Here is a 56,480-nt window from a genome sequence, read left to right as displayed (position 1 = left end):
GGACGGACGCGGGGACAAGGGGATGCCTCCCTTCCCTGCCGCTTTTCACCACCCGCACGGGAAAAGGAAAGGAAGCGCATGGGGAAGGGGCCCCGGCGCACGCGGGAGCGGTCCCCTTCCCCCACGGCAGTCATGCGTTGCGGACCGGCAGGGCCTAATGCGCCGCGCCCCAGTCGTGCCCGGTGCCCCAGTCCACCAGCAACGGCACGGAAAGCTCCCGGCCGCCGGGGCGGACGTCCTGCATGAGGCGGGCCACCAGGGTCCCGGCTTCTTCGGCGGCATCGGCGGGCACTTCCAGCAAAAGTTCGTCGTGCACCTGCAGCAGCAGGCGGGCATCCAGCTCCCGCAGGCGCCCGTCACGGGCCACGGCCAGCATGGCCAGCTTGATGATGTCCGCCGCCGAGCCCTGGATCACGGTATTGATGGCCTGGCGGCGGGCCAGGGCCGCGGCCTGGCCGCTGGCGGCATTGATGTCCGGCAGCAGGCGGCGGCGGCCGCCCAGAGTGGTCACGAAACCGTGCTTGCGGGCCGAGGCCTCCACGCCTTCGTAAAATGCTTTCAGGCCCTGCAGGCGCTCGAAATAACGGGCGATGAAGTCCCTGGCCTGCGCGGTGCCGATCTTGAGTTCCTGGGCCAGCTTCTGGGCGCCCATGCCGTAGATGAGACCGAAGTTGATGGTCTTGGCATTGCGGCGCTGGTCCGGGCTCACCTGGTCGGGAGGCAGGTCATAGACCAGGGCCGCCGTGCGGGCGTGGATGTCCTCGCCGTTGCGGAAGGCTTCCAGCAGGGCCGGATCCTGCGAGACATGGGCCAGCACGCGCAGCTCCACCTGCGAATAGTCGGCCGAGACCAGCAGGCGGCCCGGCCCGGCGATGAAGCAGGAACGCATGCGCTTGCCCAGCGGCCCGCGCACGGGGATGTTCTGCAGGTTGGGGTTGCTGGAAGAGAGCCTTCCCGTGGCCGTGGCCTTCTGGTTGAAGGTGGTATGGATGCGGCCCTGCGGATCCACCAGGCGCGGCAGGGGATCGAGATAGGTGGAGCGCATCTTCTCCAGCTTGCGGTACTGGAGGATGCTGTCCACCACCGGATGCTGCCCGGCCAGCTTCTCCAGCGTCTGCTGGCTGGTGGAGGCCTGGCCGCCCTTGGTCTTGCGCGGGGCGGGCAGTCCCAGCCCGTTGAACAGCACGTCGCCCAGCTGCTGGGCCGAGCGGATGTTGAACTGCGTGCCCGCCAGCTCGTAGACATGGGCCGTCAGCTGGTCCAGCCGGCCCTGCACGTCGTCGAGGAAGGCCCGGAAGGCCGCAGCGTCGATGGCCACCCCGGTCTGTTCCATGCCGGCCAGCACGGGCAGCAGGGGCATCTCCAGCCGCCGGAACAGCTCCAGCAGGCCGTCCTTTTCCAGGCGCTGCCCGAACAGCCGCGCCATGGCCAGCCCCAGGCGTGCGGGTCCGGGGGCCGTCTCGCCCCTGCCCTCCAGCTCATGGCGCAGCACGGCGCCCCAGCGGGCCGAAAGACGGGGCCAGCCGTAATCGTTCTCTTCGGGGTTCAGCAGATAGGCGGCCACGCCCAGGTCCATGCAGTCCGCGGCGCGTCCGGCCAAAAATTGCCAGCAGGACGCGGACGTCAGCATGCCCTTGAGATCGGCCGTCACCAGGGTGCGGGCCGGGGCCAGCCAGCGGGCCAGCTCCGCCTCGGATCCTGTCCACTGCCATTGGCCCAGGGAGCTGCCGTCAGCGTCCTCCACGGCAAGATGGGGGGCCTCACGGTCGCCGTGGGCCCAGATCAGGGCCACACGGGCATCCCGGCAGTCCGGCAGGGCCGACACGTCATCCAGTGCGGGCACGGATTCCTGCGGCAGGGCATCCAGAAGGCTCATCTGGCTGGTGGCACGGCCGCTGCGGGCAGGCCGGGCCTGCGGCAGGGACGCCTGTTCCGCGGCCGCCTTCTTCCCGGCGGCGGGCCGTGCGTCCTCACGGATGCTGCCCGCGTCCAGGAACTCCTCGGGCAGGTCGGCCTCGGCGGCCTGCAGACGGTCCAGGGCGGCCAGCTCGCGCCGCAGGGCGAAGAGCTCGAACTCTTCCGTGAGCAGGGCGCAGGTGGCGGCATCCAGCGGACGCACGCGCAGGTCGTCCAGCGTGACGCCGGGGCAGGCCTCGCGGCTCAGGGTGGTGAGCTCGCGCCAGATGAACATGTTCTCCAGATGTTCCTGCAACTTGGCCTGCACTTTGGGCGGCAGCAGGACGAAATGGTCGCGGATGTCCTCAAGGCTGGGGCAGATGGCGAAGATCTGGCGCGCGGTCTTGGGGCCGATGCCCGGCACGCCGGGGATGTTGTCGCTGGTATCGCCGATGAGGGCCTGCACATCGGGCCACTGGGCGGGCGTCACGCCGTTCTCCGCCGTGAAGTCGGCCTCGCTCACCAGCTTCTCTTCCCTGGAGGCCGGGTCCCACATGTAGACGTTGGGGCCCAGGCACTGTTTCAGGTCCTTGTCGCCGCTGACGATGATGACGGGATGTTCCGCCGCGAAGCGCGCCGCCAGCGAGGCGATGCAGTCGTCGGCCTCGCAGCCCTGCGAGACTTCCAGCCGGATGCCCAGGGCCCGCACCATGCGCTGGATGGGTTCCAGCTGGAGCACCAGGTCTTCGGGCGTGGCATCGCGGTTGGCCTTGTAGAGGGGGAATATCTCGTGCCGGAAGTTGGGGCCCTTGCCGTCCTGCACGAAGGCGAAATAGCGGGGGCGCTCCTCGCGCAGGATGCGCAGCAGCACGCGGCTGACCACCACCAGGGAATTGGTGGGGAAGCCGTCGGAACGCTGCATGTTCCTGTTGGCAAAAAAGCCGCGATAGATGAAGGCCGAGCCATCCATGAGAAAGACGGGCTCTGCGGCAAGCCCGAGGCGTTGTTTCAGCGACATGGCAATCCGGGGTTGAGGGTCAGCAAAAAGGGGAAAAAGCCTGCGGGGGAGCGGCCTCCCTCCTTGCGAAGCTTTTGTCCTGCGCGTATACTATAGAGATGGAAACAAGTCCGCAAGTAAACCTGGACAGGGCCGGCGAGCGCCTGCAGGTCACCGTCTCCGGCAGCTGGGCCATCAATACGCCCTGGCCGCCGCAATGCGCCGACGCCCTGCAGCAGCTGCGGGCCCCGGGCATCCGGCAGCTGCACCTCGCGGCGGCGGCCCTCGGCGCCTGGGACAGCAGCCTGCTGGTCTTCCTCGTCCAGCTGCACAAGGCCGCCCGCGCCGCACGGATCGAGATCAGCCAGGATCTGCCCGCAGGGCTGGCACGGCTGCTGCATCTGGCCTTCGCCATCCCGGCCCAGGCAGGGGCCGCCCGCAGCGACCGCCGGCAGGGGCTTTTCGCCCGGGTGGGCGAAGCGGTCATGGGCCTGCCGCCCCGCTGCGCGGATTTTCTGGAATTCCTCGGCGACGTGACCCTTTCCATCTGGCGCCTCATCCTGGGGCGCGCCGGCATGCGCATGCGGGACTTCGTGGAAGCCATGTACGAATGCGGCGTGCGCGCCCTGCCCATCATCTCCATCACCAGCCTGCTGTTCGGCCTGATCCTGGCCTTTGTGGGCGCGGTGCAGCTGACGCAGTTCGGCGCCCAGATCTATGTGGCCGGGCTGGTGGGCATCGGCATGCTGCGCGTCATGGGCGCGGTCATGGTGGGCGTGGTCATGTCCGGCCGCGTGGGGGCCGCCTATGCGGCCATGATCGGCACCATGCAGGTCAACGAGGAAGTGGACGCCCTGACCACCCTGGGCATCTCGCCCATAGACTTTCTGGTGCTGCCGCGCATGCTGGCCCTGATGCTCATGGTGCCCCTGCTCACGGTCTATGCCGACCTCATGGGCATTCTGGGCGGCTATGTGGTGGGCGTCACCATGCTGGGGCTGAGCTCCGCCGAATACCTCAACGCCACCATGCAGATGGTCTCCTTCGTCCACGGGCTCATCGGCATCACCTACGGCACGGTGTTCGGCGTCATCATCGCCCTGGCGGGCTGCTATCAGGGCATCCGCTGCGGCCGCAGCGCCCAGGCCGTGGGCCTGGCCACCACCACGGCCGTGGTCCAGTCCATCGTGGGCATCATCATCGCCACGGCCATCATCACCATCATCTGCAATGTACTGGGCATCTGACATGAGCACTCCCCGCCTGCGCGTCCGCGACCTGACCCTGGGCTACGGTTCCTTCGTGCTCATGCGTGACGTCAATTTCGATGTGGCCGCCGATGACATCTTCCTCATCATGGGCGGTTCCGGCTGCGGCAAGAGCTCGCTCCTGCGCACGCTCATGGGCCTCAAGGAGCCCCAGAGCGGCCAGGTGCTCTACGGCGATACGGACATCTGGGCCTGTACCGAAAAGGAGCGCCGCCGCATCCTGCGCCGCACGGGCGTGCTCTTCCAGGGCGGCGCCCTGTGGAGCTCCATGACCCTGGCCGAGAACGTGGGCCTGCCGCTGCAGCAGTACACCGACCTTGATGACGACGAGATCCGCGAGCAGGCCTCGCTCAAGCTGGCCCTGGCCGGTCTGGCCGGTTTCGAGGACTACTACCCTTCGGAGATCAGCGGCGGCATGCGCAAGCGGGCCGGCCTGGCCCGGGCCCTGGCCCTCGATCCCGAGATCCTCTTTCTGGACGAGCCCTCCGCCGGTCTGGACCCGGTGAGCGCCCGCATGCTGGACGACCTGATCCTGGAGCTGCGCGACGCCCTGGGCACGACCTTCGTCATCGTCTCCCACGAGCTGGCCAGCATCTTCGCCATCGCCAGCAACGGCATCTATCTCGACGTGCGGACCCGGCGCGTCACGGCCCGGGGCAACCCCTCCGAACTGGTGCGCGACCCGCACACCGAACTGCAGGCCCTGCGCTTTTTGACGCGCGGCGAGGCGGGCGGCCCCCAACAACAGGACTGAACCCACAGGATACGGCATGGCAAAACAATCATTCAAAACCGCTGTAGGGGCTTTCGTCATCGGCGGACTGACGCTTCTGGTGGCGGGCATCATCCTGCTGGGCGGCGGGCGCATGTTCAGCGACGACATCGAATACGTCCTGTATTTCGACGGCTCGGTGAGCGGCCTCAGCATCGGGGCGCCCGTGGTCTTCCGGGGCGTGCCCATGGGCCAGGTCACGCGCATCAGCCTGGAGGCCAACCCGCGTGATGCCAGCGTCACCATCCCGGTCTACATCCGGCTGGACGAGAACAGCATCGTCCGGGCGGGTGTCGCCGGCGAGCTCACGGACAACTTCCGGCAGGAGATCCTGCGCCGTCTGATCCAGCGCGGCCTGCGCGCCCGCCTGCAGCTCCAGAGCCTCATCACCGGCCAGTATCGTGTGGAACTGGACTTTTTGCCCAACACGCCCGCCAACTTCCGCTCCCCCATGCCGGACAGGGAGATCCCCACTCTGCCCTCGCCCATCGATACCCTGCAGCGTACCGTGGCCAGCCTGCCGCTGGAAGAGATGGCACGCACCACCGCGGGCATCCTGGAAAAGGTCAACGCCGCCCTGGCCGGCGATGCGCTGGAGCGCGGCCTCAAGGCCTTTGCCACGTCCTTCGAGGAGGCGCAGACCCTGCTGGCCGGCATGCAGCAGTCCCAGAAGACCCTGTCCCAGGCCCTGGAAAAGTTGAACGTCGCGGCCACCTCGGCCCAGCACGACCTGCCCCAGGCCCTGCAAAGCACCCGTGAGGCCATGAACAACGTCTCCTCCGTTTCCCTGGCCACCAAGGCCGTGGTGGAGCGCAATGCCCCCCTCACCCAGGAGCTGCGCCGCCTGATCCAGGAAAGCACCGCTGCCGTGCGCTCCCTGCGGGCGTTCATGGACGTGCTGGAACGCAACCCCGAAGCCCTGCTCCGCGGCAAACAAGGAAGTCGCCGATGAACACCCTCCGCCATGCGACCGTTTTCCTGGCCCTGCTGGCTGTCCTGCTGACCGCCTGCGGCCGCAGCGCCCCCACGCATTTCTATCTGCTGGACAGCGGCCAGCCCCCCCTGACCGCCGACGCCCTGCCCGCCATCAGCCTGGGCATCGCGCCGGTGAGCGTGCCCGACTACCTGGACCGCAACGGCCTGGTGCGGCGCAGCGACGGCCAGGCCCGTCTGGAGGTCTCGGAACTGGACATCTGGGCCGAGCCCCTGGGACAGGGCGCCCGGCGCGTGCTGGGCGAAGTGCTGGCCGCCCGCCTGCTGCCCCGGGGCGTCGACGTGATCACCGCCGGAGACCGGCAGGGCGAGTTTGAACTGGCCGTAGCCCTGGAGCGCCTGGACGGCGACACGCCGGGCACGGCCCGACTGCAGGCCCGCTGGCAGCTTTCCCGTGGCGGAGAGGCCCTGGATCGCGGCATCTACGCAGCCGGCGAGGATGCCGGCATGAGCAGCGCCAGCCTGGTGGCGGCCCAGAGCCGCCTGCTGCAGGGACTGGGCGACCATCTGGCCGGACGCCTGCTGCCCCGCCTCACGGCCGGACGCTAGCATCCTGAAAGGTCCCCCGTCCCGCATCCTCCGGGGCAGAGAGCCGCGGGGACGGCGCGGGGCGCTGGTCCAGGGGCCATCTTTTCCCGCGGCCTTTCGATGACCGGCACGAAAAACGGGCCCTCCCCGCTGCGGGGAGGGCCCGTTTTCCATTACTGTCCGCCGATACCGGCGCCTAGCCCTGCCTGATCGTGACCTTGGCCGGGCGCAGCAGGCGTTCGCCCAGCTTGTAGCCGCTTTGCAGCACGCGGGCCACGGCCCCGGCCTCCACATCGGCCTCGGCATCGAAGCCCACGGCTTCATGCAGTTCGGGCGTGAACGCCTCGCCGGCCGTGCCCACAGCGGTCAGGCCGTGACGCGCCACGGCTTCCAGCAGCAGCTTGCGGGTCATGGCCACGCCCTGGAGCATGTCCCTGCAGGCCTCGTCCTTGCTGCCGTACTGCAGGGCCAGGTCAAGGTTGTCCAGCGTGGGCAGAAGGTCGCTCATGACCTTTTCCGCCGCATAGCGGATCTGTTCCTCGTGTTCGCGCTTCAGGCGCTTCTTGAAATTATCCATCTCCGCGGCCGCGCGCAGGCGCGCGTCCTCGGCATCGCGTTTTTCGGTGCAGTTGGGGCACACATGTTCGCGGCACAGGCTTTCCAGGTTTTCCGGCAGGGCCTGCACGGCGCTCCCGGCATCCCCGGCCTCGGCTTCGGCACAGGCCTCTTCCTGCGCTTCCGTGTTCTGCGTGTCCTTCATATGCATATCGTTCTTGTTGTGACGATCCATGGTTCCTCCCAGAAGTGCACCGGCGTCGTACCGGCTAGTATTGAGTAAATACGCACTGCCGTACTGTCAAGGGGCTGACACCCGGGCAGCGGCCCCTGCACGGAAGTCTCGACATTGGCGCACGCCTTCGCTATATTCGTCCGACGCGCAATTCCGCGCGTCCACGCGCCCTCCGGTGGCGTTTTTTTCCTGAGGTATATTCCATGATTTGCCGAATTTTGCACCTGCAGTCCGAGCAGGAATGGGTCAAGGCCTCGCAGTGGCTCGACGGCCGTTTCAACCCCGGCGACAGCGTTGAGGGCAGCGTGCGCGAGATCCTCGCCGATGTACGTGAAAAGGGCGATGAGGCCCTGATCGATTATACCCGCCGCTTCGACTGTCCCGAATTTGCCGCGCCCCTGCGCGTCAGCGAACAGGACATCGCCTGGGCCGCCGCGTCCATCTCGCCCGAACATCGCGAACAGATCAGCGAGGCCGCCCACAACATCCGTACCTTCCATAAGGAACAGCTGGAAAAATCCTGGTTCCAGACCCGCCCTGACGGCAGCATCCTGGGCCAGCGCGTGCTGCCCGTGGACCGCGTGGGCCTGTATGTGCCCGGTGGCCAGGGCGGCAACACCCCGCTGCTCTCCAGCATGCTCATGAACGCCATCCCCGCCCTGGTGGCCGGTGTGCCCCGCGTGGCCGTGTGCACCCCGCCCCGCAAGGACGGCACCATCAACCCGCACATCCTGGCGGCGGCCCACCTGCTGGACATCGACGAGATCTACCGCGTGGGCGGTGCCTGGTCCATCGGCGCCCTGGCCTACGGCACCCAGAGCATCGACCCCGTGGACGTCATCGCCGGTCCCGGCAACATCTATGTGGCCACGGCCAAGCGTCTGGTGCAGGGCACGGTGGGCATCGACATGGTGGCCGGCCCCAGTGAAGTGCTGGTGGTGGCCGACAGCTCCGCACGTCCCCACTGGCTGGCCGCGGACATGCTTTCCCAGGCCGAGCACGACATGCTGGCCTCCGCCATCCTGCTCACCGACGACATCACCCTGGCCGAACAGGTGCAGCAGGAACTGGAAAAGCAGTGCAGCCAGCTGCCCAAGGCCCAGATCGCGGGCAAGTCCCTCATGGACTGGGGCGCCATCGTGGTGGTGCCCAGCATCATGACCGCCGTGGCCATCGCCAACCGTGTGGCCCCCGAACATCTGGAACTGTGCGTGCGTGATCCCTGGGCCCTGCTGCCCTACATCCGCCATGCCGGAGCCGTCTTCATGGGCCAGCACAGCCCCGAGCCCGTGGGGGATTACTTTGCGGGCCCCAACCATGTGCTGCCCACCCTGCGGACCGCGCGCTTCTCGTCCGCGCTCTCCGTCCAGAACTTCTGCAAAAAGACCAGCATCGTGGCCACTTCTCCGGCCTTTTTGCTGGAAAACGCGCCTGCCATCGCTTCTCTGGCCCGTCTGGAAGGGCTGGAGGCCCACGCCCGCTCCGTGGAGATCCGCGGCAAGCGCTAAAGACTCAACCAACAGGATCAAGACAATGCGCATCACCACCAAGACTGAAATCAGCACGTATCCGCTGCTGTCCCGCGGCAAGGTCCGCGACATCTACGACATCGACGAAAAGACCCTGCTCATCGTCACCACCGACCGCATGTCCGCCTTTGATGTCATCATGGACAGGCCCATCCCCTACAAGGGCGTGATCCTGAACCAGATCACCCTGTTCTGGATGGACAAGTTCAAGGACATCATCCCCAACCATCTGGTGGAAAGCGACGTGGACCGCTTCCCCGCCGCCCTTGCCCCCTGGAAGGACGAGCTGGAAGGGCGCGCCGTGCTGGTCCGCAAGGCAAAGCCCCTGCCTGTGGAATGCATCGTGCGCGGCTACATCGCCGGCTCGGGCTGGAAGGACTACCAGAAGACCGGCACGATCTGCGGCTATCAGCTGCCGGCCGGCATGCGGGAATCCGACAAGCTGGAGCCCCCCCTCTTCACGCCTTCCACCAAGGCCGAGCTGGGCCAGCACGACCAGAACATCAGCCCGGCCGAGGCCGCCCGCCTGCTGGGCGAGGACGTGGCCCGCAAGGTCCAGGAGACCACCCTGGCCATCTATGAGGCCGGGCGGACCTATGCCGCCAGCCGCGGCATCATCGTGGCCGACACCAAGTTCGAATTCGGTTTCGTGGACGGGGAGCTGCGCCTCATCGACGAGGTGCTGACCCCCGACTCTTCCCGCTTCTGGCCTGCGGACCAGTACGAGCCCGGCCACAGCCAGCCCAGTTTCGACAAACAGTACCTGCGCGACTGGCTCAGCGCCCAGCCCTGGGACATGCAGCCCCCCGCGCCTGCCCTGCCCGACGAGGTCGTGGACGCCACGGCCCGGCGCTACCGCGAGGCCTATCACATCCTGACGGGCAAGGAATTCACCATCTAACCTGTGGTTACCGGTCGCCAAGGCGACTTTTCTGGAGGACACTACATGCTGCTTCAAGGAAAAAAAGCCCTGATCCTGGGCCTGGCCAACAACAAGAGCATCGCTTACGGCATCGCCCATGCCTTCAAGGAACAGGGCGCCCGCCTTGCCTTCAACTATGTGGGCGACGCCATCAAAAAGCGTGTTGAGCCCCTGAGCGAAGAACTGGGGGGCGAGTTCACCTTCCAGTGTGACGTGACCGATGACGCCCAGATCCAGGCCGCTGCCGACCTGGTCAAGGAAAAGTGGGGCGGCGTGGACATCCTGGTCCACTCCGTGGCCTTTGCCAACCGTGAAGACCTGAGCGGCCGTTTCCTGGATACGTCGCGCGCGGGCTTCCATCTGGCCCTGGACATCTCCGCCTATTCCCTGACCGGTATCTGCCGCGCTTTCGAGCCCCTGCTGCATGACGGCTCCTCGGTGCTGACCATGACCTACCACGGTTCCACCAAGGTCATCCCCGGCTACAACATCATGGGCGTGGCCAAGGCCGCCCTGGAAGCCTCCGTGCGCTACCTGTCCTACGACCTGGGCGAAAAGGGCGTGCGCGTCAATGCCCTGAGCGCCGGCCCCATCAAGACCCTGGCCGCCTCCGCCGTCTCCGGCCTGAAGAACATCTTCACCCGCGTGGAAGAGCACGCCCCCCTGCGCCGCAACGTGACCACCGCCGATGTGGGCGGCGCCGCCGTGTTCCTGGCCTCCGAGCTCTCCCACGGCGTGACCGGCGAAGTCATCTACGTGGACAGCGGCTTCAGCCAGCTGGGCATCTAGCCCCGCCATCCGGGGCGGCCGCCACGGCGGCACGCCTTTCCGGGTACTGACGGCCCGGCAGCGGCGGGAAGGCCCCCGCTGCCTGCCGGGCTTTCCGACAGCGGCGGACGAACTCCGGGGCCCCCCCGGACAGCCTTTCAGGAGACAGTATGGACAGCATCTTCATGCTCAATCTGGCCGGTATCGTGGCTTTCGGCGTGGCCGTCCTGGGCTTTTTCTATATGATGGGCAAAAAACGGCGCGACGACGACAGGGACCGCAAGGACTAGGCCATGTGGCAGGCTCTGCTCATTCTGCTGGTCATCGTCCTGGCCGTGGCCCTGCACAAAGGCATATCCGGCACGCCCTTCCGTCACCACGCGCCGTGAGCCGGCAGCTGCGAGCATCTCCGGCGGAAGATGGAAACAGAGGCGGACAAAGACAACAGTCCGAAATAAAAGATAAAATTTGGCAATACGGATTTTTTTGCAAAAACTGTGATTTTTTGCTTGCCAAAGCCGGAGGTTCTCTCTATAAAGAGCAGGTCTTCACGACACGGAGAGGTGTCCGAGTTGGTCGAAGGAGCACGATTGGAAATCGTGTGTACGTTAAAAGCGTACCAAGAGTTCGAATCTCTTCCTCTCCGCCACCGAGAAAATGACCCGCTGGGAAATCAGCGGGTTTTTCTGTTTCTGGCGCCTGTCCCCTTCCTTTCGGCGCCTCCCCCGCGTGCAGGATGCCGGAGCGCACGGCTCCGCCCGGACCTTCCCCGCCCTCCGAAGCCCGGCCGCCATCCGTTTGCAATCCCCGACGATATTTGTCACATTTTCTTCTTTCACACCGGGAGGGACGGTACGGCATGTCCGACGGCAGGGGCCGCAGCCCCGTATCGTCCGCATCTCCACCAATCGAGGAAAATGTCATGTGCGCCACCAGACATTCAGCCACCGCCGTCACCACTTCCGGCCCGGACAAAAAACCGTCCTGGCTGTTCGACCTGCAGGACCACCAGCTGATCCAGCTGGTCAACAGTTTCGTGGCCGCCCGCAACATGTCCATGAGCCTGGTCCAGCCTGAAGAAGGCCTGCACCCGCGCGGCATCATCAAGCTGACCACGGACCCCGGCATGCGCATCGCCCGCTCCGTCATCATCCTGCTGGAGAGCCTGGAGGCGCGCGGCCCGCAGGAGCGCCTGCAGGCCCTGCGCCGCCTGCATGACGAAGTCCTCTATTCCGCCCTTTCCAGCCTGCAGAAGAACACGGCCCGCGTCCTGATCCAGATCATGAAAGACCTGGTCCGCGCCGCGCCGCATGTCCATGTCCAGCTGCCGCTGGCCCATGATTTCTATCAGGCGGTGCGCGGCACGCCCCACGTCATCCGCGCGCTGCTGCGCCGCTATCATCTGCTGGAGATGCCCGAGGACTGGAACCAGCAGGCCTTCGACCACCATGTCCACGATGCCAACACCAAGGGCCGCAAGAGCCCCACGCACCTGGTCATGGACGCCTGGATCAAGGGGCTGCGCTTCATCACGGTCGTCTATTACAATACCGTGGACCCCGAAGCGGCCAGCGAACTGCTGCGCGCGGCCCGCATCATGGGCATCACCGTGCGCATCGGCATCGAGTTCCGGGCCACCTTCCACGACAAACTCATCGAGCTCACCTGGTCGCCGCTCAACGTCCACAGCAGCCGGACCTTCATCAAGCTGCTCCAGCGCCCGGACATCGCGGCCATCCTCAGGGAATACGCCACGGTGAACCAGTGGATGCGCCAGCACGTGCTGCGCCTGCTCCAGGCCTGGAACCAGAAGCACGCGGCCACCCTGGCCCGCAAACTGGACGTCCCGCCCCCGCCTCCGCTGGATGCGGACGCGTTCCTGGCCTTCGTGGGCCAGCGCCAGCCTTCGTCCCTGCATCTGGCCGAATACATCCTCCAGCAGTGGCAGCCCGCCCTGGAGCAGGCCCTGGAGCGCCTCCGCAACGATCCCCGGCGGGAGGGCGCGGATGAGGAGGCCGCCCGCCTGCGTGCCCGCCTGGAGATGCTGGAAGGTCTCATGCCCGACAGTCTGCGCCAGGAATGGCTGGGACCGCAGGCCAACCCGGACATCGTGTTCCCCGTGGCGCCCCACAAGGACCTGCCGCCGGTGCTGCTGCGTGATCCCGAGGTCCTGTTGCAGGCCCTGGTGCCCCTGCATCCCTGCCAGATGATCCTGGGCCTGGAAGGGCTGAACGTGCAGGACACGCTGGAGCTGCTCTGGCGCGGCAAGGGGCTCATCACCCATCTGGAGCTGTTCAACCTGCGCACCTGGTCCAAGGGCCAGCTGCCGCATATCGAGGCCATCAACGAGCTGCAGCGGGCCATCAACGAAGGCAGCCCCCTGCGCCTCAAGCAGGTGGTCCGCCGGATCGTGCAGGACGAGCCGGCCGGTTCGCCCCGCCGAGAACTGCTGCTGGAGGTGCAGGACAACCTGCCCCAGCTGCGGAGCTTTTACGAACTTTCCTGGCTGGGCTCGCGCGTCGGCACGGACTCCACCAGCCGTTCCCACATGACCCACGGCATGGGCCTGGTCTTCACCGAGACCCTGCCCCCGCAGGCCCGGGCCGCCCTGCGCCACGAAAAGAGCGGCCAGCGCCTCACCCTGCCCGTGCATACCGACATCTACGGCTTCACCCACTACCACGAGCCCGCGGCACCGTCGCGCTGGCTCCAGGCCCTGCGGCGCCTGCCCCTGCTGCACCATCTGGGCTGTCGCGTGGTCCGGGGCTGGGCGCTGGAAAAAAAGACCACCACCATCAGCCCCGACGGCGGCAACCTGGTGACCCTGGGCGGCGTGGACGCCCGCGGCATCAATGCGGAGCAGCATGATCCCATGCGCACGATGCGCGATGCCGCCACGCCCTGGAACGTCCACTATTTCAACAGCAACCTGGTGAACGTGCTCAAGGTGCTGCTGGGCTTCATCCCCGCGCAGTGGGCCTTCTGGTATGTGGACAGCTGGTGGATCCTCACCTGGATCGGCGCCCTGCTCTGGTTCGCCATCACGGCCGTGCGCAACGTGCTGCAATCCATGGTGGGGGGCGGGGCCTTCTGCCGTTCCATGCTCCTGCCCTGGAACCGCTATGTGAGCTGGAGCCGCATGGCGGACTCCCTGCTCTACACGGGCATATCCGTCCCCCTGCTGGAAGTGGTGGTCCGCATGTGGCTGCTGGAGGACTGGCTCGGCATCACGGTCCAGAACAACGCGCTGCTGGTCTATACGGTCATCGCCATGATCAACAGCGTCTACATATCCGGGCACAACATCTTCCGCGGCCTGCCCAAGGAAGCCATCGTGGGCAATCTGTTCCGCAGCGCGCTGTCCATCCCCCTGTCCATCGCCCTGGGCAAGGGGCTGCTGGTCTGCTTCGTGTGGCTGGACATCGCCGATCCGGTGGGCGCCCTGCAAAACTGCGCCGCCATCGTCTCCAAGTGTTCCTCGGACATCGTGGCCGCCGTCATCGAGGGGTTCGCGGACCGCAACATGTACCTGCGCATGCGCACCCTGGAATACGACAGCAAGTTCAGCCAGATCTTCAGCAACCTCGTGAAGCTGGCCCTGCTCTTCCCCCAGGCCACCATCCGGCGCCTGCTGCAGGAGCAGCCCCGCGAGTTCTGGCAGCAGCTTCTGGCAAAGGATCCCAACGCCGCCCGGCAGGCCATCGTCCACCTGCTCGACCTGATGTACATGTGGTACTATCTGCCGCGCTCGCACGACATCTTCTGGCGCCGCCTGGGCAGCATGCCCACGGAGGAAGTGGAAGGCATCCTGGCCCTGCATTCCCTGCTGCGCCTGCAGCGCGAGATATCCACACAGGTGCTGGACGGACTGCTGGGGGACAACTTCGCCAACGCGCTGGCCTTTTATCTGCGCCAGCACGACAGCTACCGCAAAGAGATCCTGCACGAGGCCGCCCGCCGGGGCCTGTTTGCGGAAAAAGCGGCGTAGGCGGCATGCATCGCGGGGGATGCCGCCGACGGTTCCGCGGGCCACGAAGGCCGACGGAAACCCCTCGGAGGGGAGCGGCCTGTCGCTGACGGCGGCCCGGGTGACCCGCCTTCCCGGTACCCCCCGTTTTCCTTGAAAAGCACGGGAGCGGCCGCCCCTGGCGCCCCGCCCCGGGAATGACCCGTGCGCCGGACAACCGGACGGCCTCCGTGCCGTCATGCCCTGCCACGACGGCCCCTTGCCCTAGCCACAGGGCCCCGCTGCGGCGGGGCCAGCCCAGGAGATACCATGCATATCAGACAAGCCCGTCCCGACGACCTGCCTGCCATCGCCGCCCTGGAAGCACGCGGCTTTCCCCCTGCCGAAGCCGCATCGCCGGAAAGCTTTGCGGCCCGTTTTGCCGTCTTTCCCCACTGCTTTTTCGTGGCCGAGGACGCGGGCGTCATCGTGGGCCATATCAACGGCTGCATGACCGATTTCACCACCTGCCGGGACGAGCTCTATCACGATGCCTCCCTGCACCGGGAGGAGGCCCCGCATCAGGCCGTCTTCGGCCTGGTGGTGGATCCGCAGCGGCAGCATCAGGGCATCGGCGCGGCCCTGGTGCGCCATTTTCTGGAAGCGGCCCGGCAGCGGGGCAAGGCGGACGTGGTCCTCACCTGCAAGGAGGGGCTGATCCCCTTCTACAGCTCGCTGGGCTTCCGGCTGCTGGGACGATCCGCCAGCCGGCACGGCCGGGCCTGCTGGTATGACATGCGCTGCCCCCTGGAACGGCCCTAGCCGGCCGGGCAGCCGCATGACGAAAACGTTGCGCACGGAATGAATCTTGCTTACTGTCGGCCCCCGTATCGTTACACTACGCAACACGCAGTGAGGTTTCTATGAGCGTACGCAAAAAAATGGGCCTGCCCCTGCAGATGGGCATCGGCATGGTTTTGGGCATACTGGTGGGCACGCTGGCCCCCGGGATGGGCATCAGCGCCGCCTTCTTCAAACCCTTCGGCGACCTGTTCATCAATCTCGTCCGCATGGTCGTCGTGCCGCTGGTGCTGGCCACCCTGGTCTCCGGCGCCGCCAGCGTGGGCGATGTGGGCCGTCTGGGCCGGGTCGCCGCCAAGACCCTGGTCTTCTATTTCGCCACCACGGCCCTGGCCGTGGCCATCGGCCTTGTCCTGGGCAACATCTTCCAGCCCGGTGTGGGCCTCGACCTTTCCACCGCCAACCTGAGCGCCAGGGAAGTGGCCGCGCCTTCGCTGGTGGAAGTGCTCATGGGCATCGTGCCCCTGAACCCCGTGGATGCCCTGGCCAAGGGCAACATCCTGCAGATCATCTTCTTCGCCGTGCTGGTGGGCATGGCCATCAGCCTGTGCGGCGACAAGGCCAGGCCCGCCGCGGCCTTCTTCGATGCCATGAGCGAAGTCATGATCCGCGTCACCAGCATGGTCATGCTCTACGCGCCCATCGGCGTTTTTGCCCTCATGGCCTACACCGTGTCCAACCACGGGCTGGAAGTGCTGCTGCCGCTCATCAAGCTCATCGGCATCATGTACCTGGGCTGCCTGATCCACGTCATCATCACCTACCTGCCCTGCATCCGCTACGCCGGTCTCCGGCCCGGCACCTTCTTCCGCGGCCTGAGCGCGCCGCTGCTCACCAGCTTCACCACCTGTTCCAGCGCCGCCGCCCTGTCCACCAACCTGACCAGCGTGCAGAAACTGGGCGCCTCCCGCAGCGTCGCCAGCTTCTCCATCCCGCTGGGCAACACCATCAACATGGACGGCACGGCCATCTACATGGGCATCGTGACCATCTTTGCCGCCGAGATCTACGGCATGCCCCTGCCGCTCGACCAGCAGGTCTCGGTGCTGCTCATCGCCCTGCTGGCCAGCGTGGGCACCATGGGCGTGCCCGGAGCGGCCCTGATCATGCTCTCCATGATCTTCACCCATGTGGGCATCCCGCTGGAAGCCATCGCCCTGGTGGCCGGCATCGACCGTATCATGGACATGGCCCGCACCACCATCAACGTGCTGGGCGACGCCACCGCGGCCATCTTCATCTCCCGCACGGAAAACGACTTCGATCCCCGGCGGGGCGCCGCCCTGCAGGACGAATAGGTCCCGCCGCACAGGGACGTTCCGGGAAGGGGCCGGTCCCGCCATGCGGGGCGCCTCTCCCGGATGCCCCTTCCCCGCCACCTCCCCGCCGGCGGCACGGCCGCGCGGACGGCGGCAGAAGGCGCCGCACGCCTCCCCTGCCCCTGTTCCCGCCCTGCCGCGCCCGGCGGGATCTTTTGCAACCGCTTTCCGGGCACGCGGCCGGACCTGCGCATCTTCCGCCGTCCCTGACCGGCCAGGACGGTCAGCACCCGCGGCATCCCGGCAAAGGAGCATCCCATGGAACTGAGGACCCTCCGCTATTTTCTGGCCGTCGCCCAGGCAAGGACCATCTCCGCGGCCGCCGAGGCCCTGCACGTCACCCAGCCCACCCTGTCCCGGCAGATGCAGGAGCTGGAGGAGGAACTGGGCAAGACGCTCTTCCTGCGCGGCAAACGGAGCATCACCCTGACGGAGGAGGGCACGTTTTTCCGCAAGCGGGCACAGGAGGTCATCAGCCTGCTGGCAAAGACCACGGCGGAACTCAGGGCACCGGAAGCGCTGCTGAGCGGAGACATCCACATCGGCGGCGGCGAGACCGACGCCATGCGCCTCATCGCCCGGGCCGCGCGCCGCATGCGGCAGGACCACCCGCAGGTGACCTTCCACATCTTCAGCGGCAATGCCGAGGACGTCATGGAAAAGATCGACCGGGATCTGGTGGATTTCGGCCTTTTCATCGAGCCCGTGGATCTTTCGGGCTACGAGTTCTTCCGCCTGCCGGTCAAGGACCGCTGGGGCGTCCTCATGCGCAAGGACGCGCCGCTGGCAGCCCGGCCATCCGTCGCCCCTGCGGACCTGCGCGGCCTGCCCCTGCTGGTCTCCCGGCAGAACATGGTCAACAACGAGGTCGCGGGCTGGCTGGGGGCAGCACACGATGCCCTGCAGGTGGTGGCCACCTACAACCTGCTCTACAGTGCGTCGATCATGGTCGAGGAAGGCATGGGCTATGCCCTCTGCCTGGACAGGATCATCCGCCTGCCGGAAGACGGCCCGCTCTGCTTCCGCCCCCTGCGCCCGGGCATGGAAGTGGGCCTGAACGTGGCCTGGAAAAAACAGCAGCTCTTCTCCAAACCGGCCAGGGTCTTCCTGGACTATCTGAAAGCCTCGCTCTGGGGAGGACCCGCCCCAGAGGACACGGCACAGGACGGCCCCGCCACGGCATAGGGCCCTGCCGCAGGGCGTGGGACGCCGCAGGCCCGTGGCCATGCCCGTCCCGCACCAGCCCGGCACGGGCGGCGCGCCGGGCAACGGCCGCTGCCGCCACGGGCACGACGGCGGGAATATCCCGCACAGGACAGGGATGCCGCAGGACGTCCGGGCAGACAGGCCTGGCAGGACGGGCGATCGGGGAAAGAGCGGGCAATTCCGCCGGGGACGACAGGCGCCGTCACGGCAGAAAGAGGACACGGGACGACGGACATGGAGGATACGACCCGCCGCACGCCTGCCGCAGGGGACGGCACGGAGAGGCGGCCTCACATGGCCATGAAAGGACAGGCCCGAAAACCGGACTACAGCGAGACCAGGCCCAGACGGATGGCCATCTTGGTCAGCTCGTTGATGGAGCCGGCGCGCAGCTTGGTCAGCACGCTGTATTTGTGGGTCTCCACGGTCTTGGGGCTGATGTTGAGGGCGTCCCCTATCTGGCGGACGCTGTAGCCGTCGGCCAGCAGGCGGAAGATCTCCTTCTCGCGCGGCGAAAGCGTGCCGATGTCCGGCCCGCTCCCGGCGGTGCTGAGGCGCTGCCGGTTCTGGCGCATGAGGGCCGCCATGCAGCCGCCGGGGTCCGCGCAGCTGAGAAAGACCTCTCCCTGCCGCACGGTATCGATGGCCTGGAGCAGGACGGAGGGCGGATCGCTTTTGCAGACATGGCCCATGATGCCCAGCTGGATGAGCTCCAGCAGGTGGCGCTGGTCCTCGTGGCCGGTATAGATGAGGATGCGCGTCTCGGGACGGATCTGGAGGATGGCGCGGCTGGCTTCCACGCCGTTCATGCCCGGCATGGAGATGTCCATGATGACCAGGTCGGGAGACAGGGTGGCGGCCAGGCCCACGGCTTCCTTGCCGTCGGGGGCCATGCCGGCCACACGCAAATGGCTGTGGGGGGCCAGCAGGCTGCGGATGCCCTCCATGAGCAATTTGTGATCGTCCACCAGCAGGATGCGGCAAACGTCGTGCATGGCTACCTGCCTTTGCGTTGTGCGGGCAGGCCTAGAAAAGGAACATGGTGGCCAGCCCGAGGAAGATGAAGAAGCCCGCGCCGTCTGTGATGGTGGTCAGGAAGATGCTGGAGGCCTGGGCCGGGTCTCGTCCCAGGGCCCGGAAAATGAGGGGGATGGAACCGCCGGCCACCGCACCCAGCATCATGTCGCACAGCAGCGCACCAGCCATGACCATACCCACCAGCGGGTTGCCTGTGAAGCCCCAGGCGCCGCACAGGGCCAGTATGGACATGAAAAGCCCCGTGACCAGACCGATCTTGGCCTCGCGCAGCACGGCCATCCAGGCCTTCTTGGGCTCGAAGCGGTCCGTGGCCAGCTGCCGGATCATGACGGCCAGGGCCTGCTGGCCGGTGTTCCCGGCCTGGTTGGCCACCATGGGCATGAGCACGGCCAGGGCGGCCATCTGGGCGATGGAGCCCTCGAACATGTAGACCACCGATGCTGAGAGCGCCGAATTGACCATGTTCACCACCAGCCAGGGCAGGCGCTTGCGCACGCTCTCCTTCCAGGGGGTGTCCACGCTTTCTTCGGGGTCGGCGCCCACCATGCCCAGCATGTCGGCGCTGGCCTCTTCGTGCATGATGTCCATGATGTCGTCATAGGTCACCACGCCCATGATGTGCCCCTCGTAATCCACGACGGGCATGGCAAGATAGTTGTAGTGCGACAGCAGGTTGGCCACTTCGCCCTTGTCCATGTCATAGGGCACGGAGACCACGCTCTGCCCCGCCACGGCATCGCCCACGATGGTCCCGGGCCGGGCCAGCATCAGGTCGCGCAGCGAAAGCACCCCCACCAGCTTGTCGTTCCTGTCCACCACATAGGCGTAGTAGGGGCTCTCCTTGTCCTCCATCTCGCTGCGGATGTGGGTGATGGCCTCGTCGGCCGTCATGTTCTCTTCCAGCAGGATCAGCTCGGTGTTCATGACACCGGCCGCGGAGTCGGGGTCGAAGTTCAGCAGGTTGCGCAGCTCTTCCGAATCTTCGCGCGTCAGCTTGCCCAGCAGGACGTCGCGGTGTTCCTCGTCCAGCTCGTCCAGCACGTCGGCGGCGTCGTCGGGCTCCATCTCGGCGATGATCTGGGCGGCCACGTCGGCATCCAGATTTTCCAGCACGTCCACGGCCACGCTGCCTTCCAGCTCGGCCAGGGCCTCGGCGGCGTCCTCCGTGGGCATGTGGCGCAGGGCACAGACCTGCTTTTCCAGGCTCAGGTTCTCCAGATGGTCGGCAAGGTCGGCGGGATGGACGAACTCCGTCTCGTCCCCCAGCTCGCGGCAGGCCTCGGGTATGCTGATGCCATGTCCTTCCGCCATCCCGTCGTCTTCGGGGATCGGGTTCGCCGTCTGCGGCCGGTCGTCCGCGGTCTGGATCTTCTTTTGTTCACTCATGGCAGTCAGCTCCCTCGTCTGTACGCGTGCCGGGCCTCGGCCTTCCCGGCGGACTTCTTCCACAACACGGCGGCATCCTACCGCATCTTCGTGACAAAAAGAATGCTTTTTTGCCGCTCCGTTGTGAAAAAGCTCTCAAACTTGACGCGCCCCAACGGGCCATTTATCACTATGTAATGCCGTGCTTATGCGCAGGGCTTACCATGCACACCATAGACGGGACAAGAAGAATGTTCACACCCTGGAGCACGTTTTTTTCCGACGAAGGCCGGCGCTACCTGCGCCGCTCCATAGAACTGGCCCTGGACGAGGACGGCCCCGACCTGACCGCCCAAGGCCTTTTTGCCGCTGACGCGCCCATGCGCGCCGTCATCCGCGCCAAGGAAGACACCCGCGTGGTGGGCCTGCCCGTCATCCACGACGTTTTTGAAGCCATGAACGCCCATCCGCATGTGGAGCTGCTGGTGGAGGAAGCCTCCACCGTCCCGGCCATGACCGAAGTCGCCCGCATGGAAGGCCCGGCCATCGCGCTGCTCAAGGCCGAGCGGATCATCCTCAATTTCATCACCCACCTTTCGGGCATCGCCAACCTCACGGCCCGCTATGTGCATGAGCTGGAAGGCACCGGGGTCCGCCTGCTGGATACCCGCAAGACCACGCCCTGCCTGCGCTGGCCCGAAAAATACGCCGTCCAGGCCGGTGGCGGCTGCAACCACCGCAAGAACCTGGTGGAGATGCTCATGCTCAAGGACAACCACATCGACGCCGCCGGTTCCATCACCCGCGCCGTGGCCCGCCTGCGCGAGGTCTACTCCCCCTGTCCGCCCATCGAGGTGGAGTGCCGCACCCTCGACCATGTGCGCGAGGCCGTGGCCGCCGGGGCCGACCGCATCATGATGGACAACATGGGCGCGCCCCTGCTGGGCCAGGCCCTGGCGCTGGTGCCCGCCCGCATCGAGGCCGAAGTGAGCGGCGGCGTGACCCTGGAGACCATCCGCGGCATCGCCCTCACCGGTCCCCGGCATCCCGATTTCATTTCCGTGGGCCGCCTGACGCATTCCGCCGTGGCTGCCGACTTCAGCATGACCCTGGCCAACGCCTGATCATCCCCAACCCAAAAGGAAACCATGTCTCGATCCACCGAGGCCATTACGGCCATCAAACAGGAAATGAGCGACCGCCTGTGCATCATGGGGCATCATTACCAGCACGATGATGTGGTGCGGCATTGTGATGTGACCGGGGACTCCCTGGAACTGGCCCGCCGCATCGAAGGCATCGATGCCGAACATATCGTGTTCTGCGGCGTGTATTTCATGGGCGAATCCGCGGCCCTGCTGGCCAAACCCGGCCAGAGCGTGCATCTGCCCGCCTGGGACGCCAACTGCATGATGTCGCTCATGACGCCGGCCGGGCTCGCCCGCACCGTGCTGCTGCAGCTGCAGGCCACCGGGCGCAGGGTCGTGCCCCTGGCCTATGTGAACACCACCCTGGCCCTCAAGGCCGTGGTGGGCGAATTCGGCGGGGCCGTCTGCACCTCGGCCAATGCCCGCACCATGCTGGCCTGGGCCCTGGAAAAAGCCGGGCCCGACGGCGCCGTGCTCTTTCTGCCCGACAAGCACCTGGGCCGCAACACGGGCCTGCAGCTGGGCCTGGGCCCCGGGGACTGGCATGTGCTGCGCCTGAGCGGGAAAAAGGGGCTGGCCGACAGCGAACGCCTGCCCGGCAGCGCCGCCACCGGCCGCCGCCTGCTGCTCTGGCCGGGCTGCTGCGCCATCCACGGCCGCCTGCGCCCCGAAAGCGTGCAGGCCGCCCGGGCCGCCCATCCCGGTTGCCGCGTGCTGGCCCATCCCGAATGCCGTCCCGAGCTCATCGGCCTGTGCGACGGCGCCGGCTCCACCTCCTATCTCATCAAGGAAGCGGAAAAGGCCGCCGGCGAAGGCGGCACCCTGATCATCGGCACGGAGACCAACCTTGTCCACCGCCTGCGTGACCGTTTCGCCGGGCGCTGCCGCATCGAGCCCCTGGCGCCCGCCATCTGCCCCGACATGGCCAAGGTCACGGAAGAAAACCTGCTGGCCTGCCTGCAAGGCGTCGTGGCCGGCACGGCCCCCGTCATGACATTGCAGGACGAGCAGCTGGCGCCCGCCCGGGCATCCCTGACCCGCATGCTCCAGGTATGCGCGGCCCAACGCTAGCGCAAGAAACAAGGAGTCAAGATGAGCTCGACACGTCGCCACGTCACCATCCTGATCATCGGTTCCGGCATCGCCGGTTGCACTGCCGCCCTTACCCTGGCCGATGCCGGGCGTGACGTGCTGCTCATCAACGCCGGTCCCGACCTGGATGACGGCAATACCCCCCTGGCCCAGGGCGGCATCATCTACAAGGCCGCGGACACCCCCCGTGATGCCGAGGCCCGTGCCCTGGAACACGATATCCTCGTGGCGGGCCACCGGTACAACAACAACCGCGCCGTGCGCTTCCTCTGCCGCCAGGGCCCCGATTGCGTGGACAGCATGCTCATCGACCGGGCCCAGGTGGACTTTGACCGCAACGAGGACGGCACCTACAACCTCACCCGTGAAGGCGGCCACGGCGCCCACCGCATCCTCCACAAGGCCGACTATTCCGGCCGCGCCCTCATGGACGGCCTGGCCGCCCAGGTGAAGATCCACCCGCGCATCACCTGCCTGCACAACCATTCGGCCATCGACCTGCTGACCACCCACCACCACGCCAAGAACTCCCAGTACCGCTACAGCGTCACCAACCGCTGCCTGGGCGCCTACGTGCTCAATGCCGAGACCGGCGAGCCCGAGACCATCCTGGCCGACTGGACCGTCCTGGCCACCGGCGGCGTGGGGCAGGTCTTCCTGCACTCCACCAACGCCCCCGGCTGTGTGGGGGCGGGCATCTCCATGGCCTTCCGCGCCGGTGTGGAGCTGGCCAACCTGGAATTCATGCAGTTCCACCCCACGGCCCTGTATGAGGAACGCAGCTACCGCCGCCCGCTCATCACCGAGGCCATGCGCGGCGAAGGCGCCCGCCTGCTGGACGACAGGGGCGAGGCCTTCATGCTCCGCCACGACAAGCGCGGCGACCTGGCCCCCCGTGACGTGGTGGCCCAGGCCATGGTGGAAGAGATGCTGCGCCGGGGCGTGCCCTGCCTGTACCTCGACGTGAGCGGCGTCAAGCAGGACCTGCCCACGCGCTTCCCCACGGTCTTCGAGCAGTGCCTCGAGATCGGCATCGACATCCGCAAGGAGCCCATCCCCGTGGTGCCCGCGGCCCACTACTTCTGCGGCGGCATCCTTACCGACACCTTCGGCCGCACGTCCATGCCCGGCCTGTACGCCATCGGCGAATGCGCCTGCACCGGCCTGCACGGCGCCAACCGTCTGGCCAGCACTTCCCTGCTGGAAGCCGCCGTCTGGGGCCGGAGCTGCGGCCAGCATCTGGCGCGCATCACGGCCTCCGGCCGCGAAGCCATCCCCCGCGCCCTGGCGGCCGCCATCCCCGACTGGCGCCACGAAGGCAACGAACACCACGACGACCCCGCCCTGGTGGCCCAGGACTGGGCCAACATCCGCAACACCATGTGGAACTATGTGGGCATCTCGCGCTCCAAGGCCCGCCTGCGCCGGGCGTTTGAAGACATGCGCGACCTGGTGCGCCACATCCACGACTTCTACAAGGGCACGCGCATCTCCAAGCCGCTGGTGGACCTTTTCCACGGTTCCCAGACGGCCTACGTCATCACCCAGGCCGCCATGCGCAACAAGAACAGCATCGGCTGCCACCACCGCGTGGACTAGCCCCCCCTTCCCTGCCGGCAAAGCGCCGTGACCTCCGGGCCACGGCGCTTCCTGTTTTCCGCGTCGCCCCGGGCATTTTTCCTGTACAAGCCGCCGGAGCCCGGCTATTTTGAAAAAGCCCCGGCCTCACAGGGGCCATCCATTTTTTGCCCAAGGAACTACTGCCATGTCGAAAACAGCCAAAGGCCTGCTGGCCGCGCTCATCATCTGTGTCCTCGCCGTCATGGGGGGACTGTTTGCCTGCAAGCCCCTGGTGGAGCAGGCCGTGCGGGACGCCCTGCGCACTATCAACCCTGACGCCACCATCTGCAGCGTGGAGACGGTGGACATCAATCCCCTGGGCTTCACCCTGAAACTCGGCAACGTCCATCTTTCCGACCAGCGCACATACGACACGGTCCTGAAAGAAATCTCCATGACGCTCAGCCCCCGCCTCGTCCTGGCCTGCGTGCCCTTCCTGCGGGACAGCATCCTGCCCGCCGCAGGGGACGCGCCCCTGTTCTCCAGCGCCACGGGGCGTGATCTCATCGAGAAGTCTCTGATACCGGGGGATTCCGTGACCTGCACAGTGGAGGGCCTCAGCTCCGGTCCTGTGGCCATGGATGCCGCCGTGCTCAAGCGTCTGCTGAACGGGCAGCAGGTGCCCGAGGGCGAACTCATGATCGCCCTCATCGCGGAAAAGGTCACCTACGGGCCCGTCCGCATCAGCAGCACGGCCCCCGAGGCGCAGATGCAGAGCTCCGTCGCCGCCGTCAGCATCGAAGGCGTGGACCGCCGCACCTGGAAGCGTGTGACCCTGGATGCCACCGAGGTCGCCATCCTGTCCGAAGGCGCGCTCAGGATGGGCAAGCTGGAGATCCGCGACATCTTTCTGCCCGACGCCGACTGGTTCGGGCGTTTCCTCAGCCTGATCCGCCGCAGCGGCGATATCGGGATCGACGCATTCGAGCCCCAGCTCGAAACCCTGATCCTGGACGCCGTGCGGCCCCGGAAGGATGCCGCCGGCAAGCAGATGATGACCAGGCCCCTCTTCGGCCGGCTGGCTCTCAAGGACGTGGACCTTATCGAATCCTCCGGCAGGAAGGACGAGAACCTGTTCCATGCCGGCGATATGCGGTTCGACTGGCTGGGGCTCGCTCCCCATCATTTCAAGAGCAGCCTGACCTGCGACTTTTCCACCAGGCCCCTCCGCGCGATGCTCGCCATCCCGGGCAAGGAGCGCATCACCCTCAAGTGGCAGGACGATACCCTGGAAAAGACGGGCGCCGCCGGTGAAGGCTGCCTGCGCCAGACGGGCCGCCTGAGCCTGGAAGGCCTGGCCGATCTGGACTATGCCTACAACTTCTTCAGTACAGACCCGAGCATGATGGATGCCGCCATCTCCGACCTGTCGCTGGATCTGCACGACCACGGCCTGACGGCCGTCCTGGCCTACAATATCGATCCCCGTCCCGAGGCCGTGGAAGCCATGATGCCCCTGCTGGGCGCCTCTCTGGGCAGCGATCTCAATGATCCCGGGGATGCGGAAGCCATCCAGACCTTCCTGGCCCGCCCCGGCAGCCTGTCCATCCGCAGCGAGGACCCGGCCCGGGTCATGCCCTGGATCCAGTTCCTCGATGCCGCCGCCCTGGGCCGCATGCTGGCATTCACCGCGACGCCCGGTGAAAAGTCCCTGCCGGAGCAGATGAAGGCCCTTATGGCCCACTAGGTCCTGACCGGCCGCAGGGGCCCGCCGCTCCTTGGGCCCTGCCCTGACGGACAGGAACGCTCCCTTCGGGGAGCGTTCCTTTTTTTCGTGCCCGCGGCAGACGGCGCAGCACCGTCCGGGACCGGACAGGTCACCCCGTCCCGCGGCCCGCAGGGCACAGGGGCATCATGGTGCTGGCGGAAAATCCTTTTTTCAGCCATAGTCATCTGTGCGGCATCGGACAGGATGCCTCCTGCCCGCGCTGCCAAACTTTTTTGTCCACCGGGAGTTACCATGAAGACACTTTGGCTGAAAAAAGGGGAAGACCGCCGCATCCGTGCCGGCCACCTGTGGATTTTCAGCAACGAGATAGACAGCGCCCGAAGTCCCCTGCCCGACTTCGGGCCCGGCGAGAACGCCACCCTGCGCGACGCGCGCGGGGCCGTGCTGGGCAGCGTCTTCGTCAACCCGCACTCGCTCATCTGCGCCCGCCTCTACAGCCGCAAGGCCGACCTGCCCCTGGACGCGGACCTGCTGCGCCAGCGCCTGCAAAGCGCCCTGGGCCTGCGCCAGCGCCTTTACAACCAGCCCTGGTACCGCCTTTGCCACGGTGAGGGCGACCTGCTGCCCGGCCTGGTCATGGACCGTTTCGGCGACCATCTCACCGTGCAGGTGGGCACCTGGGGCATGGAAGCCCGCAAGGAAGAACTGCGCGAGGTGCTGGGCGAGCTTTTGCAGCCCCGCTCCATCCTCTGGGACAACGACATCGCCGCCCGCTCGCTGGAAGGCCTGCCCCGCGAGAACGAGAGCGAGGGCCCCGTGCCCGACGTGCTGGACGTGCCGGAAAACGGCTGCATCTTCCGGGCCCCCCTGCAGGGCGGCCAGAAGACCGGCTGGTTCTATGACCAGCGCCGCAACCGCCGCGAGGCCGCCCGCTACGCCGCGGGCGCCGACGTGCTGGACATCTTCTGCTACGCCGGCGGTTTCGGCGGCACGGCCGCCGCTGCCGGGGCCCGTTCCGTGACCTTCCTGGACGCCTCACCGCAGGCCCTGGCCCTGGCCACGGAGAACGCGGCCCGCAACGCGCCCGAACTGGCCCGCACCAAGGCCATCGAAGGCCTGTGCGGCGATGCCTTCGAACGTCTGGCCGAGCTGGACGCCCAGGGCCGCCGCTTCTCGCTCATCTGCCTCGATCCGCCCGCCTTCATCAAGCGCCGCAAGGACTTTGCCCAGGGCCTGGCCGCCTACCGCAAGATCAATGCCCTGGCCATGCAGCTCTTGACGCCGGGCGGTGTCTTTGTAAGCTGTTCCTGTTCACACCACCTGCCCGCCGAGTCCCTGCGTTCCTGCGTGCAGCAGGCCGCCGCCCGCCGCAAGTGGCAGGCCCGCATCCTCTATGCGGGCGGACAGGGTGCGGACCATCCCGTGCATGCCGCCATGCCCGAGACGGCCTATCTCAAATGTTTCATCGCGCATCTGCTGCCGTAAGCGGCGCATAAAGGACGCATCATGCTCAACAAAAAACGCCTCCTGACCCCCGGCCCCACGCCCCTGCCCGAAGAAGTCCGCCTTGCCCTGGCCCAGGACATGATCCACCACCGCAAGAGCCGGTTCAAGGAAATCATGCAGCGCGTGCAGGGCCACCTGCGCGAGCTTTTCGGCACCACGCAGCCCGTCCTGCCCCTGTCCTGCTCCGGCAGCGGCGCCATGACCGCCGCCGTCTACAACCTGTTCGCCCCCGGTGAGAAGGTGCTGGTGGCCGAAGCCGGCAAGTTCGGCGAACGCTGGGTGGAGATCGCCCGCTCCCGCGGCCTGGAATGCACCGTGCTGTCCGCCCCCTGGGGCCGGGCCGTCAAGGCCGGGGACGTGGCCGCCGCCCTGGACGCCGATCCCGACATCCGCGGCGTGCTGATCCAGATGTCCGAGACCTCCACCGGCGTGCTCCATCCCGTGCGCGAAGTGGCGGCCGTCACCCGCACCCGCAACGTGCTCTGCGTGGTGGACGGCATCTCCGGTGTCAGCCTCTCCCCCTGCCCCATGGACCAGTGGGGCGTGGACTGCCTGGTCACCGGCTCCCAGAAGGGCCTGATGCTGCCCCCCGGCCTGGCCCTGCTGGCCCTTTCCGCCCGCGCCTGGGACAAGGCCGAAAAGACCGGCACCGGCTGCTTTTATTTCGACCTGTGCCGCGAACGCGACAACGTGCTCAAGAACCAGACCCGCTTCACCACGCCCGTGAACCTTATCGTGGGCCTGGACGTGAGCCTGAAGATGCTGCTGGCCGGCGGCCTGGATGCCGTCTACCGCAAGCAGTGGGCCCTGACCCTGTTCACCCGTGCCGCCGTCAGGGCCATGGGCCTGGAGCTGCTGGCGCCCGAGAACTTTGCCTGGGGCATCACCAGCGTGCTGCTGCCCGAAGGTGTGGACGGCAACGAGGTCCTGCGCCTGGCTGCCGAAAAGCACGGCGTCTACATGGCCGGCGGGCAGGACCAGCTCAAGGGCCGCATCGTGCGCATCGGCCACATGGGCTGGGTGGACTGGGCCGACGTGGCCGCGGGCCTCTACGCCCTGGACCGCAGCATCGTGGACGCCGGCGGCTACATCGGCGCGCGCAACTACCTCGAACAGGGCCTGGCCGTGTACCGTGCCGCCCTCGACGTGGCGCCCGGCACGCCCGTGAGCTGCCCCGCCGTCCGATAGATCACAGCAGCGGCCGCTGCGGCGGCCGCACCGCTTCCGGGGCCGCCGGACGGCCCCCGGAGCGCATCAGCAGGAGAACAGCATGAGTCAGAACCAATGCGGCTGCGGCGGCAAGGGCCCCCTGCCGGAAGTGACCTTCTCCACCTTCGTCCTTTCCCTGGCGTCCGCCGCCCTCGTGCATCTGGGCGAGGTGGCCGACCCCGAGACCGGCCGGACCAGCCGGCAGCCGGAACTTGCCCGGCACAGCATCAGCATGCTGGAGATGCTGCATGAAAAGACCACCAAGGGGCTGGACGAACAGGAGCGCAAGATGCTGGAGAGCATCCTTTACGAATTGCGCATGAAATACGTCATCAAATGCGGCCCGGACAGCAAATAAAGGAGAGGGAGATGAAGATATTCAAAGTGGGTCTTGTGGGCGTCACCGGGTACACCGGCATGGAACTGGCCCGGCTGCTGGCCAGCCACCCCCGCATGAAACTGGAGATGGCCTGTTCCCGCACCGAATCCGGCCTGCGCCTGGGCGAGTTCTATCCCTTCCTCGAAGGCCTGCCCGGCTCCGATGTGGTCATCAGCATCTTCGACGCCAGGGAAGCCGCCCGCCGCTGCGACCTGGTCTTCCTGGCCGTGCCCCACGGCAAGGCCATGGAGATGGCCGGGGAACTGCTGGAAGCCGGGACCCGCGTCATCGACCTTTCCGCCGACTTCCGCCTGCGTGATGTCGATGTCTATGAAGACTGGTATGTGCCCCACACCCGCCGCGAGCTGCTGCCCGAGGCCGTCTACGGCCTGCCCGAGCTCTACGCCGCCGAGACCGCCAGGGCCCGCCTGGTGGCCAACCCCGGCTGCTATCCCTCGTCGGCCATCCTGGGCCTGTACGCCGCCTTCAAGCACGGCCTGATCTCGCCGGACAACATCGTCATCGACTCCAAGTCCGGCACCTCCGGCGCGGGCCGCAAGCCCGTGGTGCCCTCCCTGTTCTGCGAGGTCTACGACACCTTCCGGGCCTACGGCCTGGGCAAGCACCGCCACACCCCCGAGATCGAACAGGAATACAGCCGCGCCGCCGGCTGCGACGTGCGCGTCTCCTTCAACCCGCATCTGGTGCCCATGGTGCGCGGCATCCTGTCCACCATCTACACCACCCTGCGCAAGCCCGGCACCACCCTGGACGAGGTCCACGCCGCCTATTGCGAGACCTGGGCCCAGAGCCCCTGGGTCCGCGTGCTGCCCAAGGGCAAGCTGCCCGAGACGCGCTTCGTGCGCGGCAGCATGTTCTGCGACCTCGGCCTGGTGGTGGACCCGCGTACCAACCGCCTCATCGTGGTCTCGGCCATCGACAACCTCTGCCGCGGCGCCTCCGGCCAGGCCCTGGCCAATGCCAACCTCATGTGCGGCCTGCCCGTGGACTGCGGCCTCAACGCCGCGCCCATGCTGCCCTAGCCGAGGCCTGCCATGTCCCTGAGCTCTCCCTATCAGGACCCCGCGCTCTGCCGTGCCCTGCTGGACCGCCTGCAAACGGCCCTGGACGGCCGCGAGCTGCGCTTCATGGAAGTCTGCGGCACGCATACCGTGGCCATCTTCCAGAGCGGCCTGCGTTCCCTGCTGCCCAGGGAAGTCACGCACCTGTCCGGGCCGGGCTGTCCCGTCTGCGTCACCCATGACGCCGAAGTGGCCGCCTTCCTCGATCTGGCCGGTCGTGACGGCGTCATCATCGCCACCTTCGGCGACCTGCTGCGCGTGCCCGGCCCCGGCGGCCGCAGCCTCAAGCACGCCCAGGCCCGGGGGGCCCGCATCGAGATCGTCTACTCGCCGCTGGACGCCCTGAACATCGCCGCCGCCAACCCCGGCGACACCGTGGTCTTCCTGGGCATCGGCTTCGAGACCACCGCGCCCACCGTGGCCGCCACCCTCATGCTGGCCGAACAGCGCAAGCTGGACAACTTCTGCGTGCTTTCCCTGCACAAGCTGGTGCCGCCCGTGCTGCGCGCCCTGCTGGACGACAAGGACGGCTGCGGTGTCCAGGCCTTTTTGCTGCCGGGGCACGTCTCCACCATCCTCGGTCTGGAGCCCTACGGCTTCCTGGCCTCGGAATACCGCGTCCCCGCCGTGGTGGGCGGCTTCGAGCCCGTGGACATCCTGCAGGCCCTCTGCATCATGGCCGAGCAGCGCCGCGACGACGCCCCGGCCGTGGTCAACGCCTACCCGCGCGCCGTCAGCGACCAGGGCAACCCCCGCGCCCGCGCCCTGCTGGAGACCTACTTCATGCCGTCCGACGCCCTGTGGCGCGGTCTGGGCCTCATCCCGGACAGCGGTCTGGCCCTGCGGCCCGCCTATGAGCGCTTCGACGCCATGAAGCGCCTCGACATCACCCTGCCGGACGTGCCGCCCCTGCCGGGCTGCCGCTGCGGGCAGGTGCTCAAGGGACGCATCACGCCGCCGCAATGCCCCCTGTTCGGCAAGGCCTGCACCCCGGCCAGCCCCGTGGGGCCCTGCATGGTCTCCACCGAAGGCAGCTGCGCGGCCTACTTCAAGTATATGGCCTAGGAGCGGGATCACGGGCCGCCATGCCGCGCGATATCCCTAAAAGGTCGGCATGGCAGCCGCAGCATCCTGCCTCTGGACGGACGGGGAAGGGCCACCTTCCCCGTTTTTTCCGGCCCGCGCCGCAGCGACGCCCGGCCGTAACCCCAAGACTACCGGGATCATCATGGACGATCGCATTCTGCTGGATGCAGGCAGCGGCGGACGCGCCTCGCAACGGCTCATCTCCCAGTGCTTCATGCGCCATTTCTCCAACCCCCTGCTGGACCGCATGGACGACGCCGCCCTGCTGGACATCAAGGGCCCGCTGGCCATGAGCACGGACTCCTACACCGTCACGCCCCTCTTTTTCGCCGGGGGCAGCATCGGCACCCTGGCCGTGCACGGCACGGTCAACGACGTGGCCATGCTGGGCGCCCGGCCCCGCTACCTGAGCTGCGCCTGCATCATCGAGGAAGGCCTGGAGCTCTCCACCCTCGACCGCGTGGTGGCCGACATGGCCGCGGCCGCGCAGACCGCCGGCGTGCACATCGTCACCGGTGACACCAAGGTGGTGCCGCGCGGCATGTGCGACAGGATCTTCATCAATACCACCGGCGTGGGCGAGATCTTCGCCTCCCCCGTGCCCTCCGGCCACGCCGCCCGTCCCGGCGACGCCGTGCTGGTCAGCGGCGCCCTGGGCGATCACGGCCTCACCGTCATGGGCAGCCGCGAAGGCCTGTCCTTCCTCACCGACGTGGCCTCGGACTCCGCCCCCCTCAACCACATGATCGCCGACATCATCACCGCCTGCGGCGAGGTCCACGTCCTGCGCGACCCCACCCGCGGCGGTCTGGCCACCACCCTCAACGAGATCGCCGAACAGTCTGCCGTCTGCATCGACATCGAGGAAAGCCTGCTGCCCGTGCACGAGAGCGTGCGCAACGGCTGCTCCTTCCTCGGTCTTGATCCGCTCTATCTGGCCAATGAGGGCAAGTGCATCTGCATCCTGCCCCAGGACAAGGCCGAAGCCGCCCTGCGCGCCATGCAGGCCAGCCCCTACGGCAAGGAAGCCGCCATCATCGGCCGCGTGGCCGGGGACGGCAAGCCCGGCCAGGTGCGCCTGCGTACCCGCATCGGCGGCCAGCGCCTGCTGGGCATGCTCGAAGGCGCCCAGCTGCCGCGCATCTGTTAGGCAAGGTATTTTGCAGGAGAGGCAAGCGGGATGCGGAGGAGGGAAACCTTTTGTGGACAAAAGGTTCTCCCTCCCCCGCGCCCCCTCCCTTCCAAAAAACATTGTTCCGGTCCGGGTGGCCGGTCCCCGTCGCTGCCCGGCGGGAAGGGACTTCGTTCCCGTACCGGGAGAAGTCTCCGACTGGAGACCGTGCGGTCTTTGCGGGACAAAAAAGGACGCCATATGGCGTCCTTTTTCATGTAGGGGGAAGGTCCGCCCTCCCCTTTTCAACCACCGGATGGATTCGAGGCTGCGTTTTCTGGATACACGCCAGGAAGAACTGCGCGGCGCGCTGCTTGCGGGAGCCGGACGGGATTATTTTTTACGGCTCAAGACCAGGGACATGTACGGCGGGGTGCCCTCTTCGGCAGCCACCGCGGTCACGGGGGCCAGACGCTCTTCGGGCTGCTCCACATGGCTGGCCATGAGGCCGCCTTCAAGGCGACCGCTGCGGCGCAAGGACGACACGATGGCCGGGAAGTTGCGGTAGGCCTTGAGGATGACGGCGGAATCGGCCTGTTCCAGCGTCCGGGTCAGGCTCTCTTCGTCCCGGATACCGGGGATGATGCACAGGGTCTCGTGGCTTTCGCACAAAATGGTGCGGGTACGCGCGGCCGCCGCCTGGAACGAGGTGATGCCCGGTATGATCTCCACCGGCAGGGAATCATCCAGCTGCCGGAGCGTTTTCAGCAGATAGCCGAACGTGCTGTAGACCAGCGGGTCGCCGATGGTCAGGAAGGCCGCGTTCTCGCCGCCCCGCAGCACGTCGCGTGTGATGCCCGCCGCTTTTTCCCAGGCCGCGCGCAAGGTGGCCCTGTCGTGCGTCATGGGGAATTCCAGCCGTTGCAGGCGCACGTCCGGCCGCAGATGGGGACGGGCCGTCTCCAGCGCCCGCGAATAGTCGTTGCGCGGCGAGGCCGCCGCCAGGATCACGTCCACCCGGCGCAAGGCCTCCACGGCACGCAGGGTCAGCAGATCGGGAGCGCCGGGGCCCACGCCCACAGCGTACAGGGTTCCTGTCATGGTCATCTCGAATCGTTGCGGGCTCATGCCCGGTTACAGACTGTTTCCTTCTTCTCTCCGCAGGGAAAACGAGGCTAGCCGCCGTTACATGAGAGTACGACAGCCCTCCATCGCTTATCCCTTCAGGAGCGGCCCACGTCCGGCAGGTAACATGCCTGTCCGAAGCACGGCCACTCAAAAATCCGGCCGCTCTCTCCCCGGGATCTGGCTGCTTGGCTCCAGCAGGCTTGCGGCATCCTGAACGCCTCTCCCCGGAGCCTGATGATGCCCTGCCCTTCCTCCCTTCTCCCGGAGACCTGGCCCCTACCGTCCTTCAGCTCCTCGCGGAGACCGGCGTTTGCCGTTCCTGAAACCGCAGCCTTGATCGGCTCCAGCCTCCCTTCGCGGAGACCGCCGGCACGGCAACGCCCATTGCGCCCCTGCTGTCTTCCCACTGACCAGAATAAAGAGCTTTTGGGGGATGGGGGGAGTTTGAGGGGGGAAGGGCCCCTTTGAGCTCTGGCCAAAGGGCCCTTCCCCCCTCAACAAAATACCCGGCTTATTTCCCGCTGCCCTGCTCCTCGCCATGCAGCCAGCGGGCCAGCCGCTCGGCGGCCTCCACGGAGCGGGGGCCGGGGCGGGCGAACAGATGCTCGTCCACCAGCAGCACACGCCCGGAACGTACGGCACTGAGGCCCCGGTAATGCGGACGTGCCGCCGGAGCCTGCGGCGCGGGGTTCATGGGCCCCTGTTGCAGGATATAGGCTTCCGGGTCCAGGGCCACCAGCATCTCTTCGTTGCAGCGCACCAGCTTTTGCGGCGCATCCAGCACGTTGCGGCCACCGGCATGGCGGATGATCTCGTCCACGATGCTGGCGCGTCCGGCAGCCAGCAGGTTGGGATAGCGCACCTCATAGAATACGCGCACAGGCGGCTGGCCCGCATAGCGCTGCTCCAGGGCCGCCAGACGCCGCTGCCAGTCCGCCACCAGGGCTTCGGCGCGCGCCTCGCGTCCGGTGAGCCGCCCCAGAGCGCGGGTCACGGCAAAAAGCTGTTCAAAGGACTGCATCTCGTAGACCAGCACCGGGATGCCCACAGCCTCCAGGGCCCCGGTCTGGGTCAGCACTTCCTGCCGCCCGGCCAGTTGCAGCACCACATCGGGACGCCGGGCCGCCACCAGCTCCGCGTTGGGACGCATGTGCGTGCCCACGGCGGGCAGGTCCTGCAGGCCGGGGATGGCCGCATCGGCCGCCGTGCGGGCCACAAGGGTCCCGCGGGCGTCCAGGGCCAGCAATATCTCGTTGAACGCGCCGTACAGGGCGATGATCCGCTGTGCGGGCCGTTCCAGCCGCAGGGTCACGCCCCGGCTGTCCACCAGTTCCAGCGCGTGGACGGGCGGCACGGAGCAGCAGAGCAGGCAAAGGCCCAGACACAGCCCCCGCCACAGGCCCGAACGAAAGCCCCAAGCGATAAGGCGCTGCTGCAGGCGGCAAAAATCAGGCATCATGCGGAGAGTCCTCCCGGTATTCAGGGCCACGGGGCCGCAGGGGCAGGGCCTGGGGCAGACCGTTGCGGGGGTGCGGGACGATGTGCAGGTCCACGGCATAGAGGGCGCGCAGGTTCTCCGCCGTGAAGCAGCGGCGCACCGGGCCGTCGAACAGTACCCGGCCCCGGCGCAGGCCCAGCAGACGTGTGGCGTACTGGGCGGCCAGATTGCAGTCATGCATCACCAGCAGCAGCGCGGCACCGGCCCGGCGGCGGCGCTCCAGCAGGTCGAAAAGTTCCAACATCCGGGCCAGATCCAGACCGGCGGCCAGCTCGTCCAGCAGCAGCACGGGGCTTTGCTGGGCCAGTGTCCGGGCCAGGGCCACGCGCTGCAGTTCCCCGCCGGAAAGCTCGCTCACCTGCCGTCCGGCCAGCGGCAGCGCGCCGGTCTCCTCCAGGGCCTCGTGGGCGATGCGCCGGTCTTCGGCGCTGTAGCTGCCCCACCAGCCCAGCCAGGGATAGCGGCCCAGCAGGACCATCTGCAGGGCGGTCATGCCCTGTGGCGCGGCATTGCGCTGGGAAAGCACGGCCACCCGGCGGGCCCGTTCCCGGGGGGAAAGACGGCGGATGTCCGCCCCCTGCACCTGTACCGACCCCGCTGTCGGCGTCAGGCTGCCCGCCAGCACCCGCAGCAGCGTGGTCTTGCCGCTGCCGTTGGGGCCCAGCAGGGCCACGGCCTCACCGGGGTGGAGGTCGATGTCCACACCATGCACTATCTCGTCCGTGCCGTAGGCCGCCCGGATGCCTTTTGCCCGCAGCATCAGCGCCTCCGCACCAGAAAAGCGAAAAAGGGGCCGCCCAGCAGGGCCGTCACCACGCCCACGGGCAATTCCTGTCCGCCGGAAAGCACACAGCGGGCCAGCACGTCCGCCCAGACCAGCAAGATGCCGCCGCCCAGGAAGGCGCCGTAGAGCAAAGGGCCGTGCGCTCCGCCCAGCAGCATGCGCAGGACATGCGGCACCACCAGGCCCACGAAGCCGATGACCCCGGCCACGGCCACGCAACCGGCCGTCATGCAGCTGGCGCCGGCCAGCAGCCAGAAACGTGTGCGGCCCACGGCAAGGCCCAGATGCGCGGCCTGTTCGTCGCCCAGGGCCAGCATGTCCAGCTTGCGCCAGCCCGGCAGCACCACCAGCAGCCCCGGCAGCAAGGTGGCCAGCAAAAGGGGGACGCTGTCCCAGCCCCGGCCCTGCAGGCTGCCCATGATCCAGAAAACGATGCTGGTGACGGATTCTTCGTTGAGGGCCTTGACCAGGGCCACCACGGCGCCCAGAAAGGCCGCCACGGCGATGCCGGCCAGGATGACGGTCTCGCGCCGGAAACTTCCCTGCCCGCTGCCCAGCCAGAGCGCACCGCCCAGGGCCAGCAGGGAGCCCAGCAGGGCCGACAGGGAGACCGTGGCCGCCGCGGAAAGCCCCACGGCAAGGCCTCCTGCCCAGATGCCCAGGGTACCGCCCAGCGCGATGGCCATGCTGGCGCCGCAGGCCGCTCCGGCGGAGATGCCCAGGGTGAAGGGGTCCGCCAGCGGATTGCGCAGCACGCCCTGCAGGGCCACTCCGGCCACGGCCAGCGCACCACCGCACAGCAGGCCCAGCAGCACACGGGCCAGACGGATCTGCCCCACCACCAGCTGCACGCTGCCGTCCGCCGGGGGGCACAGGCCCGCCACGGCCCCCAGCGCCTGCCAGACATCGGCCACAGCCACGGGCACGGGCCCGGGCAGACAGGCCAGCGGCAAGGAGGCGCACCAGAGGACGGCCAGCAGCACGCAGCAGCACCGGCGGCGCGCGCTCCGCGCATCCTTGGCAATGGGGCTGTTCTCCGGCATGATCCGTCCTGTGATGGCCTTTCGTGGCCGGGCACTCCGGCCCGGAAACAAAAAAAGCCTCTTCCATCAATGGAAGAGGCCCGTATTCCCTTGCTCCCTCGGCAAGACCCGTGCCGATACCGGTCGCGGCCAGCGGCCACGGTCCACGGCAGGTATTCCGGCTCGGCCCCCGGCTTCCGGCCTTCCCGTTGCCAGTGGCACATGAAGGAAGCTGGTCTGCGGGCCTTACGGCGGCGGGTCCGCTCCCGATTTTCACGGGATTCCCTTTTGACGCCGGCAGGTTCCGGCGACCATGAACGCGTTACTCTAGGCAGGGAGCCGCGGCTTGTCAACGTGTGACGGAAAAGGAGGAGCCCCTCCCCAGCGCCCAGATGCCCCCTCTTGCGAAGACCGGCGGCAGAGGCTGCTTCCCCGTAGCCCCGACACGCCCCATCCTTCCGGGAAAAACGCATGGGAAAGGGGATGGGGGAGCTTGAGGGGGAGGGGGAACCCGTGTGCGCGAGCCAGGATTTTCCCCTTCCCCCCTCATCACGAACATGCCTTCCGGCCTGCCCTAGTCCAGGCGCCAGATGACGCTGGCCTGACGGCCGGAGGCCTTCACGCAGCGGTACGAGAAGAACTGGCGGTTGCAGCTGGCCGTGCACAGGTCGATGCCGTAGATGTTGCGGGGCAGCAGCCCGGCCTGCTCCAGCTGCCAGCGGGTCAGGCCCCACAGGTCCATGGTGCGGCTCCCGGCATCGAACCAGGGGCGGAACGCGTCGCCCCACTCGCTCTCGAAATTGATGAACTCCGCCCGGGCCGGGCCCAGGCTCGGGCCGCGCACGGCCAGGAGTTCGCGCGGTTCCACGCCGTAATGCTCGCAGAAGCGGCGCACCCCGGAACCGGGAAAGTCACAGCGGTTGCCGCGCCAGCCCGCATGGATGCCGGCCACGAAACGGCCGCTCCTGTGGGCCAGCAGGATGGGCTGGCAGTCGGCGGTCTTGATGGCCAGCCCCAGCCCGGCCTGCGCGGTGGCCATGCCGTCGGCATCGCAGCGGGGAACGGCGTCGGGCTCCACGGCCTCGGGCTCGAAGATCATGGCATCGCCGTGCACCTGGTTGAGTTCGGCCATGCGCCGGAGGCCCAGGGCCGCCCGCAGTTCGCGGCGGTTGCCGATGACGCTCTGCCGGTCATCGGCCGTGGCGAGGGAGATGTTGCCACCGGCGTACGGGCCGTCTCCGGCCGCCTGCCAGCGGGTCTGGAAGGCGCAGCGCACGTTGTCCACGCCGGGGAACACAAAGGGGATGAAACTTACAGGCATACGAGTCCTTCTTCGGTACACAGGCAGTCCACGGGCTGGTCCCATTCCTGGGAGGGCAGCGCATCCACCACCTGGAAAGCATAGCACAGGCCCACCAGCCGGGGCCGCCGGCCGCTGCCCCGGGCGCCGAAGGCCGACAGGAAGCGGTCATAATAGCCGCCGCCGAAGCCCAGGCGGTTGCCCGCGCGGTCAAAGGCCACACCGGGCAGGATGAGCACGTCGGGGCAGAAATCGGGGTGGGCCAGCACCGGGGGCGCCATGCCCAGCAGACCGGCATGGGGTTCCAGCATCTTGTAGGGGCCGGCGGCCATGTCGCCTACCCGGGCACAGGGTACGAAATCCATGCGCCCGCGCTCCAGGCGCACCCGGGGCAGGTAGACGCGCACGCGTCGCTGCCAGGCATCGGCCAGCAGGTAGCCGGTGTGCACTTCTTCCGGCAGGGCCACATACAGGGCCACACGGGCGGCCTGCTGCCAGACGTCCCAGTCCAGCAGGGCCTGCTGGGCCGCGCGGGCCCGCTGCCGTGCCAGGGCGGGATCCTGCCCGCGCCGCAGCCCGCGCATGCGGGTGCGCAGTTCCTTCTTCAGCTCATCGGGGGGAAGGGACATGGAGGTCTTTCCATCCTTGCTAAAATGTGCCATAGTTCGCGGAGTGACTTTATAACAAAGGAAACACCGCCATGCCAAGCGTCAACGAACAGGATCATCTCTGGATTGCCGTTGGGGACATTCACGACGAGCCCGGGCTGTTTGCCCGTATCCCCGAGCTGGCGCAGGCGGACGGCATCATCGTCACCGGCGACCTGACCATCACGGGCGGCGTCAAGCAGGCCGAGCTGGTCATGGACGTTCTGCGGGCGCACAATCCCCGCATCTGGGCCCAGATAGGCAACATGGACCGGCCCGAAGTGGACGAATGGCTGAGCGGCCTGGGCTGCAACCTGCACACGCAGGTGCACGAACTCACGCCCGATACGGCCATCTTCGGCATCGGAGCCTCCACGTTCACGCCTTTCGGCACGCCCAGCGAGTTTCCTGAATCCACCTTCGCCGGCTGGCTGGAAAGCAGCTGGCAGAAGGCCCGCAAGTACCCCCACACCGTGCTGGTTTCGCACAATCCGCCCAAGGACAGCGCCTGCGACGTCATCCCGGGCAATATCCATGTGGGCTCTACTGCCGTGCGCGAATTCCTTGAAGAAGCCCAGCCCGATGTCTGCCTGTGCGGACATATCCACGAAGCGCGCGCCGTGGACAGGGTGGGCCGCACCATCGTGGTGAATCCGGGCGCTCTGGCCCAGGGCGGCTATGTGCTGCTGCGTTCCTGCGGCGGCAAGCTATCCGTGGAGCTGCGCGTCCTTGAAAATTGTGATTAGCGAAGCCAGGCGCTTCCGCGGGGGACAGACAGTCTGATCCCGCCCGTCATGGCGCGGCCCGGTACCGCGCTTTCTGACGTTGCCCCTCCGGCGGCTGTTCCGGCCGCCAGGAAAACGCCGTCCCGTGACGGGCGTTTTCTCCTGCCATCCCCCGTGTCCTGCCCCTTCCGGGCATCCCCGGGCCCGTGTCCGCTCACGGACGCGCCCTCCGGCTTTTGCCGGATGCCCGGCCGTTCCTTCAGCCGGGATGACGGCTGACAAATTTCGCCGCCTCTGGCGGTCCAAAAGGATATTTATGACCCAGGAAAACACACCGGCCGTGTCCGACGCGGCCGAGTCCTCCGATGTCGCTGAAGCAACCCCCACCCCCAAACGCCGTACCACCCGCCGCACTTCGCGCGCCAAGGCCGCCCCTGCCACGGAAGAAACGGCCACGCTGACGGCCGCCACGAGCACGGATGCCCCTGCGGAACAAGCCGTCACGGACAGCGGCGATGCACAACCCGCTGACGATGCCGTGGCCGCCGCGCCCCGCAAGCCCGCCCGCCGGACCAGCCGCCGCAAGGCCACGGCCCCTGCCGCCGAAAGCCCGGCCCCCGAAGCCGCTCCCGAAGCCTCGGCCGGAGAAGAGGCATCCGCTGCGCAGGCCGCGCCCGGCACCGGAACCGCCCGGGAGCCAGACCAGGCCCCGGCCCCTGAAGCCGCCGAAACGCCCGCCGATACCGACGGCGGACAGCACGCCGCGCCCCGTCGCGGTACCCGCCGTTCGCCCGGTGCCCAGCGCCGCCAGCGTGCCCCCCGCAAAAAATCTCCCGAAGCCGTGAGCCCGCAGGACGAAACCGCTCCTGCCGGGACCGGTGACCAGGCCGCTGAAGCGGCTGCGGCCCTTCCCGCTGACGGGCAGCCCGTTCCCCTGCCTGCCGAAGCCGCCGCGATGCCCGTGATGCCTGATGGCGGGACGCCTGCCGCTCCTGCCGCAGTGGCCGCCCCGCGCACGGACGACGCGGAAGCCGCTCCCGCCGCGGAGGACACCGAAACGGCCGCCGACAGCGGCGCCCAGGAAGACGGTGATGACCAGCCCCGCCGCAAGAGCCGTCGCGGCCGTCGCGGCGGACGCGGGCGCAACCGCAAGAATCGTGATGCCCAGGCGGAAAATGCCGAAGCCGCCGGCAGCGAGGCGGACGATACCGCCGGAGCGGCGGCCCCTGCCGGCCTGCCCGACGGTGCCAGTGACGAGGAGCTGTGGCAGGCCGCCACCGGCGATGTGGAAAGCCTGGAGAGCGCCCCCGCCCGTCTCCGCCGTCGCGGTGAGGACAGCGAGGCCCCCAAGAAGGGCAGCGTGCGCGCGGCCGCGGTCAAGGCCAAGGTGGCCGCGGGCAAGCGGCGCATGTTCATCAGCGTGCTGCCCGGTGAACAGGTGGAAGTGGCCATCGCCGAGGAAGGCCGTCTGCAGGAATATTATCTGGACATGTTCCATCAGCGCAAGCTCAAGGGCAATATCTACAAGGGCATCATCCACAATATCGACACCAACCTGCAGGCTGCCTTCGTGAGCTACGGCGCGGGCAAGAACGGCTTCCTGCAGATCGACGAGATCCATCCCGAATACTGGCTGGCCCATCACGAGCCCAGCAAGGGGAAAAAGTTCCCGCCCATCCAGAAAGTGCTCAAGCCCGGCCAGGAAGTGCTGGTGCAGGTGGTCAAGGAACCCACCGGCAACAAGGGCGCCTTCCTCACCACCTGGCTGTCGCTGGCGGGCCGCTTTCTGGTGCTGACCCCGGGACAGGAGCAGATCGGCGTCTCCCGCAAGGTGGACAGCGATGAAGAACGCACCCGCCTGCGCGAGATGATGAACGGCATCGATCCCGGCCAGGGCCTGGGCGTCATCGTGCGTACCGTGAGCGCCGGCACCACCAAGACCACGCTCAAGAACGATCTCCAGTACCTCAAGCGCGTCTGGAAGGACATCCGCAAGAAGGCCACCGAAGTCTCGGCCCCGGCCCTCATCTATCAGGAGCCGGGCCTGCCCCAGCGGGCCGTGCGCGATTACCTGACCGATGATGTCTGCGAGATCTGGGTGGACAACGAGGAAGTGGCCGACAGCATCCGCGAGACCGTCTCCCTGCTCTTCCCCCGCAAGAAGGAGCTGGTGCGCCTGCATACCGACGTGCGCATGCCCCTGTGGGAGCGTTTCAGCCTGCGCCGCCAGCTGGACCAGATCTATTCCCGCGAGGTCACCCTGCCTTCGGGCGGCCGCCTGGTCTTCGACCAGACCGAGGCCCTCATGGCCGTGGACATCAACTCCGGCAAGATCTCCGGCAAGGTCAATTTCGAGTCCATGGCCCACCGCACCAATATGGAAGCCGCCGAAGCCATCGCCCGCCAGCTCAAGCTGCGCGACATCGGCGGCCAGGTGGTCATCGATTTCATCGAGATGCGCGACAAGAAACATGTGCTGGAAGTGGAAAAGACCCTGCGCACGGCCATGAAGAACGACCGCGCCCGCCACGACGTAGGCCGCATGAGTTCCTTCGGCCTGCTGGAGCTGGTGCGCCAGCGCACGGGCTCCTCGGCCCTTTCCATCACCATGGAGCCCTGCCCCTTCTGCGGCGGCACGGGCCAGCGGCGCAACCTTGAATGGCAGGCCCTGCAGGCCCTGCGCGAGATGCGCCGTGCCCTGCGGACCCACGGCGGCGACAAGTACGTCTTCGAGACCACGCGGGAACTGGGCCTCTATCTGCTCAATCACAAGCGCGACAGCCTGCGCGACATGGAACAGGACTTTGGCAAATGTCTGGAAATCAGCATCCGTCCGTAACGGACGCCCCTGTCGAAACGTCCGCGGCCTGCCCTTCGGGGCAGGCCCCTGTTTTTGAACCCGTGAAAGGCGAACGCAGCCTGCTGCTGCACATCTGCTGCGGCCCCTGCTCCATCATGCCGGTCAAACGCCTGCAGGACGAGGGCTTCACGGTCACGGCCTGGTACATGAACCCCAACATCCAGCCCCTGACGGAATACCTGCGCCGCCGCGAGGCCGCCGAGGAATGCGCCGCCCGCCTGGGCATCGGGCTCATCTGTCAGGACGACACCTGGGATCTGGTGGCCTGGCTGCGCTCCGTGGCCGGCCGCGACCTGCCCCCGCAGCGCTGTGCCTGGTGCTGCGGCAGCCGCATGCAGGCCGCCGTGGCCTATGCCCATGCCAACGGCTACGCCCATGTGAGCAGCAGCCTGCTCTACTCCCGCTATCAGCCGCACGACGTCATCCGGGCCGCCGGGGAACATGCCGCGGCGGCGGAGGACGCTCCCCTGAGCCGGGGGCCCCGCTTCGTCTACCGCGACTTCCGTACCGACTGGCAGGCGGGCATCGATCTTTCCAGGGAATGGGGCGTGTACCGCCAGCCCTATTGCGGCTGTGTGTACAGCGAAGCCGAGCGCTATGACAAAAAATTGCAGCGCCTGATAAAAAAATCCTGAAAAAATGATTTTTCCGCTTGACGGACGGACCTGTTTTCCGTAGAAAGACTTTCGTTGCTTTTGCAGCACTCCCCGATAGCTCAATCGGCAGAGCGGGTGACTGTTAATCACTAGGTTGGCGGTTCAAGTCCGTCTCGGGGAGCCACAAAGGACTTCAGGGCTTGCGCGGCAAGCGCAAGCCCTTATTTTCCCCATCACTGCGGCAAAGCATCCCATGATCCCCGATAGCTCAATCGGCAGAGCGGGTGACTGTTAATCACTAGGTTGGCGGTTCAAGTCCGTCTCGGGGAGCCAGACGATCAAGCCCTTGCGAGAAATCGCAAGGGCTTTTTCCGTTTGTATGCCTTTTTTGTTACGGAGGCCGCCAGCGCGGCTTGAAAGGGAGCGGGGACGTTTTTTGTAAAAATTGTTCCGTCTCTGGACGGGCAGGGAAAAATTTCACTGCCCCTGTGAAGGCGCAAGAGAAATGAGAATCTTCCGCAAGAGAAATGAGAACGTGCCAGAGCATTTTTTATGCTTTGGCACGTTTTTTGAATGAAGATTTTAGGGGCGCGGGCTGTGTGTCAAAACATACACAAAACCACGCCCATTTTTCAGCCCTCAATAATCCAGCCCGCGAAGTCCCCGAACCTGAATACCTCCACGGCATCTTCGCCCAGCTCTCCGGGATAAAGCGGTCGCTGGATTCCCGACAGGGAGAGCTCCTTTCTGACCACGGCTCCGGGTTCCGCGCCCTGGTCCAGCTTGGAAGCCCAGGTCAGCCTTGCCAGGACCGTGGCCGGATAGCCGCCGGGCGGCACCAGCTTGTCAAAGATGATGATGGCCCCGCCGGGGCGTAGCTGCTGCCGCAGGCGGGCCAGCAGCTTTCTCCGGGCGGGCACGGCAAGAAACATGAACACCAGAAAAGCCACAGCCACGTCGAAGGGCTTGTAGTCGAACCGCGTTATATCGGCCCGCAGCGCCCGTCCAGGAGCGTTGTATGCCTCCACCATATCCGGGCATTCATCCAGAGCCGTCAGCCGCGCACAGCGCGCCTCAAGCGTGGGTGCCAGCACGCGGCCCACGTTGCCCGTGGACGCGCCAAGGTCATAGACCTTGCCTTCCTTCGGGATGTATTGCCGGGCTATCAGGCCCATGGCGGCGCTTGCCAGCTCATACCAAGGCAGTTGCTCCCGGACATGCCCGTCAAACTCTCCGGCAAAGCCGTGGAACGTCCAGTCGTGCCCCTGGCTCATACGCCCTCCAGGTCCAGCCCCAGCCGTTGGGAAAACGACTTGAGCGCCAGCCGGACAAGGCCCATGCGCTGGCCGTCCGGGTACGGCAGATCGAACTCAAAGCGCAGGCTTTCCGCCAGTTCTCGCGGATGCCATGCCAGTGGCCTGCGACAGCGAACCGTCACCATGCCGTCGGACAATCCGGCTTCCACGGAGCCGAAATACCTGCTCCACAATTCCAGCCATTCCGCTTCCTCAAAGAACTTCTGCGCCTTGGGAGCCGTGGCTATATCCCCCAGAATAACGCCTTTTTCCATGTTCAGCGGGAAATTGCACGCCCTAGATGCTCTCTGGCTCAGAGCTTCGCCCTCCGTGAACCAGCTCCAGGAACTGCTTTTCGTACCGCGTGCCGCCGCGCATACCAGTGTTTCCGGGGTGCACAGGGCCGCCACGATGCGCAGAATATGCTCTCTGTCCTCCGGGAACGGCACGCTGTTCAACACGCTGGAAACGAAAATGGCGCTGAATGGCGTACCAGCCCGCACGGCGGAAAGAAAGCCCATGGCCGAAGCGCGCCCCTTTTCCCTGTTTACCGTGTCACCGTCAGCGGGATACGGCTCAAACTCCGTCACGCGGATGCCTGCGTGCCGGAGCATCCGAGCTTCGTCGCCCTGTCCCGAACCGAAGTCCAGCACGCTTTCCCCGCAGGCGGCCTTCCATTTTTCCATGAAAGCGGCATCCAGCCGCACGTCGGAAAGCCGCTTGTGCCGGTACACCGGCAGCACGAATGCTCGACCAAGATAGGTGCGATGCAGCCATTTCCGCCGGAACGCGCCGTAGCGCAGAAAATCGGCATTGTCCCCCGTGAAGCGGAAGTCCATGCTCAAAAGGTTCAGCATGGCGCGGGCCAGTTCCGCCCGGTCTTCATCCAGCGTGACCACGGCTATTTCCTTCCGTCCCTTTCGGGCAGCGGCTTCCAGCCTGCCCACGCCGTTGATGACCGTGCCGTCCGGCGTGGTCACGATGGGCAGATGGACGCCGAGCCGCGCCAGCATCCGGCCTACATTGGCGGCATGACGCACGAAACGGGACACGTTGCATCGGGCAAGAGGCGAGACTTCCCGCATCTCAGCGGCCATGCAGGGGAAGAATGCCGGGCTGTCCGGGGAAATGTCCGGCAGTTTTTCGGCCAAGGAATGAACGTCAGCCCCGCGCAGGGCCGCGCTCATGTCTCGTTCGGTGTCCTGTACGGCTATATCATTGGTAGCCCTGTTGAACAGGATATTGATGCCGCGACGCCTTTTTTCCGGCACGTCCACACGCAGCACGGGCACGCGGGCGGCTCCCATGTCCACGGCCACGGCGTGCCGCTGATGGCCGGAGAGAATTTCCCCGTCCGTAGTCGCCACCAGCGGCAGCAGGAAGCCCAGCTTGCGCAGGGAGAGCCGCACCAGTTCCAGGCGTTCCGCGTCGGCCTCGCGGGGATTATACAGGGCGGGACGCAGGGCGGAAACGGGCAACAGTTCAATTCTGTTCATACCCCAGCCTCCGCAGGATTTCGGCCTTGATTTCCCTGTCGGTGAAGCCAGCTCCGGTCATAAGCTCCGCTTCCCACTTTCTGAAAGCCTCGCGCTTGACCGGGATACGGTAGGGACCAACAATGATGATGGTTTCAGTTTCCGATTTCTTTTTCGGAATCAGCATAAAACGCTCCGTTCAGGCCGTCGGACGGCTCGGAGCGGGGGATCATGTCCCTCAGATGATTCAGCGTGCCACAACGGGGGCACTTTATTTCCAGGTCGCGGGCGGTTCCTTTGCCCAGCAGCTTGTTGCAATGACCACAGCGGATTTCCTTCTTTTCCTGCATTTTCAACGTTTCCAGCGGTTGCCCCATGCGTTCCGCCGTGCTAGACCATGCCTTGTCCCGCGTGGACAGACACGACAGGCGGATACTCTGCAAGCGGCCTTTCTCCGCTTGTGGGGCCGTGGTGGGCTTCTCCCAAGCCCGCCGGTGGGGGCGTTGCTGCGCCCCCGCCTCTGTCAGCCCTCACTATGCCGGAAAAATCTGCGCAAAGCCCGGAAACAGCGCGCTCCATGCGAAGGATTTTCGCCCGTTATTCCTTGTCTTTTTCACTGTTTTTTACTAAAATCAGGCTGTTCAAGGTGCTTTCCGCACTCTTCCATCCCTTGCAATGCCGCATGTATCCCGTAAAGGACGCGACGCAGCAACGCACGGTGTCTATATCTACGCGTCCATCCGCGTAGCATCTCGACAGGCCCGCAAACTTTTTTCTTGCCCGGCGCACGTTTCGCTTGCGCGGTAGCTTGTAGCCTGAAAAGTGCCGGTATCCGGCAAAATCCACGCCGTGGGAGGCCGGGAATACCCGTGTCTTGTTGTTCAGGGTCAAATGCAGCTCGCAGGCCAGGAAGTCCCGGATTTCCGCCAACAGCCGCCACAGCTCCGTTTTGTCTCCGTGCAGCAGAATGAAGTCATCCATATACCGCACATAATAGCGTACTCCCAGCGTATCCTTGATGAAATGGTCGAGTTGATCCAGGTACACGTTGGCAAGTAACTGACTTGTCAGCGCCCCCAGCGGCAAGCCCCGGTTCCCCTCGATACAGTCGGCTTCCTTTACCAGAACGCGCAACACGTTGAGCACATCTGGGTCCCCTATGGTACGGGATACGATGCGCAACAGTATGTCATGGTCGATGGAGTAGAAATACTTGGTCACGTCCGCCTTGAGGACGTACACGCCGCCCCATCTGGCCTCTGCCGAGCGTAACATGGAAGAAAGGTAGTCGCTGGCGGCGTGAGTTCCTTTGCCGACACGGCAGGCGAAGCTCTGAGCAATAAAGCGTCGTTCAAAGCATGGTCCAATAACCTGCACCAGGGCGTGATGCACTACTCGATCCGCAAAACAAGGCGCATGAACTAAGCGGCGCTTAGGTTCAAAGACTTCAAAAGCCCGAAACGGCCCTGGTCTCCATTCCTTGGCGCGCAGGCATTCCCTAATCCGCAGCAGGTTTTCCTCAAGACGGACGTTGAACAGCATGACCTCGTTTCGGTAGCGCTTACCCCGCGAAGCCTCTTTGGCCGCTGTAAGCAGGTTCTCCCACTCCAGCACATGTTCCCATAGATGACGGGCAGTCTTCGGCATCTGTCTTCCCCAGATTCCCCGCGCCGCGTTCGTTGCCTACTTGCCGCGCGGGGAGGCTGCTGTTTCCCCGCTTCGCACCGGGGAGGAAACGATCCCCTTTTGCTCCTGTACCGTCCCGGAAGCCGTAGCCTCCGGGCTTCCGACGACTCGGAGCGAAAGCGGGACGGAACCCCACACGTCTATTGCGGTTGCTACGGTAGCATTCAAGGTCAAGGCCAAAAAGGCCCGCGCCGGAACTACGATTGTAGCTGCCGCCGCGCAACGCCACACCGAGACAAGCCGGATCGTTCCCCTTTGACGGCTGTATGCCGCCAACATCCTTATTACACAAACAGAACTCCCGCGCCGCGTTCATCACCTACTTGCCGCACGGGAGCGCTGTTGTTTCCCCACCTTGCACCGGGGAGGAAACAGCCCCCTTTTACCCCTGTACCGTCCCGGAAGCCGTGACCGCCGGGCATCTGACGACTTGGGGCGAGAGCGGGACGGAACCCCACAGACGGCGCGTGAAAATCCCGAAACGACGCGAGGCGGAGGCCAAAAAGGCCCGCGCCTACGCCATGCCCGAAATAGCCGCCGCGCAACGCCAGGCGCTCCATATCCAGGCCGTTCCCCGTCAACGGCATACACCGCCAACTTTCTTGTCAAAAAATGGGCTCCCGCGCCGCGTTCGTCACCTACTTGCCGCACGGGAGTGCTGTTGTTTCCCCACCTTGCACCGGGGGAGGAAACAGCCCCCTTTTACCCCTGTACCGTCCCGGAAGCCGTGACCGCCGGGCATCTGACGACTTGGGGCGAGAGCGGGACGGAACCCCACAGTCTGGCGTACATATCCTCTACCAAACGGGAGAGAAAGGCCAAAAAGGCCCGCGCCGCTGCTATTGTAGTAAGCGCCGCCGCGCAACGCCAGAAAGTGGCATATCCGGGCTGTTCCCTGCTGGCGGCTTTGAACCGTCAACTTTCTTGTCAAAAAATGGGCTCCCGCGCCGCGTTCGTCACCTACTTGCCGCACGGGAGCGCTGTTGTTTCCCCGCTTCGCACCGGGGAGGAAACAGCCCCCTTTTGCTCCTGTACCGTCCCGGAAGCCGTAGCCTCCGGGCTTCCGACGACTCGGAGCGAAAGCGGGACGGAACCCCACATCCCTATTGCGGAGCGTACGAGTGTTTCTGACATTGAGGCCAAAAAGGCCCGCGCCGCTGCTATTGTTGTAATTGCCGCCGCGCAACGCCAGAAAGTGGCATATCCGGGCTGTTCCCTGCTGGCGGTTTTTAACCGTCAACTTTCTTATCAAAAAATGGGCTCCCGCGCCGCGTTCGTCGCCTACTTGCCGCACGGGAGCGCTGTTATTTCCCCGCTTCGCATCGGGGAGGAAACGAACCCCCTTTTGCCCCTGTACCGTCCCGGAGGCCGTGACCACCGGGCATCTGACGCTTTGGGGCGAGAGCGGGACGGAACCCCACATTCCTATTGCGATTGGTCCGATTGTTATTCAGATTGAGGCCAAAAAGGCCCGCGCCGCTGCCATTATTGTATCTGCCGCCGCGCAACGCCAAATCGCAGCATATCCGGGTCGTTCCCTGTCAGCGGCGCGGGCGTTCCCCGCCCGTTTTCTTGAGGCCACCGACAATTTTTCCGATTTCCACCAGACGGGCAGCTATCGGCTCATACCGCTTTTCCGGGATTGCTCCGACGCGGATTCCCAGCCGTATCATAGCCAGAAGGACTTTTGCCTTCACGTCCACCGTGTTGAGTAAAACCCAACGGTTTCCGGCTCGGAGCGAAAGCTGCACCAGGGCCGCTTCCACTTCCCAGACAGTCGCCCGGATATCCGCCCCCAGTGTGAACCGGTCGTTTTTCGGCATATCCCGCAGCACGCAGGAAAAGAGATAGACGGAAAGGTCTTCCCATTTCTGTTGCAGAATGAGGCCGCCTTCAACGGATTCAGTCATGGCACGGATATCCTTTTTACAAAAAAAATTGCGACCGGCTTCGCCGGTAAGGGTTAATAGCATATCCCGCAATTTTTTCCATATATGATGGCAAGGTCAGGGATTCAGGATTCAAGTATCAGGAATTACAGGATAAAAGCGGGACGGAACCCCACATCCCTACTGCGGAGCGTACGAGTGTCCCTGACACCGAGGCCAAAAAGGCCCGCGCCGCTGCTATCGTAGTCATTGCCGCCGCGCAACGCCAAATCGCAGCGCTGTTCCGCATCCAGATGGAACCCACAGGATTGGTCGTGTCCACGGGATACAGAGAGAGCAGTTTCAGCAGGGCAGGCACCGTGACGCTGCTTTCCGCCGTCATGGACTTAAAGGCGCAGGAAGACGATGCCGTGGTGTCAGAACTGGGGTACTGGCTGGTGATGGTCTTATTCAGCTTGACCGCACCTGTGCCGTTGCCACCCACGGCGTCATATTTCAGTGTATCCGCCGTGCCGGGCGTGGCCAGCGTGCCGTTCTGCAGAATGGCCTTCCAGGCACTGCTGTCCGCGCTCATGTCCACGTCATGGGCCGCCGCATCGTTATCCTTGATGATGTTGATTTCCCCGGCGTTCAGACGCATACCGCCAGTCCACTCCCACACATTACCCACAAGGTCCGCGATCCCCGCAGGACTGTTGTCATGCCGCCAGCTCACAGGCCCGGAGCCGGTCAGCGTGCGTCCGTGCAAATCGTCGTTAATGACACCCAGCTCACTGGCTCCGGGGGCAAGCGTACCGGTCTCGTGCTTGGCTTCGTGGTGCTGGCCCCAGTAGGTGTTGCCGCGCGGCTGGAACCCCGTCTTGATGCCCAGCGCACCCAGCAGCGCCCATTCCGCGTTGGTCATCAGGTGCCAGCCCGTGCCCTTGTTCTTGCAGTACGTCACCGCGCTGTCGAAGTTCAGCGTGTTGGCCGGGTCCATACCGGGCAGGCTCACCGCGTAGCTGTCCACCAGCGACGCCGGATACATGCCGATGAAAAGTTCCGACTTCTCGACGCCGTTGACGATGAAGGCCGGATGCGTACCCGTCAGGCCCAGGTCGGGATACAGGTCCTCAATCCGCATTTTCGGGATGCGGCGCATGAAGCTGGGATGCCCAGCATCGTCATACAGTACCGTGCACAGGCCGCCCGTGGCCGCTTCCACGCTGGAACGCAGGCTATCTTTCGTGATGATGGTCGCCATGTTATGCCTCCATGTTGTCGGTTACAGTCCACAGAATCAGCCGCACGGCTTCCATGCCGGCGGCGCAAAGCTGCACGCGCACGCTTTCCGTGGTCGGCGCGGGCGTGATGCAGGCCGGGTCAAGGTCTTCCGGCAGATCCGGCTCTTCCAGCGTGACCGGCAGCGGAACGTCCTCATAATGCGCCGGAGGGATTATCAGGTTGGCCACATACTCCGTGCCGTTTTCCACGCCCACGGCAAGCCCGCCGTCATGCCCGCGCACCACGTCCACCGTCACCTGTCCGTCTTCCTGCAACGCTGCGCAGTCAAAAGACAGGGCATTGTCACCCACCGTCAGCGTGACGTTCACGCCGTCCACTTCCACGCCGGGCCACGGCCCGGAGCCTTTCTTTTCCATCTGCATATCTTCCTCCTTATATGGCCGGATGGGCCACCAGCAGACGCACGTCCACATCGTCCGCCGTGCCGTTCACCGTCAGCTTGAAGCCGTTTTTCAGCTTGTCGCGCACGCGCGCTTCCCCGGCCTGATGCCCGCCGCCCGCGCAGGACAGGATTTCCGGCATGACCTGATAGTCCGCGTCCGGCAGTGTGCGGTTCAGCGCCACGGACACCGTGGCGGGCGCTTTCTGAATGTTCGGCCAGCCCGGTTCACGGCGCGCGCTGTCCGTGATGGTGACGCTTTCCAGATACGGGTCGTTTTCTTCCGTGTTCCCCGCCGGAACCGTGGCGCGGGCAAGTTCTATGGCCCCATCCGGCATGGGGCCGTTCAGCGTCGTGGCCGCCACGTCGATGATCCCCGCCTCGGTCTGGAACATATAGATGATGACCACGCCAGACTTCTCCGTGGTATTGCTGGCCACGCTGGCCGTGTTGGTCTGGTTGGCCACCGGGTATTCCCGTCCGTTCATGAACACCACGCCGTCGCTGCAACTGATGTTGCGTGTGGCCGTGGAACTTTTGGAAAGGGTCACGCCCGACTTGACGCCCCGGTTTTTGACTGTCGCCCGGAGTTCCTGAAAGCGCGTGAGCCTGGTCTGTTCGTGCTCCTTCATGGCCAGCGCGCCCAGGTCAAGCCCCAGCTTCAGACCGGCAAAGAGCGCTTCCTGCATGTCCGGCGCATAGCCGTCCACCGTGCCTTCCATTCCTTCCAGTTTCTTTTTCAGGTATAATGTACGGTTGCCGAGCTGCTTTGCCTGGATATTGTCTATCCCGTCTTCCCCGCCCACCACGGGGTCCGTAAGCTCGATGCGGTAGATACCGTCTTCCCACTGCGCTGTTTCTTTCAGATTCGCCATAATTCACCGCCTTAGAATTTGATGGTCCAGGTCCCCGTGATTTCAATGTCGTCCGCCTTCTCGATGACGCCGCGCGTCTTGCGGGCGAACAGCGTCCCGTCCGAACAGAGCAGGCCGAACTCACGAATGCTCTTGCCGTTGGCTTCGCCCGCGCCGATGGTGAAGGCGAAGCAGGCTTCCCCCGTGGCCGGATAGGTGCAGCCCGACACAGGCTTGGAGTAGGCCCCGGTCAGTCCCTTGTCGTCCGGCGTCGGGCCGTTGCCGTTGGTGCCCACGCCGATTTTTGTTACCGTTTTTCCCGAACCGGCCCCGCCAATAAGCCGGGCCAGCGCGTCCCGCGCGCTGCTCATAATCATGTTTTCATCCCGGTAATGTTCGATTTCCCGCCCCGCCTTGATGACGCGGATGTCGAAAACGCCCCGCAGCCGGGCTTCGTCTCTGAAATTCATACAAGCTCCTTGCCGCCGTAGCGCGGCCCGCTGTTGTGGAAGGCCGTACCGTCATGCAGCGTGTAGCGCAGCACCCGCACGGTCACGTCCTCCGTCAGTGTGAAAGCGTCCTCCATGCCCGCCGTGCTCACGGCAACGGCGCATACGTCGGACAGCGTGGCATAGGTGAAGACGGGAGCGCGTTCCCCCGCCGTGGGCAGCCAGCCCCACAGATGATGCAGGGCCGTGCCGTCATGCAGGGCGCGCCGGTCGTGGCGCAGACCGGAAAAGTCCGTGCGTCCGCCAAACTGGCCGCGCGGGCGGGAACCGTCATGGAAAAAGGCTCCGTTGCGCAGGCTGACATAGCGCTGCCCGTGGGAAATGCCGCCGTCGTGATAGCGGCCCACTTCGTCAAGGACGGATACTTCCAGACGCGTTTCCACCTCTTCCCGCACGTTCACGCCGTCCCGGCAGAAGGCGGAAAGCCGCGTGTTCAGGGTATCCACGGCGGGAGTCTCAAGCGTGCCGTGACGACCCTGTCCGTCATAAAGCAGCGCCCCGTTGTGCAGCGGCGTATAACGCACCGTGTCCACCATGACGGGCCGCACGGCCACGTCCAGACTCTCAAGCCGGGCATCATGCAGATGGCCAAAAGGTTCCCAGCGCGTGTACGGGGCGTCCCCGTCATGGAACAGACGCCCGTCATGCGCCCGGAACAGGCCGTTGTCATACCGGATGGAACCGTCATGCAGCGGAAAGCCCCACTTGCGCCGGTCTTCATACTCAGGCTTGACGGCAAGCCATACGCCGTCCGCTTCCGTGAAAGCCGTTTCGTCTTCAAAGCTGGTTTTCCAGGACATGGCCCGCAGGATGGAACGCGCGGGCTTGTATTCGTTCACCAGCCAGCGGAACCAGGCCAGAATGTCCGCGTTCAGCCCCTGTTCCGGGATTTCCACCAGCTTCACGTCAAACTGTGCCCAGCACAGGCCGTCATTGTAGGTGGCTGCTCCGTTGTGGGACAATGCCGCGTCATGGCGGCGCACGTCGTTCACCGGTACGATGACCGCGCCCGCAAAGCCGTTTTCCGCCAGAATCCGCACCAGCCCCTGAACCTTGCCGCCCAGCTTGTGCCAGGCAAAGGCGTTGACCACGCGCAGGCGGTAGCTTTCGTCCGTGTCATAGCGTGTGCGCAAAATGCCCCGGCTGGCCCCGTAGGCGGCTATCCTTTCATCGTCAGCCGTGACCGGGTTCCACTGACGGCGAAGCCACAAGATGTCCTCCCGCACGTCATCCATATACAGCGCCAGCCCCTTCGCCAGCGCCGATACAGGGCCGGGACGGAAGATGGCGGGCCAGTTCAGCTTGTCATGGAAATATTGCCAGAACGGGCTTGCCATGGCCTATTCCTCCGCTACCCAGACCGTTTGCAGGTCCAGGGCTTCCAGCACGGCCAGCCCCCCCGCCGGAATCTCCACATCCTCCGTCGGGCTTTCCCAGCGGATACGCTTCACCCCGGCAATGGATACAAGGCCGGAGGCCAAACGGTCCCGCACCACGTCCTTACCGATGGAAAAACGCGGAATATCCGGGTCGTCGCCGTAGGAAAACATGGAACGCACCCAGTTTTCCGCTTCCGCCTTCACGGAGTCGGCGTCCCCGGAGAGCAGTTCCAGCACGGCCTTGACCGACACGTTCACCGGCTCCGGAGCTCTGACCAGGAGGTCGTGATTGATGACGATGGCCGCGTCCAGAGCGGCGCGCACGTCCGACAGCAGGCTTGACGTAGGCATACCCGCCGTTCCCATGACCACGACATCCACCGTGCCTTCCCCGCGCGGATGCTGGTCCGCCACATACACGTCCACCACACCAGGAACCGAAAGCGCCGCCGCTTCATAGGCCGCGCGGGTCACGCCCGCCTGACGCTGCCAGGCCAGCACATAGCGCCGTCGCAAACTTGTGTCGCTTTCCGCATCCGCGCCTTCCTCAATCAGCCAGTCCGCCGCATTGGTCACACCCGAAATGCCTTCCACCGGAGTGACAAGCTCGCATATCTGCCCCACTGCGGCGTTGGCTCCCTGGCCGTATTCCTCCGCCGTGGCGGGCACGGCCACGGATGCCGCGCCTTCCGGCAGTACGGCCAGCTCATCCGTCACATAACGGTAGATATCGCCCTTGCCGTCGGGCTGTGTCCGCACGATACGCCCGGCGGGAATGCGCACGTTCCCGGTCTGATCCCCGCGCAAAAACAGCACATTGCCTCGCGCCTTTGTGGCGGGCTTGCGGCTTTCGTCCACCTGCGCCGCGTGCGTGTCCAGCCACTCCCCCGTGGCCTCAAGCGGAATAGCCTGCCTATGGATGACGGCAAGAAAGTTGTAGAGCTGCCACAGGCCCCAGGCGAACAGCTCGATGATGCCCCGCACGATGCCCTTGTTCAGATTGAGGCGTGCAGGCAGCCAGCCCTTGGCCGCATACTCGTCCTGCACGGACTCGATGCGTTCAAAAAGTCCGGCGCGGATATCGCTTATATCTTTGGAAAGTCGTAGGCTCATAGCGCCGCCTCCGGTTCGTTGTATCTGCCGTCGCGTATGACCAGTTCCCGCACACTCTTGTTCGCCGTAAGCACCAGGTTCAACGGCTGGTCTTCTCCGATGAAACGCCATTGCACGGCCACGGTGATGGAATTTTCATTCCAGGCAAGCAGACTGCTTTTGACGCTCCCCACCACCACGCGCGGATCTTCTTCCACGCGCATGGTCACTTCCGCCAGAAAGGCCGCCCGTGTCGTGGCCGTGCTGTCCTCATAGAACCAGTCGGAAATGAGGCTGCCGAAGTCCAGGTCGTAGAACAGCGCGCCCAGACGGGTGAACAGGCGTAGCTTGATATCCTGCACGCCCGTTTCCACGCCGTCCGTCAGCACCAGTTCGCCGTTGGCCGCCACGCGCGCCTGCCCGTTGTCGTCAAGGGCTATGTCCTGTCCCCAAAACTCGTTTGCCGTATTCATGCAACCGATACTGGCACAAAAAAGAGGAGCGCGCCCGGAAAGGACGCGCTCCATGCGAAGGTTTTTCATGGGGATTTTCATCCCTGTTTTTTTGCACAAGAAATGAGAATGGAGCTAATGTGGACAACTCCCGCCACTGCGACTCCCGGCAAAGGCATTGCCGGAGACTGACAGGTCGCCGTTCACTGTGAGCGGCCCGTTGACCGTGATGCTGCCGTTGGTGGTCCGGTGGGCATTCTCCGTGGTGGTTCCCGTGCCGCCGTCTTTGCCCGCGCACGTCTCGTTCCCGTTCTTGATGATGTTCGGCGCTTGCAGTGTCAGCGTGCCGGCTGCTTCCACAGTCGCGTTGCCCTCCGCTTTGATGACGGCATTCCCTCCTACTTCCACAGTCCAGTTTTCAGGCGAAATAGTCAGAAAGGAACCGTCCTTTTCTATCTTGAGGCTCACGCCCGGCGTCTGCTGGATAATGAGTTCGTCCAGTTCACAGTCCGGCGCGCCGTTCGTCTGCCAGCGGAAGTTGCTGATGCGCGGATAGTTCGGGTCCCCGTCGTAATAGGAAAGATCGCACAGCGTCCCCACCGCCGGAGGGCAGACGATACCCCTTTTCGGCCCGCCCCATACGATAGGGATTTCCACCTTGGGAATGACCGGCTCCGACGTGTCCGGGCTTTCGTCGTTCCGGAGCGGCTGCACGTCCGCATAATAGCGCCCGTCGCTGGCATACGCCGCCACGACCTTTGCCTTGCGCGTCATGCGGTAGTAGGCCCGCAAGTCCGGCATGGCCAGTTCCAGAGCGCGTTTGAGCAGGGAAAGAAGGTTCTGTTCCGCCATTATCCCCACCCCTGATTTGCGCCATAGCCGATGGTGGTCGTGTTCCCGTCCACGCCCAGGGTATGGATGACCTCTTCCGCGCGTACCAGCTCCGAAAAGTCCCGCCGCGTGTCCCTTATGCGTATCCTGTGGCTGTGGGTCAGCCCCGGCAGAATGGTGGACACGGCCACGCTCATGCCCGCCGGGTTCGGGCTGTTCGTTATCAGGTTGGCCGCCGTTTCCACCACAAACACGTCACCCGGTTCGTCGCCGTCTGACCAGTACAGGCCCGCTTCCCCCAGCCAGACCGCGTGCCGGGAAAGGTCGTGCCCGAAGCTCCGTTCCAGGCTGGCGGCAAGCTGTTTGATGGCCCGCGCCACGGTTACGTTGCTGAACACGATATGCGGGAAGGTCTCCGACGGGATAGTGATGCCCGCCACGGGCAGCCCTGTGGACGACAGCAGGCGGCGGGCCACTACGTCCGCCGGTTCCCCGTGCATGGCTTCCGTCACCGTGGTATCGATAAGCGCCTGTTCCAGCCCCACGGCCTGCACGCGGATGGTATCCGGTCCGGCAGGCTGAAAATCCTTCACCGTACCGGACCAGTCGTGCCAGGTGCCGCCTTCGCCCCGGTGCCCGAAGCGCACACGCACCGCCTGTTTTTTAGCGAGAGAGACCTGCACCGAGCCGTCCGC

49 protein-coding genes, 3 tRNA genes and 1 riboswitch (1 of these 53 cut by a window edge) are annotated in these 56,480 nt (G+C 65.8%); of the genes, 27 read left to right on the top strand and 25 right to left on the bottom strand.

Going from position 1 to position 56,480, the window contains the following annotated elements:
- Nucleotides 1–154 precede the first annotated feature (154 nt).
- Nucleotides 155–2,914 (bottom strand): DNA polymerase I, encoded by a 2,760-nt coding sequence (gene polA, locus DESPIGER_RS00575; RefSeq protein ID WP_072331674.1) that lies wholly within the window; start codon nt 2,912–2,914, stop codon nt 155–157.
- Between the two features lie 98 nt (nt 2,915–3,012).
- Between polA and DESPIGER_RS00570 the strand changes: the two genes are divergently transcribed.
- From DESPIGER_RS00570 to DESPIGER_RS00555, 4 genes are read left to right on the top strand one after another with little or no spacing between them, the layout of a single operon-like run.
- The gene (locus DESPIGER_RS00570) at nt 3,013–4,140 is read left to right on the top strand and encodes an MlaE family ABC transporter permease (protein ID WP_072331671.1); all 1,128 of its coding nucleotides are present in this window, start codon (nt 3,013–3,015) and stop codon (nt 4,138–4,140) included.
- Nucleotide 4,141: 1 nt separating this feature from the next.
- Entirely contained in the window at nt 4,142–4,915 is a 774-nt protein-coding gene (locus DESPIGER_RS00565; protein WP_173783276.1) for an ABC transporter ATP-binding protein, read from the top strand.
- A gap of 16 nt (nt 4,916–4,931) precedes the next feature.
- Nucleotides 4,932–5,885, top strand: a complete 954-nt coding sequence (locus tag DESPIGER_RS00560) for an MlaD family protein (protein WP_072331665.1) — start codon at nt 4,932–4,934, stop codon at nt 5,883–5,885.
- Complete coding sequence (locus tag DESPIGER_RS00555) at nt 5,882–6,475, top strand: PqiC family protein (RefSeq protein ID WP_072331663.1); 594 nt, start codon at nt 5,882–5,884, stop codon at nt 6,473–6,475. The genes DESPIGER_RS00560 and DESPIGER_RS00555 overlap by 4 nt, the downstream gene beginning before the upstream one ends.
- A 175-nt stretch (nt 6,476–6,650) precedes the next feature.
- Here DESPIGER_RS00555 and grpE read toward each other — a convergent pair whose 3' ends face one another.
- Nucleotides 6,651–7,220 carry a nucleotide exchange factor GrpE gene (gene grpE, locus DESPIGER_RS00550; protein ID WP_173783299.1) on the bottom strand — a complete coding sequence of 190 codons (570 nt, stop codon included), beginning with the start codon at nt 7,218–7,220 and terminating at the stop codon, nt 6,651–6,653.
- A gap of 227 nt (nt 7,221–7,447) precedes the next feature.
- Here grpE and hisD point away from each other — a divergent pair, with 227 nt between their 5' ends.
- The 8 genes from hisD (at nt 7,448) to DESPIGER_RS00505 (ending at nt 17,774) form a co-directional block, all read left to right on the top strand.
- Entirely contained in the window at nt 7,448–8,752 is a 1,305-nt protein-coding gene (hisD, locus tag DESPIGER_RS00545; protein WP_072331660.1) for a histidinol dehydrogenase, read from the top strand.
- Between the two features lie 25 nt (nt 8,753–8,777).
- Nucleotides 8,778–9,674: a phosphoribosylaminoimidazolesuccinocarboxamide synthase gene (locus DESPIGER_RS00540; protein WP_072331657.1), complete on the top strand. Its 897-nt coding sequence runs from the start codon at nt 8,778–8,780 to the stop codon at nt 9,672–9,674.
- Nucleotides 9,675–9,719: 45 nt separating this feature from the next.
- Nucleotides 9,720–10,484, top strand: a complete 765-nt coding sequence (locus DESPIGER_RS00535; protein WP_072331654.1) for an enoyl-ACP reductase FabI — start codon at nt 9,720–9,722, stop codon at nt 10,482–10,484.
- A gap of 536 nt (nt 10,485–11,020) precedes the next feature.
- Nucleotides 11,021–11,112: transfer RNA gene (locus tag DESPIGER_RS00530), tRNA-Ser, on the top strand.
- 273 nt (nt 11,113–11,385) lie between these two features.
- The gene (locus DESPIGER_RS00520) at nt 11,386–14,451 is read left to right on the top strand and encodes a hypothetical protein (RefSeq protein ID WP_083575225.1); all 3,066 of its coding nucleotides are present in this window, start codon (nt 11,386–11,388) and stop codon (nt 14,449–14,451) included.
- Nucleotides 14,452–14,739: 288 nt separating this feature from the next.
- Complete coding sequence (locus DESPIGER_RS00515; protein WP_072331648.1) at nt 14,740–15,231, top strand: GNAT family N-acetyltransferase; 492 nt, start codon at nt 14,740–14,742, stop codon at nt 15,229–15,231.
- A 101-nt stretch (nt 15,232–15,332) separates the two neighbouring features.
- A complete protein-coding gene (locus tag DESPIGER_RS00510) occupies nt 15,333–16,568 on the top strand; it encodes a dicarboxylate/amino acid:cation symporter (protein WP_072331645.1) in 1,236 nt (411 codons plus the stop codon).
- 279 nt (nt 16,569–16,847) lie between these two features.
- Nucleotides 16,848–17,774: a LysR family transcriptional regulator gene (locus DESPIGER_RS00505; protein ID WP_072331642.1), complete on the top strand. Its 927-nt coding sequence runs from the start codon at nt 16,848–16,850 to the stop codon at nt 17,772–17,774.
- Between the two features lie 347 nt (nt 17,775–18,121).
- Here the strand turns inward: DESPIGER_RS00505 and DESPIGER_RS00500 are convergent, their stop codons facing one another.
- Complete coding sequence (locus tag DESPIGER_RS00500) at nt 18,122–18,790, bottom strand: response regulator (RefSeq protein WP_072331639.1); 669 nt, start codon at nt 18,788–18,790, stop codon at nt 18,122–18,124.
- A gap of 31 nt (nt 18,791–18,821) precedes the next feature.
- Nucleotides 18,822–20,219: a magnesium transporter gene (mgtE, locus tag DESPIGER_RS00495; RefSeq protein ID WP_072331636.1), complete on the bottom strand. Its 1,398-nt coding sequence runs from the start codon at nt 20,217–20,219 to the stop codon at nt 18,822–18,824.
- Nucleotides 20,220–20,449: 230 nt separating this feature from the next.
- On the opposite strand from mgtE, the gene nadC reads away from it, so the two are divergent.
- The 10 genes from nadC to hypE all read left to right on the top strand — a co-directional run bounded on the left by nadC (nt 20,450) and on the right by hypE (nt 32,139).
- Complete coding sequence (nadC, locus tag DESPIGER_RS00490; RefSeq protein ID WP_072331633.1) at nt 20,450–21,322, top strand: carboxylating nicotinate-nucleotide diphosphorylase; 873 nt, start codon at nt 20,450–20,452, stop codon at nt 21,320–21,322.
- A 24-nt stretch (nt 21,323–21,346) separates the two neighbouring features.
- Nucleotides 21,347–22,417, top strand: coding sequence for a quinolinate synthase NadA (nadA, locus tag DESPIGER_RS00485; RefSeq protein WP_072331630.1), 1,071 nt, complete (start codon nt 21,347–21,349; stop codon nt 22,415–22,417).
- 21 nt (nt 22,418–22,438) lie between these two features.
- On the top strand, nt 22,439–24,037 hold the full coding sequence (gene nadB / locus DESPIGER_RS00480; RefSeq protein WP_072331627.1) for an L-aspartate oxidase: 1,599 nt from the start codon (nt 22,439–22,441) through the stop codon (nt 24,035–24,037).
- A gap of 166 nt (nt 24,038–24,203) precedes the next feature.
- Complete coding sequence (locus DESPIGER_RS00475; protein ID WP_072331624.1) at nt 24,204–25,745, top strand: hypothetical protein; 1,542 nt, start codon at nt 24,204–24,206, stop codon at nt 25,743–25,745.
- A gap of 273 nt (nt 25,746–26,018) precedes the next feature.
- Nucleotides 26,019–27,212: a class I SAM-dependent rRNA methyltransferase gene (locus tag DESPIGER_RS00470; RefSeq protein WP_072331621.1), complete on the top strand. Its 1,194-nt coding sequence runs from the start codon at nt 26,019–26,021 to the stop codon at nt 27,210–27,212.
- 21 nt (nt 27,213–27,233) lie between these two features.
- A complete protein-coding gene (locus DESPIGER_RS00465) occupies nt 27,234–28,421 on the top strand; it encodes a pyridoxal-phosphate-dependent aminotransferase family protein (RefSeq protein ID WP_072331617.1) in 1,188 nt (395 codons plus the stop codon).
- An 82-nt stretch (nt 28,422–28,503) separates the two neighbouring features.
- Entirely contained in the window at nt 28,504–28,800 is a 297-nt protein-coding gene (locus tag DESPIGER_RS00460; protein ID WP_072331615.1) for a DUF1844 domain-containing protein, read from the top strand.
- A gap of 11 nt (nt 28,801–28,811) precedes the next feature.
- A complete protein-coding gene (gene argC / locus DESPIGER_RS00455; protein WP_072331612.1) occupies nt 28,812–29,864 on the top strand; it encodes an N-acetyl-gamma-glutamyl-phosphate reductase in 1,053 nt (350 codons plus the stop codon).
- Between the two features lie 12 nt (nt 29,865–29,876).
- On the top strand, nt 29,877–30,968 hold the full coding sequence (gene hypD / locus DESPIGER_RS00450; RefSeq protein ID WP_072331609.1) for a hydrogenase formation protein HypD: 1,092 nt from the start codon (nt 29,877–29,879) through the stop codon (nt 30,966–30,968).
- A 163-nt stretch (nt 30,969–31,131) separates the two neighbouring features.
- Entirely contained in the window at nt 31,132–32,139 is a 1,008-nt protein-coding gene (gene hypE / locus DESPIGER_RS00445) for a hydrogenase expression/formation protein HypE (protein WP_072331606.1), read from the top strand.
- Between the two features lie 354 nt (nt 32,140–32,493).
- On the opposite strand, the gene cobI is transcribed toward hypE, so the two are convergent.
- The 6 genes from cobI to DESPIGER_RS00415 form a co-directional block, all read right to left on the bottom strand.
- Complete coding sequence (cobI, locus tag DESPIGER_RS00440; protein ID WP_083575224.1) at nt 32,494–33,228, bottom strand: precorrin-2 C(20)-methyltransferase; 735 nt, start codon at nt 33,226–33,228, stop codon at nt 32,494–32,496.
- Between the two features lie 511 nt (nt 33,229–33,739).
- Complete coding sequence (locus DESPIGER_RS00435) at nt 33,740–34,687, bottom strand: ABC transporter substrate-binding protein (RefSeq protein WP_072331603.1); 948 nt, start codon at nt 34,685–34,687, stop codon at nt 33,740–33,742.
- Nucleotides 34,677–35,486 carry an ABC transporter ATP-binding protein gene (locus tag DESPIGER_RS00430; protein WP_072331600.1) on the bottom strand — a complete coding sequence of 270 codons (810 nt, stop codon included), beginning with the start codon at nt 35,484–35,486 and terminating at the stop codon, nt 34,677–34,679. The genes DESPIGER_RS00435 and DESPIGER_RS00430 overlap by 11 nt, the downstream gene beginning before the upstream one ends.
- Nucleotides 35,486–36,553 carry a FecCD family ABC transporter permease gene (locus DESPIGER_RS00425; protein ID WP_083575223.1) on the bottom strand — a complete coding sequence of 356 codons (1,068 nt, stop codon included), beginning with the start codon at nt 36,551–36,553 and terminating at the stop codon, nt 35,486–35,488. The genes DESPIGER_RS00430 and DESPIGER_RS00425 overlap by 1 nt, the downstream gene beginning before the upstream one ends.
- A 129-nt stretch (nt 36,554–36,682) precedes the next feature.
- Nucleotides 36,683–36,863: riboswitch (cobalamin riboswitch) on the bottom strand.
- Between the two features lie 243 nt (nt 36,864–37,106).
- Nucleotides 37,107–37,853, bottom strand: coding sequence for a polyphenol oxidase family protein (locus DESPIGER_RS00420; RefSeq protein ID WP_072331597.1), 747 nt, complete (start codon nt 37,851–37,853; stop codon nt 37,107–37,109).
- The gene (locus DESPIGER_RS00415) at nt 37,844–38,461 is read right to left on the bottom strand and encodes a 5-formyltetrahydrofolate cyclo-ligase (protein WP_072331594.1); all 618 of its coding nucleotides are present in this window, start codon (nt 38,459–38,461) and stop codon (nt 37,844–37,846) included. Before DESPIGER_RS00415 ends, DESPIGER_RS00420 begins: the two co-directional genes overlap by 10 nt.
- A 71-nt stretch (nt 38,462–38,532) precedes the next feature.
- Here DESPIGER_RS00415 and DESPIGER_RS00410 point away from each other — a divergent pair, with 71 nt between their 5' ends.
- The 5 genes from DESPIGER_RS00410 (at nt 38,533) to DESPIGER_RS00390 (ending at nt 42,993) form a co-directional block, all read left to right on the top strand.
- Nucleotides 38,533–39,225: a metallophosphoesterase family protein gene (locus DESPIGER_RS00410; protein WP_072331591.1), complete on the top strand. Its 693-nt coding sequence runs from the start codon at nt 38,533–38,535 to the stop codon at nt 39,223–39,225.
- 295 nt (nt 39,226–39,520) lie between these two features.
- Nucleotides 39,521–42,043, top strand: a complete 2,523-nt coding sequence (locus DESPIGER_RS13105) for an Rne/Rng family ribonuclease (protein ID WP_231927589.1) — start codon at nt 39,521–39,523, stop codon at nt 42,041–42,043.
- Nucleotides 42,044–42,105: 62 nt separating this feature from the next.
- Nucleotides 42,106–42,699, top strand: coding sequence for an epoxyqueuosine reductase QueH (locus DESPIGER_RS00400; RefSeq protein ID WP_072331587.1), 594 nt, complete (start codon nt 42,106–42,108; stop codon nt 42,697–42,699).
- Between the two features lie 69 nt (nt 42,700–42,768).
- Nucleotides 42,769–42,844: transfer RNA gene (locus DESPIGER_RS00395), tRNA-Asn, on the top strand.
- A 73-nt stretch (nt 42,845–42,917) separates the two neighbouring features.
- Nucleotides 42,918–42,993: transfer RNA gene (locus DESPIGER_RS00390), tRNA-Asn, on the top strand.
- Nucleotides 42,994–43,292: 299 nt separating this feature from the next.
- On the opposite strand, the gene DESPIGER_RS00385 is transcribed toward DESPIGER_RS00390, so the two are convergent.
- The 15 genes from DESPIGER_RS00385 to DESPIGER_RS00315 form a co-directional block, all read right to left on the bottom strand.
- Nucleotides 43,293–43,934: a class I SAM-dependent DNA methyltransferase gene (locus tag DESPIGER_RS00385; RefSeq protein ID WP_072331584.1), complete on the bottom strand. Its 642-nt coding sequence runs from the start codon at nt 43,932–43,934 to the stop codon at nt 43,293–43,295.
- On the bottom strand, nt 43,931–45,451 hold the full coding sequence (locus tag DESPIGER_RS00380; RefSeq protein ID WP_072331581.1) for a ParB N-terminal domain-containing protein: 1,521 nt from the start codon (nt 45,449–45,451) through the stop codon (nt 43,931–43,933). Before DESPIGER_RS00380 ends, DESPIGER_RS00385 begins: the two co-directional genes overlap by 4 nt.
- Entirely contained in the window at nt 45,438–45,617 is a 180-nt protein-coding gene (locus tag DESPIGER_RS12735; RefSeq protein ID WP_006009697.1) for a hypothetical protein, read from the bottom strand. The genes DESPIGER_RS00380 and DESPIGER_RS12735 overlap by 14 nt, the downstream gene beginning before the upstream one ends.
- Nucleotides 45,586–45,780, bottom strand: a complete 195-nt coding sequence (locus DESPIGER_RS00375; protein WP_072331579.1) for a Com family DNA-binding transcriptional regulator — start codon at nt 45,778–45,780, stop codon at nt 45,586–45,588. Before DESPIGER_RS00375 ends, DESPIGER_RS12735 begins: the two co-directional genes overlap by 32 nt.
- 247 nt (nt 45,781–46,027) lie before the next feature.
- Nucleotides 46,028–47,077, bottom strand: coding sequence for a reverse transcriptase/maturase family protein (locus DESPIGER_RS00370; protein WP_072331576.1), 1,050 nt, complete (start codon nt 47,075–47,077; stop codon nt 46,028–46,030).
- 1,580 nt (nt 47,078–48,657) lie between these two features.
- A complete protein-coding gene (locus tag DESPIGER_RS00360) occupies nt 48,658–49,089 on the bottom strand; it encodes a four helix bundle protein (protein ID WP_231927588.1) in 432 nt (143 codons plus the stop codon).
- A 55-nt stretch (nt 49,090–49,144) separates the two neighbouring features.
- Nucleotides 49,145–50,248 carry an SUMF1/EgtB/PvdO family nonheme iron enzyme gene (locus DESPIGER_RS00355; RefSeq protein ID WP_231927587.1) on the bottom strand — a complete coding sequence of 368 codons (1,104 nt, stop codon included), beginning with the start codon at nt 50,246–50,248 and terminating at the stop codon, nt 49,145–49,147.
- 1 nt (nt 50,249) lies between these two features.
- Nucleotides 50,250–50,651 (bottom strand): hypothetical protein, encoded by a 402-nt coding sequence (locus DESPIGER_RS00350; protein ID WP_072331571.1) that lies wholly within the window; start codon nt 50,649–50,651, stop codon nt 50,250–50,252.
- Between the two features lie 10 nt (nt 50,652–50,661).
- Nucleotides 50,662–51,543: a hypothetical protein gene (locus tag DESPIGER_RS12730; protein ID WP_156831591.1), complete on the bottom strand. Its 882-nt coding sequence runs from the start codon at nt 51,541–51,543 to the stop codon at nt 50,662–50,664.
- A gap of 11 nt (nt 51,544–51,554) precedes the next feature.
- Entirely contained in the window at nt 51,555–51,992 is a 438-nt protein-coding gene (locus DESPIGER_RS00340; RefSeq protein WP_072331568.1) for a hypothetical protein, read from the bottom strand.
- Entirely contained in the window at nt 51,989–53,368 is a 1,380-nt protein-coding gene (locus DESPIGER_RS00335) for a phage tail protein (protein ID WP_072331565.1), read from the bottom strand. The genes DESPIGER_RS00340 and DESPIGER_RS00335 overlap by 4 nt, the downstream gene beginning before the upstream one ends.
- 3 nt (nt 53,369–53,371) lie before the next feature.
- A complete protein-coding gene (locus DESPIGER_RS00330; protein WP_072331562.1) occupies nt 53,372–54,523 on the bottom strand; it encodes a baseplate J/gp47 family protein in 1,152 nt (383 codons plus the stop codon).
- Nucleotides 54,520–54,975 (bottom strand): baseplate assembly protein, encoded by a 456-nt coding sequence (locus DESPIGER_RS00325; RefSeq protein WP_072337419.1) that lies wholly within the window; start codon nt 54,973–54,975, stop codon nt 54,520–54,522. The genes DESPIGER_RS00330 and DESPIGER_RS00325 overlap by 4 nt, the downstream gene beginning before the upstream one ends.
- A 114-nt stretch (nt 54,976–55,089) precedes the next feature.
- The gene (locus tag DESPIGER_RS00320) at nt 55,090–55,806 is read right to left on the bottom strand and encodes a baseplate assembly protein (protein WP_072331559.1); all 717 of its coding nucleotides are present in this window, start codon (nt 55,804–55,806) and stop codon (nt 55,090–55,092) included.
- Nucleotides 55,806–56,480, bottom strand: partial view of a hypothetical protein gene (locus DESPIGER_RS00315; protein WP_072331555.1) — the 3' portion only. Its footprint extends 123 nt past the window's final position; the window shows 675 of its 798 coding nt (coding positions 124–798); its start codon lies off the right edge, out of view; the stop codon is at nt 55,806–55,808. Before DESPIGER_RS00315 ends, DESPIGER_RS00320 begins: the two co-directional genes overlap by 1 nt.

The organism is Desulfovibrio piger, assembly GCF_900116045.1.
GTDB classification, from domain to species: Bacteria; Desulfobacterota; Desulfovibrionia; order Desulfovibrionales; family Desulfovibrionaceae; genus Desulfovibrio; species Desulfovibrio piger_A.
The sequence above is the reverse complement of the archived record's forward strand: the minus strand, read 5'-3'. Positions and strand labels throughout refer to the sequence as shown.

Excerpts from the sequence above, each read along its gene's own strand:
- polA (WP_072331674.1), bottom strand. The coding sequence starts at position 2,914 with ATGTCGCTGAAACAACGCCTCGGGCTTGCCGCAGAGCCCGTCTTTCTC.
- DESPIGER_RS00570 (WP_072331671.1), top strand. The coding sequence starts at position 3,013 with ATGGAAACAAGTCCGCAAGTAAACCTGGACAGGGCCGGCGAGCGCCTG.
- DESPIGER_RS00565 (WP_173783276.1), top strand. The coding sequence starts at position 4,142 with ATGAGCACTCCCCGCCTGCGCGTCCGCGACCTGACCCTGGGCTACGGT.
- DESPIGER_RS00560 (WP_072331665.1), top strand. The coding sequence starts at position 4,932 with ATGGCAAAACAATCATTCAAAACCGCTGTAGGGGCTTTCGTCATCGGC.
- DESPIGER_RS00555 (WP_072331663.1), top strand. The coding sequence starts at position 5,882 with ATGAACACCCTCCGCCATGCGACCGTTTTCCTGGCCCTGCTGGCTGTC.
- grpE (WP_173783299.1), bottom strand. The coding sequence starts at position 7,220 with ATGCATATGAAGGACACGCAGAACACGGAAGCGCAGGAAGAGGCCTGT.
- hisD (WP_072331660.1), top strand. The coding sequence starts at position 7,448 with ATGATTTGCCGAATTTTGCACCTGCAGTCCGAGCAGGAATGGGTCAAG.
- DESPIGER_RS00540 (WP_072331657.1), top strand. The coding sequence starts at position 8,778 with ATGCGCATCACCACCAAGACTGAAATCAGCACGTATCCGCTGCTGTCC.
- DESPIGER_RS00535 (WP_072331654.1), top strand. The coding sequence starts at position 9,720 with ATGCTGCTTCAAGGAAAAAAAGCCCTGATCCTGGGCCTGGCCAACAAC.
- DESPIGER_RS00520 (WP_083575225.1), top strand. The coding sequence starts at position 11,386 with ATGTGCGCCACCAGACATTCAGCCACCGCCGTCACCACTTCCGGCCCG.
- DESPIGER_RS00515 (WP_072331648.1), top strand. The coding sequence starts at position 14,740 with ATGCATATCAGACAAGCCCGTCCCGACGACCTGCCTGCCATCGCCGCC.
- DESPIGER_RS00510 (WP_072331645.1), top strand. The coding sequence starts at position 15,333 with ATGAGCGTACGCAAAAAAATGGGCCTGCCCCTGCAGATGGGCATCGGC.
- DESPIGER_RS00505 (WP_072331642.1), top strand. The coding sequence starts at position 16,848 with ATGGAACTGAGGACCCTCCGCTATTTTCTGGCCGTCGCCCAGGCAAGG.
- DESPIGER_RS00500 (WP_072331639.1), bottom strand. The coding sequence starts at position 18,790 with ATGCACGACGTTTGCCGCATCCTGCTGGTGGACGATCACAAATTGCTC.
- mgtE (WP_072331636.1), bottom strand. The coding sequence starts at position 20,219 with ATGAGTGAACAAAAGAAGATCCAGACCGCGGACGACCGGCCGCAGACG.
- nadC (WP_072331633.1), top strand. The coding sequence starts at position 20,450 with ATGTTCACACCCTGGAGCACGTTTTTTTCCGACGAAGGCCGGCGCTAC.
- nadA (WP_072331630.1), top strand. The coding sequence starts at position 21,347 with ATGTCTCGATCCACCGAGGCCATTACGGCCATCAAACAGGAAATGAGC.
- nadB (WP_072331627.1), top strand. The coding sequence starts at position 22,439 with ATGAGCTCGACACGTCGCCACGTCACCATCCTGATCATCGGTTCCGGC.
- DESPIGER_RS00475 (WP_072331624.1), top strand. The coding sequence starts at position 24,204 with ATGTCGAAAACAGCCAAAGGCCTGCTGGCCGCGCTCATCATCTGTGTC.
- DESPIGER_RS00470 (WP_072331621.1), top strand. The coding sequence starts at position 26,019 with ATGAAGACACTTTGGCTGAAAAAAGGGGAAGACCGCCGCATCCGTGCC.
- DESPIGER_RS00465 (WP_072331617.1), top strand. The coding sequence starts at position 27,234 with ATGCTCAACAAAAAACGCCTCCTGACCCCCGGCCCCACGCCCCTGCCC.
- DESPIGER_RS00460 (WP_072331615.1), top strand. The coding sequence starts at position 28,504 with ATGAGTCAGAACCAATGCGGCTGCGGCGGCAAGGGCCCCCTGCCGGAA.
- argC (WP_072331612.1), top strand. The coding sequence starts at position 28,812 with ATGAAGATATTCAAAGTGGGTCTTGTGGGCGTCACCGGGTACACCGGC.
- hypD (WP_072331609.1), top strand. The coding sequence starts at position 29,877 with ATGTCCCTGAGCTCTCCCTATCAGGACCCCGCGCTCTGCCGTGCCCTG.
- hypE (WP_072331606.1), top strand. The coding sequence starts at position 31,132 with ATGGACGATCGCATTCTGCTGGATGCAGGCAGCGGCGGACGCGCCTCG.
- cobI (WP_083575224.1), bottom strand. The coding sequence starts at position 33,228 with ATGAGCCCGCAACGATTCGAGATGACCATGACAGGAACCCTGTACGCT.
- DESPIGER_RS00435 (WP_072331603.1), bottom strand. The coding sequence starts at position 34,687 with ATGATGCCTGATTTTTGCCGCCTGCAGCAGCGCCTTATCGCTTGGGGC.
- DESPIGER_RS00430 (WP_072331600.1), bottom strand. The coding sequence starts at position 35,486 with ATGCTGCGGGCAAAAGGCATCCGGGCGGCCTACGGCACGGACGAGATA.
- DESPIGER_RS00425 (WP_083575223.1), bottom strand. The coding sequence starts at position 36,553 with ATGCCGGAGAACAGCCCCATTGCCAAGGATGCGCGGAGCGCGCGCCGC.
- DESPIGER_RS00420 (WP_072331597.1), bottom strand. The coding sequence starts at position 37,853 with ATGCCTGTAAGTTTCATCCCCTTTGTGTTCCCCGGCGTGGACAACGTG.
- DESPIGER_RS00415 (WP_072331594.1), bottom strand. The coding sequence starts at position 38,461 with ATGTCCCTTCCCCCCGATGAGCTGAAGAAGGAACTGCGCACCCGCATG.
- DESPIGER_RS00410 (WP_072331591.1), top strand. The coding sequence starts at position 38,533 with ATGCCAAGCGTCAACGAACAGGATCATCTCTGGATTGCCGTTGGGGAC.
- DESPIGER_RS13105 (WP_231927589.1), top strand. The coding sequence starts at position 39,521 with ATGACCCAGGAAAACACACCGGCCGTGTCCGACGCGGCCGAGTCCTCC.
- DESPIGER_RS00385 (WP_072331584.1), bottom strand. The coding sequence starts at position 43,934 with ATGAGCCAGGGGCACGACTGGACGTTCCACGGCTTTGCCGGAGAGTTT.
- DESPIGER_RS00380 (WP_072331581.1), bottom strand. The coding sequence starts at position 45,451 with ATGAACAGAATTGAACTGTTGCCCGTTTCCGCCCTGCGTCCCGCCCTG.
- DESPIGER_RS12735 (WP_006009697.1), bottom strand. The coding sequence starts at position 45,617 with ATGCTGATTCCGAAAAAGAAATCGGAAACTGAAACCATCATCATTGTT.
- DESPIGER_RS00375 (WP_072331579.1), bottom strand. The coding sequence starts at position 45,780 with ATGCAGGAAAAGAAGGAAATCCGCTGTGGTCATTGCAACAAGCTGCTG.
- DESPIGER_RS00370 (WP_072331576.1), bottom strand. The coding sequence starts at position 47,077 with ATGCCGAAGACTGCCCGTCATCTATGGGAACATGTGCTGGAGTGGGAG.
- DESPIGER_RS00360 (WP_231927588.1), bottom strand. The coding sequence starts at position 49,089 with ATGCTATTAACCCTTACCGGCGAAGCCGGTCGCAATTTTTTTTGTAAA.
- DESPIGER_RS00355 (WP_231927587.1), bottom strand. The coding sequence starts at position 50,248 with ATGGCGACCATCATCACGAAAGATAGCCTGCGTTCCAGCGTGGAAGCG.
- DESPIGER_RS00350 (WP_072331571.1), bottom strand. The coding sequence starts at position 50,651 with ATGCAGATGGAAAAGAAAGGCTCCGGGCCGTGGCCCGGCGTGGAAGTG.
- DESPIGER_RS12730 (WP_156831591.1), bottom strand. The coding sequence starts at position 51,543 with ATGGCGAATCTGAAAGAAACAGCGCAGTGGGAAGACGGTATCTACCGC.
- DESPIGER_RS00340 (WP_072331568.1), bottom strand. The coding sequence starts at position 51,992 with ATGAATTTCAGAGACGAAGCCCGGCTGCGGGGCGTTTTCGACATCCGC.
- DESPIGER_RS00335 (WP_072331565.1), bottom strand. The coding sequence starts at position 53,368 with ATGGCAAGCCCGTTCTGGCAATATTTCCATGACAAGCTGAACTGGCCC.
- DESPIGER_RS00330 (WP_072331562.1), bottom strand. The coding sequence starts at position 54,523 with ATGAGCCTACGACTTTCCAAAGATATAAGCGATATCCGCGCCGGACTT.
- DESPIGER_RS00325 (WP_072337419.1), bottom strand. The coding sequence starts at position 54,975 with ATGAATACGGCAAACGAGTTTTGGGGACAGGACATAGCCCTTGACGAC.
- DESPIGER_RS00320 (WP_072331559.1), bottom strand. The coding sequence starts at position 55,806 with ATGGCGGAACAGAACCTTCTTTCCCTGCTCAAACGCGCTCTGGAACTG.